The organism is Ruminiclostridium cellobioparum DSM 1351 = ATCC 15832 (assembly GCF_000621505.1).
In the GTDB taxonomy this organism is placed as follows: Bacteria; Bacillota; Clostridia; order Acetivibrionales; family DSM-1351; genus Ruminiclostridium; species Ruminiclostridium cellobioparum.
Genome location: NZ_JHYD01000026.1, coordinates 57,672 through 115,342 on the forward strand (window position 1 = coordinate 57,672; position 57,671 = coordinate 115,342).

Genomic DNA, 57,671 nt, shown 5'->3' on the forward strand with positions numbered 1-57,671 from the left:
CCTCCCACCGCATCTGCTCCGGCCTCATATGCCGCCCTGGCAATTTGTGCTATCCTGCCGCCTTCGGGAGTAAGCTTTACAAATACGGGTATTTTTATATTTTTTTTGATCTCTCCAACAACCTCCGCTACGACTTCGGCCTGCTGTCCCAGGCTGGCTCCGGTGCGTATGCCGCAGCCGTTGTCCCCGCCTGCCGAGAGTTCAACATTAAATGACATGTTGGGACAGCACATATTCAACTCAATAATATCAGCGCCTGCCTCTTCAAATTTCCGGGCCATATTAACCCAGCCCTCAACACCCCTGTCACCTGCATATGTAATATTAGCCATCAATATCAGTTCTTTCAGCACCTTTTTTGCATCTTCCACCAGCTTTAAGCCTTCAAAAAATTTTAATCTTTTTTCTGCCGTGAAGCACAGTGCATTTCTGTCCTCGAATACCGCATATCTCGGCACCCTGTTTATATAAGGTTCAGGATCAATGGTAAGCTTGATGCTGGCTGCCGCCCATCCGGTCTCCTCGATGCGGAGAAGCTGTTTGATCGATTTGGTGGTCGGACCTGATGCCACATAAAACGGATTTTTAAAAGTAATTCCTCCGACTTCCACAGGTAAATACAAATCATTTTTCACAATAGCTACTTCCCCTCTGCTTGCTGATCAACTTAGGATTCACGATTTTTATTCCTTCTCTGGCCGATTTATATATCAAATTGACCACTTTCAATGCCTCAAGCCCGTCAATACCTCTCAAGCCGGTTTTTGCATCTTGATTTTTCAGGCAGCATTCCATAAAGTGTCTTATTTCGCCTGCATAACCCAGGTTGAACTTCTCGTCTACGGCGGGTTTTGACCAGCCGGTGGTTATTTCGGCCTTTTCAACTGTATAGCTCAGCCCCGGCATGGAATAACAGCTTATGGCCGATGAAAATGTCAGGTCAATATGCATGCACCCCTCGGTACCATATATATCTATAACATCCTCCATACCGCCCGTTGTAACATAATTTGCCTCCAGAAGCGCCGATGTTCCGTCTTCGAATTTGATCATACAGGCCGACCAGTCCTCCCCTTCCATTTGCTTATGAATCAGGTTTGTTTCTGCTCCTCCTGAAGTCATTGCAACCAGCTCGGTCCAGCTTCCCTCCTTTAAGGCAAGCATGAAGCCAACCGGATGTATCCCCAGATGAACCATACAACCGCCGCCGCAATACTTAAGCGTTTGAGCAAACGGCGAATGCGAACCGCAATGGCACTCCCTCGCCCTTATGTACAGCGGTTTTCCTATACCGCCTTCCTTAATTACAGCCAATGCCTTGTTCATAGCTGGTGCAAACAGCCAATCCTCGGCATAGAACAGCTTTTTCCCTGCTTTTTCAGCTGCTTCCACCATTCGGGCAGCCTCTTCCACCGTTGTGGAAAGCGGCTTTTCAGATATTACATGCAACCCCTTTTTAAAGGCTGCAACAGCTGCATCACAGTGCAGAAAATTGGGCATACAAATATCTGCAATATCGCAATCCGCCTCTGCTATGGCCTTTTCATAATTGTCATACACCTTGTAATTCCGAAGACCGTACCTCTCGGCAAGAGCTTCCACTCTTGATACATCCTTGTCACAGATGGCTGTTACCTCGGCAATATCAGTGCATCTTGCATAGCCGTCCATGTGCAGGTCGGCACTGAAGGCAGCACCAATCAGCAATACCCTGACTTTTTTATTCATTATTACTTGTCCCTCCAATATAATCTCCGTTAAAGGTATTAAGTTAACATAAATCGGTGTACATTATTCACATGCAGCAATGTAACCGGTGATTACATTGTAGTGGAAGGAGTATTCTTTTCACATGGATTCATTTTATATTTACTATGGATTTGTTTTATACCGGTAAAAATAACTGACGGGGTAATTACTCAAATAAAATTTTTACATTTATGTTATAAAATCGCTCCATACTTTTCCAAATTCAATTCAACTAAAATTAAAATTACATTCTAAATAAATTAACCAAAATTGAAAGGGGAATTTAAAATGAAGGGGAAAGTGTACAAACTATTGAAGGCACGGCTTCTGCCGGTATTATTATCTGCGGCCGTTATTGTCACCATGCAGTTATCTCTGCCCGTTTATGCAGCATCTGCCAATGCAGCCGCAGGCAAGACCGTGACTGCAAGTACCACCATGACGGGCTCGGCAGCATTAGCAACGGACGGTAACAAGGACACTGCCAATCATCTGGGAGTCAATCAGGGTCTGCAGTGGATTCAGATTGATCTGGGAGCTGGTTACAGTATCAATAAAATCAACCTCTGGCACTATTTCGGCGATGGCAGGACATATCATGACGTAATTGTAAGAACTTCAACTACAGCAGATTTCAGCAGCGGAGTAAACACCGTTTTTAACAACGACACAAACAACAGTGCAGGTTTCGGGGCCGGATCGGATACGGAATATGCCGAAACCAGCAGCGGAAAAACCATTAATTTCTCTCCTGTGAATGCAAGATATATAAGGCTGTATTCAGACGGAAGCAGTTCAAATGCCTTCAACCACTATGTGGAGGTGGAAGTCTGGACTGCCGATGTGCAGGCACCCGCCGCTTCCATATACGTTCCCTCGAAAAATGAACAGGGTACGTGGATCTGTCTTGACGGCTCAAATTCCACCGGTACCAATCCAATGGGCGTCAGCGGAGACTTCTCGGGTATAAAGTCATACAGCTGGAATTTCGGCGACGGCTCACCGGTTGATACGGGGGCATTCAATAACACTATAACCCATAAATACGCTTCAGCCGGAACATATAACGTGTCACTTACCGTAACCGACTATAACAATTTAACAGCAACAACCACTGCTACAGTCAATGTGGCAGCTTCTCTTCCCAAAGCTGTACCAAACGGATTTACCGCGTCCGATATCAACAATGCTATAGCATCCCTTAATGGAAACCCCGGCATTGTGAACCTGTCTGCAGGTACATATTCCGTTTCAACTACAATCAAGGTTCCTGCAAATGTTGTTTTACAGGGTGCCGGAACCACAACCGTTCTGAAAAGTACTGCCGATCCGGCCATTTCAATAACAGGCAGCAATGCAAGGATTACAAACCTGAAACTTCAGGGTCCGGGACTGGAGACCGAAGGTATAGCCGCATCGGGCTTTAAAAATGTAATGATCGATCATTGTGACATTTCAAACTTCTCCATAGCCAATACTGCAGGAACCTACAGCTCGGTCACATATGAATTCAATACCATTCATGACAATACAAAGGATGGGCTTGGCTATGGCGTAATGGTTGTTTCGGGAGCCTATGCCATGATAAGAAAAAATGAATTTTATGATAACCGCCACTCTGTTGCAGGGGGAGGAAAGGGATCACAGGCAGGCTGGAAAACCTCCTATGACATTTACCAGAATACAATCGGCCATGCCGACAACAGTACGGCAGATGTGACTGTTGATGCACATGCCGGAACACAGGGCAGAATCAGAATAAACAATAACACCTTTAAAGACCATCAATATTCCATTGGTCTGAGAGACGGCTGGGGTGAAATAAAAGGAAACAGCTTTACAAACATAAACCAGTACATCTGCAAATTTGACAAACCCGTATACAGCGACGGTGTTACTATTCCCGGTGCGGGCTGCAATAATTTTGACATTTCCGGAAATACCATTACAAATTGCAATGTTTACTGGCGTATGCTCTATGGAGCAGGCAATATTGTCTTGAACGGAAGGAATATAGACAGCATGATCCCGTATACCGGAACCGGAATATGGCAGTGATGAGACTGATTTGGCATGAAATTTTTTTAAAATAGTAAAATGAAATGCCAAAATGAGAGAATTGTAAATAATGCAGTACCGATAATAGTGCGCGAGTGCAACTTCAAAAAATGGGAAGCTCTATTAAAAGTACATGCCTGAAATTATTGGCGAAACACAAGTGTTTTTGCTGGCAAATCGGCAGGAAGCCGATTTGAGCAGAACCCCGAAACAGGAGGTTGAGTGTTCTGCGACAGCCAAAATACTTGTGATGAGCCGTACAAATTTCAAGCATGTACTTTGTGAGCTATCCATTTTTTGATGTTAGCACGTGAGCACTATTATAATTTTTCTGCATATTTCAATTGTATTAGTTTTGGCGGCATCCCCTGCTGTTCTCCTACTCCATTCAAGCAGCAGGAAACTGTAATTATTTAATGCTTCAGCAGCTTTTCCTCCAGCTGGCCGAGCTGCTCCTTTGAAGGCGCGGTATTGTCATACCGCGCCTTGTCGTAACATTCGGCCAGCAGCGCATTAAACTGCTCTGGCACAGGAGATATGCCGCCTGCATCACGGCATATCTCCTGTGCCGTGGAAGCATTTGTCACTTTTACTCCCGACTTTCCTGCCCTGCCGATAAAGTATTTCATAAGCCTTCTGACTTTAGCGGTATCGTCGGGCAATTTATCATAGGGGACTTCCCTTTTAAGGATACCCGAGGCCAGGTTTTGAAACCTGGAAACCAGATTTTTCAGGTTTCTGTCCAGCAAACTCTCCTTTTCATCGGTGTGGCCGTTCTCGGTAACCATTTCAATTGTATGTTCACCGCTTCCAAACCACTTGACAAGTTTAATAAACAATCTGATTAAAAGCTTCAGTACATGATAAATGCAAAATACAATAAAACCTATAACCAGCAGGGTTCCGATAATATTAACCAGCATATAGATTATCTTATCGAACAGGGAGGGGTCCTTTGCCTCCTGGTTGAACATAAAGTCCTGCACCTGCTGTTCGGGAACCGTCATATCCTTGCTGCCTCCCGACAGCAAACCGGCAAGCAGGGCAAAAAACCTCCCTATGAGGCCGAGTGCGGATTTATATAGGGTTGTCACCTGTCCAAAGGAACCCACCAGGAACAGGACTGCCAGTATAATACCGGCAAATATCTGATTATTCTTGCGCTGAGTGCTGCCGATATTCATACTGTTTTTTCCGAATCTCCTGGATTCGTCCACCTGTTTGACTATCAAAATTATAATTGAAGTAACAATTGAGATACATATGGCGGTGTAGCCAAAAAAGGCCATACTTGCTGTATTCGTATAAAAAAAGATCAAAGCAAGCAGTATATTTGTAATCATGGTGGCAGTTGCAAGCTGTATCGCAATATCCCTGCCGGTGGTAATATTGGTTTTAACACGGCTGAATATGAACATGCATATAATGGCTGTAAATAAAGCCGCAGGACTTATTCCGGCTGCAAACAGTGCTGCCAGTACCGACAGTGCCAGGGTTATTGCTTTGTAGACAAAGGGACCCGGCTTGAATCTGCATATTACAATTGCAGTAAGAGTTACAAGATTGGTAAGACAGGACAGCATAAATGCCATGGACGGGGGCATAAAGAACTGCAGCAGCATATAAAATTCCGGCAGCAAAACCAATATTTCAAAAATTGCAGTTACTGAAAAAATTCCAAACATCATACCACCCCACTTTCGCCGATGACAAGAGTCTCAACCTGATGCCCGTCACGCCGGAGGTGAAATATTTCCTCCTCTATACTTTCATCCGAATAAAGTGTAACTATAAGTATGTCGGTATCCTTGGGTATGGAACCCCTCATGTTTTTTATCATGGTATAAAAGGATAGAACCCTGTGAAGCTGAAGCTTTGCCATTGCCTCTAAAATGGTAAAGAGCTGAGGCTGGCTGCAACGGGCTGGAATGCTTACAAACTCGGTCATATCCCTGAAATGCCCGTTTGAGCAAAAACCGGTGGCTATTCCCTGCTTTATGGCCCTTTCTACCACCGCGGCACAAAAATGTATGCCGAATTCAATCTGCCGGCACTCCTCCTCGTTTGGAAACGGGTCCTGCTTGCTGCTGCTGTCAATGTTAAACAACAGCAGTATATTGGAATTTGCGGTGTAATCGTACTTGAACACCTGCATCGAATTAGTTCTCGCAGTTGCCTTCCAGTTCACCCATGACATGGGATCACCCGGCTGATATTCTCTGACACCCGCAGCCAGAAACGGGTCCGGATTTATAAATCTCCGGACCACGACATCCCCCTGCAGCGAATGAAAACATTCCATCAGCTTGTCGTGCTTCAAGGGATTTGGGTATACCAGCAGTCTGGTTTCATTGTCATATGAGGTAATTTTCGATACAAAGCCAAAAATATCTCCTGACGTTATTGTCACATTCCCCACATTGTAATCGCCTCTTTTAAGGCAGGTGACCTCATGTTTTCTCTTTATCCGGTAAAACGGCATAATGGAAAACACACTTCTGTGGTAGCCGCCCTCTTCCTGTTCCATGTTCTTTGCAGAAGCAAGCTGTAAATTCGGGCTTATTCTCGACTCAGCCTTCATCCAGGGTATGGGCAGAAGGTTGTTGTTCTCTATCTCCTCTATAAGAAAAAGCTTTTGCCCCTCAAAGGCCGAATTCTCAGATATGCTTCTTCTGTAGACCATACCTTTGAGTAAAAATTTTCTGTAAAGAAACATCTCTACAAACATTATCAGAGGCAAAGCCAGCACAATTTGCAGAAACAACATACGCCCTCCTTTATTCGGCCTGCTCAAGCGGAACGGCAGTATGCGCAAGAACATCCGAAATAATCTTATCGCTTGCACTGACATTTTCGGTGGATAATCCCTTCGGAATGATCCTGTGTGCCATAACCGGTGCTGCCATGGCTTTTACATCATCCGGCGTCACAAAGGTCCTGGCTTTCAGCAATGCATACACCTGTACGGCTTTGAGCAGTGCCAGGGCTCCTCTCGGGCTCACTCCCAGATGTGCATTCGGGTGCTTTCTGGTAGCTTCGGTTATTTTTGTTATGTACTCTAAAATATCATCCGAGACTTTTACCTGTGAATAAAGCCTGGAGGCTTCGATTATTTCAGAAGCTGCGGCCGCTGCCTTCAGTTCTGCCAGCGGATTGTTCTCTTTAAATCTCTTTAATATGTTAATTCCTTCTCTTGTATCGGGATAACCCATTGAAGTTTTCATCAGAAAGCGGTCAAGCTGGGCCTCCGGCAGTGGAAATGTGCCCTGTATCTCCACGGGATTCTGGGTTGCCATCACCAGAAACGGTGCAGACAGGCCTCTGGTCTCCCCGTCTATGGTAACCTGGCGTTCCTCCATACATTCCAGCATGGCTGACTGGGTTCTGGGAGTTGCACGGTTTATTTCATCAGCCAGTACAATATTTGAAAATATGGGACCGGGTCTGAATACAAAGTTATTTTCCTTTTGATTAAAGAAGTTGATGCCTGTAACGTCTGACGGCAGCAGATCGGGAGTAAACTGTATCCTGTGGAAGGAACAGTCGACGGATGACGCCAGTGCCCTTGCAAATACTGTCTTTCCGGTGCCTGGAACATCTTCCAGCAGCATGTGTCCGCCGGTTATCAGGCATATCATCGCCAAATCAATTATTTCTTCCTTTCCGACTATGACCTTTGCTATATTGTCCTTTATTCTCCCCGCTAAACTTCCTATATCCTGCAGCTCCATGTTCATCTCCGTTTCCGCTCCGGGCCGATAAATTATTCCTCTACATAATGGATAAGCTTTATTTCAATGCCCGCGCTACTTTATTTTTATATGCATAAAACCGTCCATAAAACATTTTATGGAATGGGTTGTCCATACTGGAAAATTACTGTAATAATTATATCACATCGGAATGGAGCTATTGTCTGGAAAAAGTCCCTAAAATCAGAATCCCTTAATTAAGCAGAATGCCCAAACTGATCTCGGTAAAAATCATTTAGCAATTACAGCTGTTTTTATACAGCCCCTGCCATTAGCAACGAACCTCAGGTGTGATGTTAGAAAAAATACCAAAACAACCATATAAAAATAACGCGTTATAGTTGTCAAGTTAACTCCCAACTTCGCAGTTAAATAACTCAAGTTATTATAACGGTACGCAAGTATTAAGCAAGCACTTTGCGTTCAATCACCGCTTGAAAAAAACTCCGGCTGCAAAACTTAATTAATCAATTTCTGCTTACATATTACACCTGCGAGTACGAACTCTCCAAAATAGCGAGATGGTTAGAAAATATAAATAAAGTAATTTTCAACTACTTTATTTATATTTTCGTATCTCGCTATTTTGGAGAGTTCTGTACGGAAAGGTGCAATAGTAAAATTCTAAAATTGATTATTAAGTTTTAGCTTTCCGTGTTTTTTTCTTTCCGCATATCTCATACAACCCCATACCCAGCAAAAATATGCCGAAGCCCTTCCTCAGTATCTGCCCGTTGATGGCCAGAGCTATATAAGACCCCAGAACTGCTCCCGCCAGCCCGAAAAGCACAATTGGGATTCCGGTTTTAAAATCAACACTTTTGTGTTTGATATGTATTGATAACGCAACTATGGCAGTTGGAATAAAAAACAGCAAATTAGTACTCTGGGCCACATGCTGTTCAGGTTTCACAAACAATACCAGAGCCGGTATAAGGATTGCTCCGCCGCCTATGCCCATTCCGCTTATTATGCCTGCTGCCAGACCTATCAAAATTACTATCATAGCCATACCTTTCCTAAAACATTGTTTATACACATAATTGCTTACCAGCATATGAGATTAGTATTAGCACCGGATCAGAAAATCATCCTGAATGCTGCAATTATCATAAAAATGCCAAATACCTTCCTCAATAAATCCGAAGGACATTTATTCAGAAGAAAAGCTCCTATGATCCCTCCTGCAGCTCCTCCGGCCATGGCTTTCCAGGTCAGGTTCCAATCCACAAAATGATTCGCCAGATAAAAGCAGCTGCTTACCAGGGTTAACGGCAGGATTATCAGCAGGGCGGTTGCATGCGCACGATGCTCCTCTTCTTCCAGCAAAAAAACCATAGCTGGGACGGCAATAGTGCCTCCCCCAGATCCGAAAAGGCCGTTTGCCGCTCCTGCTGCAAGGCCGATACCAATATATTTAAGTATTTTCACAGTTTTCTCCGACTTTATCATAGCTGCCTCCGACCTGCCCTGAGAAAAATTTCCCCGACGGACAATATACGTTTTAGATATTACAGACTACTAATGATATTGTTTAATAAAATCATATTAATATTCAGAATTTCTCTTGACATTTGATTAGCTGATGGAATATCATAAAATTGTAGTGAGTACTCACTCATTTTAATAATATATTAATTATTCAGCTAAAAGAGTAAGACAATGCGTTAATTTAAATACCCCGCCTGTTGGCAATACTGCGCCATATGGCAAAAGAAAGGATGCATCCGATTTCATGAGTAAAAATGTTGATTTATCCGAACTGGATTTGCCGGACAAAGAGAAAAGAATTCTTGAGGCGGCAATCCAGATTTCAAATGAGAAGGGCTTTTCCTCAACTACCACCAGCGAGATTGCAAAAAAGGCAGGTGTTGCCGAAGGGACAATTTTCAGATACTTTAAAACAAAAAAGGATATTATGCACAGTATAATGCTGCAGGGTATAAAGGTTGCGGCAGACAAAATCCTTATCGACTCCCTGTATAATATCTTTAAAAATGAAGAACAAAAGGATTTAAGAACGGTACTTAAGGACATACTTCTGGACAGACTTGAGCTGGTACAGAAATTTTTTCCCATGTTCAGGGTAATAGTCAGTGAAGCCCTCTTCCACCAGGATATAAGGGATGTTATGTATCACAATCTTATCACTAAAATACAGCAGCAAATACTTGCATTCTTTGAAAATATGGCTGCCCGGGGTCAAATACGTACAGATATTGATCCCATGATGATAGTGAGGAATATCATAGGAAATTTCGTGGCCTTCATAGCTCAGAAGATGCTTTTTACCGACAACTTTAAACTTTCGGAATGTGAAAAGGAAATTGATGACATGATTACGCTGATAATCGACGGAATCTCGCCCCAGGACACATAAAAGAGGGTCGGAAGGGAAATTCCCTGAGTCGGCAGATTGGAGTTATTATGGAATATGCTATTTATGTTGAAAACCTCACTAAAAAATTTGGTAATTTTACTGCTGTGGATAATATAAATTTTTCAATCCCCAAGGGAACCATTTTTGGTTTTCTGGGGCCAAACGGTTCAGGTAAGTCGACAACCATCCGTATGCTTTGCGGAGTACTCCGTCCCACCTCCGGAAAAGCCCTTGTCATGGGCAGGGATGTGGCCAGGGAAACCGATGCTGTCAGACAGAACCTGGGCTATATGAGCCAGCGTTTCAGTCTTTACGAGGATCTTACTGTAGAGGAAAATCTCGACTTTTACGGGGGCATTTACGGCCTGCCCAAAAAGGTTACAGCCGAAAGGAAAAAAGAGCTTATTTCCATGGCCAACCTTACAGGCAAGGAAAAAAGCCTGGCAGGAACACTTTCAGGAGGCTGGAAACAGCGTTTGGCTCTGGGCTGTGCCCTGATACACAAACCCAGGCTTCTTATCCTTGACGAACCCACGGCAGGAGTTGATCCTGTTTCCAGAAGGGTTTTCTGGGAAATTATACATTCGCTGGCCAGCCAGGGTATCTCCATTCTTGTAACTACCCATTATATGGATGAAGCTGAAAGCTGTGATACAGTGGGCTTTATATTGAACGGCACGCTTATTAACATCGCCTCTCCCAGACAATTGATTGATACGGAGGGTGCGCGGAACCTGGAGGATATATTCATCAAATATGTTGAGCAGACAACCAATCAGAAGGTTGCGGGCACTATAGGAGATCTGAATTTTCTGAAGGGAGATGATATAAATGAGCAGCGCTGACAACCGTTTCAGTTTTCAAAGATTCATATCCATTATAAAGAAGGAATTCATACAGGTAAAGCGGGATCCCATCAGCTTGCGGCTTCCCTTCATAATGCCCGTTGTCATGATGCTGCTGTTCGGTTATGCCGTTAATACCGAGGTGGATAAAATCCCCACTGCCGTGTATGATCAGAGCAACACTGAAGAAAGCCGGGCCTTTCTCGATAAATTTACAGAGTCGGATTATTTTATGGTGTATGAGACAGTGCAGTCGGAGGACAGGATAGCCCAGCTTGTAAAAAGCGGAGATGCCAAAGCCGGCTTGATCATTCCGGAGGATTATTCCGACAAGGTAAAGAGCGGTTCAAATACTGAAATACAACTGATAATAGACGGCACAGAGCCAACCACCGCCAGGACGGCAATGAGCAGCGGGCAGCTCATTGCAAGGGGCTTTTCACAGAAGTATACAGCTGAAAAGCTGATGAAATACGGTATTACTCCTGACAAGCTGACCGGAATATCTCTGAAAACGGATGTATGGTTCAACCCGGATATGGAGAGTACAAAGTTTACCATACCGGGCCTGGTCGGCCTTATCTTGCAGAACGTAACCATTATGCTGACGGCTTTTGCTCTGGTCAGGGAAAAAGAGAGAAGCACCATAGAGCAATTGATAGTCACGCCCATCAAATCCTCCGAGCTGATACTTGGAAAACTTATCCCCTATATCGTCATAGGCTATTCGGGTTTCCTGTTCTCTCTGGCCATGTGCATCTGGGTCTTCAAGGTCGGTATAGCGGGCTCCGTGGGTTTGCTGCTGCTTTTGGGATTTCTTTTTGTATACTGCTCGCTTTCAATCGGAATGCTTATATCCACCTTTGCCAAAAACCAGATGCAGGCAATGATAGTGATGGTATTCTTCCTCCTTCCAAGCATCCTGCTGTCGGGCTTCATTTTCCCGAGAGAGGCAATGCCGGAAGCTATCAGCTATTTAGGCTATATTATTCCGCTGACATATTTTCTTGACATTATAAGAGGAATTGCCCTGAAGGGTATCGGACTGGATTATTTATGGAAGGATACCGCAGCTCTTCTGGGCTTTACCGCAGTTATCCTTTTCATTGCAACAAAGCGGTTCAGAAAGAGTTTGGACTGATATTCCTGAAATCAGAGGGTGAATACCCCGTAAGGCTTTTAAAGGACCTGGAAAAATAGTATACATCCAGGAAGCCTGTGCCGGCTGCAATCTCGTTGATCTGCAGGTCGGTTGTCCTTAAAAGGTATTTGGCCCTCTCAATCCTCATTTTGTTGATATATTGTATTGGGGGCAGCCCCATGTATTTCTTGAAAATACGGGTAAAATAGTTGGGATGGAAGTGAAAATGCTCGGCCAGCAACTCAACCGACAGATTCTCTGAAATGTGGGAATCTATATATTTCACCACGCTGTCGATTTTCTCCAGGGAAGTAAATCTGGATATTTTGAAATCCTCAACATTTGCCTTTTCAATGAAACAGGCTATTATTTCCGTCATGACAGCCTTTTCTCTCAGCATTGCCGACAGCTTTTGATCATTGTGAAGGGCAATGAGCTCCTTGAACAGCTCCTCAAGCTTACTGACATTATCAATGTCAATAACATAGGGTACGTCAAAAAAATCAAAAACATTGATGTCTCCGATTTTTGCCGTAAAATGGCACCAGTATTTTTTAAAGGTATCCTTACTTATGGTGGAGTAGGACTGGCGGATGCCCGCAGGCATCAATACCAGCTGCCCCTTTTGCGGGTAGAACTCCTCATCACATATTTTTATAAGCCCTTCCCCGTCACAGATAAAGTAGAACTTGTTGAAATCCGGTATATAGTCAAACTCCCTCCAGCCCTGCCAGCAATGTGTATATGCCGAAAAAATAATATTTACACGCAGGTTATCCAAAAAGTCTCTTTTAAATAGAATATTCTGCCTGCTCATGATCTCCTCCGAAATAAATAATCAGTTTTACACAAAAATCCGTTTCGTTTTTCCATTCAATTCTAGCATCTATTTTATAAAATATAAATATAAATACAAACTTAATCGGGAGGAGTATCCTTATGCAAAATTCAAATCCTGTTATCAGGGATAGAAACCAACGGACCGAATGGTTTCTGGAAGCCCGCTTCGGAATGTTCATCCACTGGGGCCTTTATGCAATTCCGGCACGGGGGGAGTGGGTCAGAAGTGTTGAAAAGATAAGCAATGAAGCTTATCAGAAATATTTTGAAGAATTCGATCCTGTTGCATATGATCCGGGAGCCTGGGCAAAAGCCGCTAAAAAAGCGGGCATGAAATACGCCGTTCTGACAGCCAAGCACCATGACGGCTTTTGCCTTTTTGACAGCAAGCTTACCGAATATAAATCCACCAACACCAAATGCGGACGCGACCTTGTAAGGGAGTTTCTTGAAGCCTTCCGTGCCGAGGGTCTGAAGGTGGGCCTGTACTATTCGCTTTTAGACTGGCATCATGAGGATTATCCCGCCTTTGGAGACCCCTTTCATCCCATGAGGGAAAATGAAGAATACAAGGACAGGAAAAGAGATTTTTCAAGATATGTGGATTACCTGCACGGTCAGGTTAAAGAGTTGCTTACAGAATATGGCCATATTGATATAATGTGGTATGATTTCTCATATGACAATATGACCGGCGAGACCTGGAGGGCTGCCGACCTGGTCAATATGGTACGGCAGCTGCAGCCTCATATTCTGATCGACAACAGGCTTGACGGCAGCCAATCCATTAAAACCGGCAACCCCTTCATATATTCCGGCGATTTTGCTTCACCGGAACAATTGATACCTGCCAACGGCGTTACGGATGACAGTGGAAACCCTGTTCCCTGGGAAGCCTGCATCACCCTGAACAATAACTGGGGCTATCATTCAGGCGACAGGAACTACAAATCCCCTGCGCTTATAATCCGTAAGCTTGTGGAATGCGCGAGCAAAAACGGAAATATGCTGCTCAACGTGGGGCCGGACGCAAAGGGCCAAATACCGGAGGAATCCCTGTCCATACTGGAGCAGGTCGGCAGCTGGATGCGGCAAAACGGCAGCAGTATATACGGCTGCGGTAAAGCCGGGCTTCCAAAGCCTGACTGGGGGCGTTTCACCAGGAATATCAAAACCGGTAAAATATATGCGCATGTGTTTGAACAAAGTATTGGTGCCGTATGTGTGGAAAATCTCGCAGGGAAAGTCGGAAGTATCAGACTGCTGAAGGATGGTTCCGAGATTCCCGTAACCAGACCCTGGAATACTCATGATTATCCGGAGGATTTGTTCTTTAATTTTGGAATACCGGATGGAGCGACCTATCCCCTTCCGGATGCTATTGATACGGTGGCCGAACTTGAATTAATATAATTTGTATCCAAATGCTCCAGGTTTTTGATATAAGCGGAAACCCGGAGCATTTTCTGCGTTTTGTTGATTTTAATACCGGCAGTAATATGATAAAATTAAAAGAAAACGCCCGGGAGCCTGAAATATGACTAAAAGACAGCATTTCTGCATAAAATTTATCATAGCCGCCATCACAATAATAATGTGTATGAATATTGCCGGGGTTACTTCGGCAGAGGCTGCACAAGCCGCTATCAGAAAGACTGAGCTTGTGCTTGTGGAAGACCACAGCAAGGACTTTGCAATTGATTTGAAATATGCCACCTGCGACAACTTTGTCCAGAAAACCCTCTACCCTTCTCCTACCTGTGTCCTGACTAAAGGTACACTGGATAAATTGATAAAAGCAAACAACCTTGTCAAAAAACAGGGATTTTCCATTAAAATCTGGGATGCATACAGGCCGCTGAGTATACAGAAAATAATGTGGGAGGCCACGCCGGATAAAAATTATGTAGCCAACCCATATCGTTCAGGCTCTAAACACAACCGGGGAGCCGCTGTGGATGTTACTCTTGTGGATAAAAACGGAAAGGAAGTCATTATGCCCACAGGATTCGATACTTTTTCAGAAAAGGCTTCACCCAATTATAAAGGCATGAGCGCCGAGCAGCGAAAAAACCTGAACGTTCTGTCCAAAGCAATGACAGCCTCCGGCTTCAAGCAGCTCAGCACCGAATGGTGGCATTTTGATGATACCGATTATAAAAATTATAAAATACAGGATGTCTCCCTGGACAAATATGACAGGACTGAGTACGGCTTGAGCGGTAAAACCATTTCAGAACTGAAGTTTATGAAAAACAAAGATACCTCCCAGTTGATTGTTGTAACATCCAAATTAACCAATTCCTCAAACGTAGTAATCAATACATATGAAAAAAACAAAAACGGCTGGGTGAATGTACATAAGAATCTGAAGGGATATATAGGACAAAAGGGGTTTACAACCTCCAAAAGCGAAGGGGATAAGAAAACCCCCGTGGGTGCATACGAAATCGGAACCTGTTTCAGTAAGACCTCCGATGTGAAAACAGGACTTGAATTATATAGATATGATTCAAAAGACGTCTGGGTAGATGATCCTGAATCCCCGTATTACAATACTCATCAAAGAGAACCCGCAAACGGCCGCTGGAAGTCTGCAGAAAACTTCAGCAGTATGAAAAACGGTGTTTATGACGTTTTTTTTGATATAGGCTATAATCCTCAGAATATTAAAAATAAAGGAAGTGCAATATTTTTTCATATAATCAATCCCGGCATGGTGCTCAAATACACCAGCGGCTGTATAGCTGCCGACAGAAAGGATGTCCTTGCCCTGGTGAAATGGCTGGATAGGGATAAGTCTCCAATGATATTGCAGGGGCCGCTTTCAGATATTGTAAAATATTGATTGTATATTTTTTCATTTAACTCTATAATTTATGTTGACAAGGCACATAAGTGGGCGCCCGCTGCGCGCATAATATAACTATAAAATTTATTTACGAGGTACCTATGGATAACAAAACAAATTTTGTGTTCGGAAGTAAATTTTTCAGGTATGGCTGTTATTTACTGCTAACACTGCTGATAATATTTATGTTTGGGAAAATAGACTTCTTTTTTTCTCCCATCCTCAGCTTTATTTACTCTATAATATTCCCTCTTCTTTTCGGAGGGCTGCTGTTTTACATTCTCAGGCCGCTTGTAAACTTGCTCGAGAGAGGTAAAATACCTCGCATTCTGGCAATAATACTGGCTTTTATCATTGTGCTCTCGGCAATAGTTTTATTTTCTTCGTACACAGGTTCACTTGTAAAAACCCAGTTTACAGATTTCGCACAAAGTCTTCCCAGTCTGTATGAAAAGGCTGAAAACACCGTCAACAATCTGCTGAGCAGCAATATATTCGGTTATTTTGACCTTTCACAACTGCAAACTCCCGACATTGCCAATAAAATATCCGGGTTTGCCCAGAACCTGGTTAAAAATATCGGGAAAGGCACCATTAATTTCATCGGTACCATTACCAATGTGGGGTCAATAATAATTATCATCCCCATCATATTGTTTTACCTGCTTAAAGACGGCCGCAGGTTCACGCCCAGCGTTGTGAGGTTTGTGCCTGCCGCGCATAAGGACAATGTCAGAAAAATCCTGGCAGACATTGATTATGTATTATCCAATTATATTGCCGGTCAGCTTCTGGTAGCATTTTTTATCGGACTGCTCATGTATATAGGTTATCTTATTATTGGACTTAAATATTCCCTGATTCTGGCCATTTTTGCCATGGTAACCTGCATTATTCCGTTCTTTGGCCCATGGCTGGGTATAATCCCTGCCATACTGCTGTCTCTGGCTGACAATCCGTTTACGGCGGTCAAAATATTTATTGTGATGACAATTGTACAGCAGATAGACAATAATTTCATTTCTCCCCAGGTAATGAAAAAGAGTATGGATATCCACCCTCTTACCGTAATACTTCTATTGATGGGCATTATTCCGATATTTGGCTTAATCGGCCTGATCATAGTAATCCCACTGTACTCTGCCATAAAAATAACCTTTAAAAATATAGTTGAAATGTATTATCCCAAATACGCTCAAACCCTTGAACTGGATAAACCGGCCCAACCGGTAAAGAAAAAAAACAACTGGAAGTTTAATTTTCCCAAGAAAAAATAACTATAAAAGGCTGTCACCACAGCCTTTTATAGCATATCATTCGGCAAAATCAATATTAAGTTTAATAATTTCGGATTGGCTGCCAATCCTCACTGTCGGCCCCCATGTGCCATATCCGCAGGAAACCACCAGATTAAAGCCGCCGTCCTTTAAATATCCGAAATCCTCTTCAAACATCATATTTGTAACCAGGCTTGCAGGGAAGAACTGTCCGGCGTGGGTATGCCCCGAAAGCTGCAGATCCACCCCTGCTTTCCTGGGCTCGTCCAATTTTGAGGGCTGATGGTCAAGTACAATAACAGGCAGGCTGGTATCCACTCCCTCAAGCAATTCCGTCAAACCGGCTCTTTTATGTCCGAATCTCTGCCCATCCATATCTTCCCTTCCCACAATGTACAGGCTGTCATTTATTTTTACCGTCTTATCCCTTAACACTGTAACCCCGGTTTCTTCTATCATTTCAGTTATTTCCTCCACAGCATTTGAGTAATGCTCATGGTTTCCGGTTATAAAGTAAGCCCCGAACCTTGCTTTAATGCCTTTAAGCTCCTCCAGCATGTTGCCGTTCTTAACCGGCTTGACAGACCCATCGATCAGATCACCCGTTATGAAAACCATATCAGGCTCCATACCGTTAATTAATTCAACAGCATTTCTAAGCCTGTCCCTTCCCACAATTTCACCCAGGTGTACATCAGAGATCATTGCACATTTCAACTGCTTTATATTACCCGCTTTTTTATTTATCGTTATATCATATTCCGAGATTTTGGGTACTATGGCATTATAGGTGCCGACAGCAAGCAGGATTGCCACGGCCGCTATTACGGCAAATGCAATAAACCAGGTATTATTTTTAATAATTCCCGGAATCATATCCAGCTTTCTCCCAATAAAGCCCAGTATATCAATAATTACTACAAATCCGAGTAAATAGACAAAAGCAGCAATCCAATATCCGCCGACAGTATTTAATATCCGTCCTACAGTTTCAGGCAAATGATTTCTTGCTGCCATACCAATTATATAGGAAGCTGCAAAAAAGACAAATATTATCCAGTATAGAAGCCTGTTTACGGGGATCTTTGCACTTATGCCGTTGTATCCCCGAATCCCTATATAGTAGTTCAGCAGTCCATAAATAATTACAAAAACTCCTATAAAAATTAATTGCATTATGTAACCCCTTTTATTCATATGTTTTACCTTTTTCTTAGTAAGATACTTACCCATATTTATTGGTTTGATTCATAGAGTTATAGAAAATATACCATATTTAGGCTTATGCTGACAATATGCTGCTACTTTTTCATCATGGTTTTATTTTTAAAAAAAACACTCCGTCCGGTATTATGGTCTGGAGTGTTTTTTATCAGGAAGAATTTTTCAATTATATATATTTTACATATTTTATGTATTACTTGTCCGTTCTATATACCCTTAACTTCTCCATCTGGGCTTTAAGTTCATCGACGGTTGTTCCCTTTTTTGCCGCCATTTCCTCCAATCTCTTCTGTGTTTCAGCTTCAATCTTTGCTTTTGCGTCATCATAGGCCTTTATAACCGCATCCTCTTGAGCCTGGGTTATGGTTCCGGCTGTTACAAGGCTGTCCAGTAAATCCTTCGTTGTCTTATCGGTTCCCTTCTGAGACCTTAGAGCCTCCTGAACGGCTTTTTGCTGATCTGCTGTTATAGTACCTGCTTTCACCAGATCAGAAAGAACATCAATGCGGTTTCCGGCTTTATTTCCTTTTTTGGCTGCCATTTCCTCCAGTCTCTTTTGCATTTCAGCTTCCATCTTTGCTTTTGCGTCATCGTAGGCTTTTATAACCGCATCCTCTTGAGCCTGGGTTATGGTTCCGGCTGTTACAAGGCTGTCCAGTAAATCCTTTGTCGTTTTGTCCGTTCCCCTTTGAGACTTTAAAGCCTCCTGAATGGCTTTTTGCTGATCTGCGGTTATAGTACCTGCCGCTACAAGCTCCGAAAGCAAATTCACATTTTTACCCTCGCCCCAGCCTTTGAACTGCGTCAATTTCCGGCTTTCAGGTTTGCTTGTATCGGCTGTTTGAGTCTGATTGTCAGCAGCAAATGCAAATCCCATTGAAGTCACCAGAACTGCCATACTTAAACCCAACCCAATAATCTTTTTTGTTTTCTTCATTAAACCACTCCTTTTATGTATGATTATAGATTTAAATCTACAATTACAACTATAGCAATGGAATATGTTGTTATGGTGTTGTATTTATTAATAAAGTTTGAATAGGGAATTATATTTTTATTACAATAACTTTTAATTATTAACCTGCACTTGTTTGAATATATTATAGAGTAAGTCGTCCACTTTTTACAGGACATTTCATTCACGACAGAGAGTCTTTAATTACACTTGACGACGTGATCAGGTACATGGCTTGGGAGGTTAAAATGAGAATATTAACAAAACGGTTACTTATAATATCAATATTTTTACTGGCTTTTTTCATTGGGGCAATTTGTCTGAGAGTTGGTAAACAGGAGGATGATCATAAGGATTATGTCCTGGGCGGCATGTTTACCGGGAAAAAGAAGGACGAAAACATAGACTTGGCTGCCTCAAGCCTGTCACGGCAGGCTATTCAAATAATGAATAAACAAATGTCAAACCTGAATGAAACTTATTTCCGTCCATCAAATCTAAAAGCCCTTAACAGCAGATTTATGAATCTTGAAGCTTTTTCGGAAAACTTTAAAGACGGGAAGATTCCCAATGAACTTCTGAATACACCCGGAAAATCTGCAATAAATTATTTCAGTGTACTCCAGCAGGCCTCCAATCTTACAATGGAAAAGAACGGGGGCTGCGGAACTGTGGGTTACGGCCTTGAACCCTTTCCAATTGCATACTCCTTTCTATCGGAAAACAACAAAAAATCCATGAATTATGATGTATTTTTAAGATCCTTTGAAGGTATAGGTCATATAAACCTTATCAAACTGCTGCCAATCACTGTTGATTCAATGGATATGAGCAGATTTTTTGTTGAGCTGGAAATACTTGAAGGAAGCAGTGTTGGAGTAACTACCTTTAATTATTATACAGGTGAACTTGATGTGATAAAGGTAAACGGTTTGTATTATATAGACGCCCTGACATTGACCCCGGAGGATTTCTTCTGTGCGGCCTACCACGGCTGGGCCCATAATGCCGAATCATATGTTGAGACGGTTTACGGCAACTGGTGCGGACTTATAATGAAGCAGTATGCCCCCGATCAGGATGAATATATGAAAAAAATAGTAATAGACGGTGTAGATAACAGGAAATACATGTTTGAATTCGCTAAACTCACAAACGGGACAGATCTGCTTATCAACTCCCTTGTCAAAAAGAAAGGGGATTGGGTGCCTGTGCAGATCGATGTTGAGAAATGCCTGGATAAAAACAAGGCGCAATTTTAATCTTTACGCTTTGTGGAAACATTATTTGCATCTCTTTCGTGTGTAAATCGTTGACGGATACCAAAAAATGTATTACAATGTTTATTGAATGAATGGTTCAGTCAAGAGAAGGAGATGTGCAATGGAAAATAGAATGAGATCGATATTTGACGCCGCCAGTCATTTATTTATCAACAAAGGGTATGCAAGAACACAAATAAAGGATATAGCAAAAGAAATTGGTCTATCAACAGGAATGCTGTATGTTTACTTTACAGGAAAACGGGATATCTTAAATTTCATTCTCAAAGGCACAATCGATCAGGCATTTATTACGCAGGAATTTGAATTACCAATCCGTTCTGAGTTATTTGATTCCCTGGATAATGAGATTATAAATGCTTTTGAAGAAAATACAAAAGCATTTTCTTCCCACCTTGACAATATTACAGATTATCCTTTGGAACAAATGTTGTCCGATGCGTTTGAAGTCATTTCAAAATACGGTATTGGCTGCTTGTTGATTGAAAAGAATCCTGATGATCTGAGAAAACTTACAGCCTATTATAAAGAATACCGAAAAAAATTTTATGGTCAGGTTTTATCATATATTACACAGTACATGCAAACAGGAACCTTTCGTCAGGTGGAACATCCACAGTACATTACGCGGCTGATAATTGAAACCTTGTCATGGTGGGGAATGCATATTACAAATGATGCTTATGAAATACAAAAAGATATTCCAATTGAAACAGCTAAAGCAGTCTGCATGGATAATTTACTCCACGCATACCAACGATAAGATTTTTACGGAGCATTTGCTCCGTAAAAAAATACCATGTTATTAAATGAATGATTCAATTAATGAAAGGAGAAGCTTTATTATGAGACAAATTCTAATCGCATTTGCCTGCACAGGCTTTTTACTTGTAGGGATTTTATCGGGATGCGGAAGCCAGAATGCAATCACACTGGTAAATACTCTTACTTTTAGCATCGGAGATTTTCAAAGCCTTCGGCTTGATTATGATGCAGATGATATTCAAGTTTTAGAAAGTGATAATAACAAGGTTATATTGAAGGAGTATATGAACGAGGACAAAAAGAGCTACCATGCCAGAACAAGCACTCAAAATGGTGAACTGCTTATAACAGAAGGTGACCGGCCTGTACATTCCAGGTTTGAATCTTACATTGAAATTTATATTCCGCAGGACTATATCAATAGCCTTTCCCTGCATTCCACAAGCGGAAAAATAAAATCTGAAATTGCTCTGAATTTGTCGGGTGATTTCTGCGTTGATACCACGAGCGGCGTAATTGATGTATCAAATACAAAAGTATCCAATATAAAAATCACCAGCACAAACGGTAATTTGAGCTTTGAAAATATAGATGCGGCTGCGATAGAGATACGAACCACCAATGCCGCAACCTCATTTAATCAAGCAAACGGGGTAATGAGTTATCAATCAACGGGAGGAAAGCTGACTGCTTCGGGTATTAATGGCTCCGGCTCCTTTAACGCTTCCGGGGAAGGCTCCATAGATATTTCCTTTACCAGTGTATCGGGTGACATTTCTGCATACTCAAAAAACGGAAGTCTTGCGGTGGGGCTTCCAAGCCAGCTTGCATTCAAATTTTCTGCAACAACGAAAGAGGGTTCTATTGACACCTCCTTTGCAAACCAGCTTACTGTTACTGATAACACCTCCGCCGGAACTGTCGGCGTTTCTCCTGAAATATTTATAGATCTGGAAACCCGAAACGGAGATATTAAAGTCTCAAGATAACTATGCAGAAGTTTTAAAGCCTTCCGCAATTATACATAAAACATTTGGTATTCATTTCATAACAAAAACCCCGCCATACAGCTCTCAATACATGAGGTTAAAGCTGTACGCGGGATTTTTCCTGTTCTGTAATTAAACTTTTATACTGCCGTATACTTTCCTTGCGTATTCCCTGGCAGCCTTCAAATCATTTGCATCGGGCTTGTTTCTGTTAAAGAATATAAAGTTCTTACCCTTACAGGCAAAAGATTCCTCAACAACATTTATGCCCTTTTCCTTCAGAAGAGCTTTTACTGCGGCTATAGCCTTGCCTTCGGCATTGCCTGCTCCGCTGGTTCCAAATACTGCTGCATTTTTTACTCTGTTTGTGTTCAATGTTCTGATGAATTCAATCATCTTCGGATCCGGTTTGCCTGCATATTCTGCTGTTCCAAGGAACAGAAGGGCAACATTTTCAGGCGGATAAGCCGGTGGTATCTGTTCGGACTTCTGAACGTCCTCCAGCTCCTCAGCTATTGCGTCAGCAATTTTCTTGGTGTTGCCGCTTTTACTGTAGTACAATACCCATGTCTTCATTAAACTTTTACTCCATTCTACATTTTGTTTCTTAAAAGCTTTATGCTTTTGAATTATATTTATATAAATGATAATTCATTTCAGACACAATTACCAGCCCTTATCCCCGTTTAATTGAAAATTTAACGATTGCCGGTCTTATTCACCTTTTATATACCTGTCAATGGCCTCGGCAGCTTTTTTACCGGCACCCATTGCCAATATAACGGTAGCGGCACCTGTAACGGCATCTCCGCCGGCATAGACTCCGCTCTTGCTGGTTGCACCAGTCTCTTCTTCTACTATGATACCGCCCCAGGACTGGATATCCAAACCTGGAGTAGTTGAAGATATGAGAGGGTTTGGAGATTGTCCAATTGACATAATCACTGTTTCCAGATCGATTATATGCTCTGAGCCCTTCTTTTCAACAGGTCTTCTCCTTCCGGACTTATCCGGTTCACCAAGTTCCATTTCAACACATTCCATACCTTTTACCCAGCCGTCCTCTGTTCCCAGAATCTGCTTTGGATTGGTCAGAACCTTCAGTATTATTCCCTCTTCCTTTGCGTGATGGACTTCTTCAAGTCTGGCCGGCATTTCAGCTTCGGAACGTCTGTAAACTATATATACGTTCTCGGCTCCAAGACGCTTGGCGCTTCTGGCAGCATCCATGGCAACGTTACCGCCGCCCACCACAGCAACATTCCTGCCCACAAATACAGGAGTATCGGTGTCAGGGAATTTGTACGCACTCATAAGGTTGATTCTTGTAAGGAATTCATTGGCAGAGTAAACACCATTGAGGTTCTCCCCGGGTATTGACATAAAGCTTGGCAGCCCTGCACCCGAACCGATAAATACCGCTTTATAGCCCTCGGACTTAAGGTCGTCTATTGTGAGTACCTTGCCTATTACCATGTTTGTCTGTATATTGACTCCAAGATTTTTTACAGTCTGTATTTCCTTCTGCACAAGTGCTTTGGGAAGACGGAACTCAGGTATTCCATACATCAGAACTCCTCCCGGCACGTGGAAGGCTTCGAATATGGTCACCTCATAGCCCAGCTTTGCCAGGTCTCCGGCACAGGTAAGTCCAGATGGTCCGGAACCCACAACGGCAACCTTGATACCATTGCTCCGGGGCCTGGTTTCATCTGTTTTGCAGTTCGCCATGTACCAGTCGGCTACAAAACGTTCAAGACGTCCTATTCCTACCGACTCGCCCTTTTTAGCTCTTACACAGAGCTGTTCGCACTGTGTTTCCTGAGGACAAACTCTTCCGCATACTGCAGGCAAGCTGTTTGTCTCTCTGATTTTATAGTATGCTTCTTCAAATTTCCCGTCGGCTACCAGTTGTATGAATTCAGGTATTTTAACATTTACAGGACATCCTGCCACACATGGCTTGTGTTTGCAGTTCAGACATCTCTGAGCCTCCTCCACTGCCATTGCCTCATCGTAGCCCAATGCAACTTCTTTAAAGTTTTTGTTTCTTATATCAGGATTCTGTTCCGGCATCTTTACTTTATTTAAGGCCATATTAGGCATTGGTAACACCCCCCAGTTTACAGGCATGCAGTTCAGTAGATTTGCCTTCCTGCTTTTTATACATACCCTGTCTTCTCATTGCTTCATCAAAATCAACTTCGTGTCCGTCAAAATCAGGTCCGTCAACACAGGCAAATTTTGTTTTTCCGCCTACGGTGAGCCTGCATCCTCCGCACATACCGGTACCGTCTATCATGATGGGATTCATGCTGACCAGGGTCTTTATACCGTACTCTCTTGTCAGATTACTTACTGCTTTCATCATTACAAGCGGACCTATGGCAATTACAAGGTCATATTTATTGCCTTCCTCAATCAACTGCTTCAATACGTTTGTCACAAAACCCTTATTGCCGTTGGAGCCGTCATCTGTGGCAACTACAAGCTTGTCACTGACAAATTCCATCTCTTTTTCAAGAATGATCAGATCCTTGTTTCTGAAACCTGTTATAGCATGAACTTCTGCTCCCAGAGCATGGAGTTTTTTGGCCTGTGGGTAAGCAATAGCAGCTCCAAGCCCCCCTCCGATAACTGCAACCTTTTTATAACCTTCAAGATGTGAAGCTACTCCAAGCGGGCCGACAAAATCAAGAAGGGCTTCACCTTCACTCATTTCAGCCAGAGCCCTGGTTGACTTTCCAACTATTTGGAATATAATCGTAACAGTGCCCTTCTCCCTGTCATAATCAGCTATGGTCAGAGGTATTCTTTCCCCCGCCTCATCTATCCTGAATATGATAAATTGTCCCGGTTCGGCTTTTCGGGCAATGTACGGTGCCTCAATATCCATAAGAACAACAGAAGGATTCAATATCTCTTTTCTAACTATCTTGTACATAAATAACCCCCATTTTGCGTCAGATGTTAATTGATATCATTAGGAACATTATACTCCATATGGACCAAATTATCAAACGTGGTGTCAGGCGTGTTTCGTATAATTGCCTCAATAAGCTCCTGCTCCGTCATCACCTTTATCACTTTCAGATCATCATCCAATACATTAACTATGTGAAACCTGTCCACATAGTCACAAGCCTTGATAACCTCAGTCAATTTAACATGTTTCAACACAACGATTTCCCGTGCGGGATAAATACCCTTTTTAATAACCCTGGATTTTCTGAACAATAAGCTTTTGATATTCATAAAGGCTGTCTCCTCCCTGTTTGTTTTGGCGCACATTAAAATATACAGACCTATTATTACAAGGCTTACATTTCTGCGGTTGTCAATGAATACAGCAATACCTGCCAATACAATTCCTACCGAGATTAGGAACGAGAACAGCTGCAGCACCTTTCCCGTCCTGAAAACGCCAAATTTCGCCGCGAGCAGCTCCATTGCCAACTTCCCGCCATCAAGAGGAAGAACCGGCAGCAGATTAAATATCCCAAGATACAGGTTTGCATATATCCCCAGTCTTACCAGTGAATTCGTTATGTTAAAATACATCAATATCGCAGCCAGAACAGCCAGCAAAAAACTGACACAGGGACCTGAAGCAAATATAAGGATTCTCTGTCCTCTGCTGCATATGCCGTCATCAATCCCTGCATTGAATCCTACGGGCAATAACCGGATACTATGCACTGTTGCCCTTGAAAGGACCGCAGCAGCCATATGTCCGGCTTCATGGACAAATATGCACAGGAGGGTCAGCAAATACTCCGGCAGGGCTCCGGCAAGTATGGCTGCAGCCACAAAAAATAAAATAAAAATATTAACCGAAACCTTTATACTTCCTATATTTTTATGTATTGAAAACACAGCTTTCAAGTCAAGCTCCAATCTATCCGATATTTTAATTAAAAAGAGACTGTTTCGATACAGCCTCTTTTAATACTTTACTGATTTAATAAATTAAGAAGTTTCTCAGGGTCAGCAGCCTTATCCCCCTTCCATACCTCAAAATGGAGGTATGCGCCCGGTAAGCCCTCAGTGTCTCCGACCTTGGCAATAACATCTCCCTGTTTTACCTTCTGCCCCTGTTTAGCCACCAGGATGGAGCAGTGTGCATATACCGTATATACCCCCTCATCATGTTTCACTTTTACGTATTTATCGTATTCGGGACTTGAGCCTACCTCGGTTACTTCACCGTCAAGTGCCGCCTTTATGGAAGTTCCCATGTTGGCCTTTATGTCTATACCGCTGTGAAATACCGTATTGCCGCTTAATGGGTCGGTCCTGACACCAAAAGGTGAATCTATTTGACCTTTTATGGGAATGACAAAGGAATATTTATCGGCCAATGCTTTTATCTCTGCTTCTTCGAGAACCGGAACCTGGGATATGGCCTTTATTGTATCACTGATTGAACTGCTGACAACCTCTGAACCGGTTTCGGTGCCCGGGATATTTTCATGGATTGAATCCGGTATCTGGCTGCTTTGAACAGAGCTTTTCATATCCGCACCATTTTGATCGGATATCTCCTGCTTGCTGCTCCCATTGCCCGCTGTCTGTTCAACCGACCCGCTGTCAGTGGAAGGTCCTGTAACACTCCCGGCTGCGGCATTCTTTTCGGGCAGTTTTACTCCCAGCGCATTTGCCGCGCTCAATAAATATTTGTTTGCATCAAAATTCTCTGTGGTAATTAATTTAACCTTTGAAACGAAATAGTTCGTGGTGGGTGTATCGGCAGCTTTACATAAGGCAAACACCGACAGGAACACCACCACAGCCAGCATCTTGGCAGCAAATATAGTGGACATCATGTCATTTTCATTCTGTCTCCTGCTTTTTCTGGGTGTACCGGTCTGTCTTGAGTATTTAGGTCTTACAATCATTTCATCCATATTAACCTCCATGAGCCGCAATAGCGGCCACAAAATGTAATGAAAACCTATATCCTTTATCGCAATGTGGCGAATAAAGGAGGTTAATTGGCCATGTATGGCTTTGAGCCCGCATATATTATAGGGGCACTCACATTCTTGTCCTGATTGGCCATGCCTATAATTATTTATATTTTATATGGATGAATATTATTACAGGGCAATGTAAAAAGCCTGGATTGCTCCAGGCTTTTTTGTAATCACATTTAAACTATTTATCTCAGCAATTCTCTCCATGCCAAGTCTTCACGTTCCAAACCTTTTATGAGAACTTCGGCTGTTGCTATATTTGTCGCATACGGTATATTATTTGCATCACAATGCTTAAAGAGCAGAAATGTATCAGTGTCACTTTCAGTATTTGCATCCCTGAAGTAAATAAGCAGGTCTATTTCGTCGCATGCAATCCGTGCCCCCAACTGTTGGGCGCCAAGACTCCCATAAGCCAGCAGATTGATATTCAGTCCGGTTGCCTTGTTAATAACCATACCTGTCGACCGGGTGGCAATAAGATGATGCTCCTGGAGAATGTACTTATAGGCTATGCAAAAACTGGCCATTAATTCTTTTTTATTATCATGCGCTATGAATGCAATGTTCATGGTTAAAAATCACATACCTTTAATTTTATTTACCTGCATTTTTTACACTTTTAATAGGTATATTAGCCACCAATGCGGGAACTATCCTATCGCCCTCATCGCTTTTAGTTCTAGTAAGCTGTATATCAAGAGCATTTTCGTCAATTTCCATATAGTGCTGGATGACCTTTATAATCTCTCCCTTCACCATTTCAAGAAACTCAGGAGAAACATTGGCTCTGTCGTGTATCAATACCAGCTGCAATCTCTCTTTGGCTACATCCTTTGACGGTTTAGATCTGCCAAAGATCTTTGAAAAATCAATCAGCATACCCTATTCCTCCTTATGTAGTTTTAAATCCTAACATTTTTTTGAATTTGCTAAAAATGCTGTCGTCTGTTTCAAGGTTAAGAATAGGAACCTCTTCTCCCTGAATTCGTTTTGTAATATTTCTGTAAGCTTGTCCGGCCAAGGATTTGTCGTCGTTAACTGCAGGCTCTCCTCTATTTGTAGAAATAACTATTTTTTCATCATCCGGGACAACACCTATCAAATCAATGGCTAAAATATCAATAATATCGTCAATACTCATCATATCGCCGCGCTTTACCATGTCAATCCTGACTCTGTTGATAATCAATTTGGGATTTCTTAACTCGTTGGCTTCCAGGAGTCCCACTATACGGTCGGCATCTCTGACGGCCGAAACCTCCGGGGTTGTAATAACAATAGCCCTGTTGGCACCGGCTATGGCATTCTTGAAACCCTGTTCAATACCTGCCGGGCAGTCAACGATTATGTAATCAAATTCTGTTTTTAATTCATTGATCAGATTAATCATCTGTTCCGGTGTTACGGATGACTTGTCCCTTGTCTGGGCTGCAGGAAGCAGATATAGACCTTCGTATCTTTTATCCTTTATTAAAGCTTGTTTTACTCTGCATACGCCTTCAACAACATCCACAAGATCATAAACTATCCTGTTTTCCAAACCCATTACAACGTCGAGATTTCGAAGTCCTATATCAGTGTCGATCAGTACAACCTTATGACCTGACAATGCCAGGCCCGTACCAATATTGGCAGTCGTTGTGGTTTTTCCAACGCCGCCTTTCCCGGATGTAATTACAATTACCTCGCCCATACAGCTTGCCTCCAATTCTTGTCCAAGAAAATGATATTTACAAAAATTTACTTATTATTAATTTAAAGTTATACACATTAAACTATATATTTGTTTTAAAGTTTTGTCAACTTATCTTTGCGGTAAAAACCGCTCTACAAAGAGCATATCACCCTTGACATAAGCCAGTTCCGGAACTTGGTTTGCACTTGTACCCTTTTCATCGGGAGGTCTGGTTATTATATCGGCAATTCTCAGCTGTGTGGGATTGAGTCCAAGGGCGGCAACGATTGCTTCCTTATTTCCGTCACTCCCGGCGTGGACCACACCTCTCAGCAAACCCATAACCACAATATTTCCCGTGGCTTCGATTACTGCACCGGGATTGACATCTCCAAGGATGACAAGGTTGCCGTCAAAGGTAATGAGCTGGCCGGATCTTATTGTTCCGCGGTAAAACTTTGTCCTACCTTCCTCTATTCCTTTGAAAAACATATATTTTTTTATCTGATTGTTTCTTTCAGAGACCGGCGGATTGCTTTTTTGACACACGCTGCTGTTATCCACAATCTCCTCTTCGAAGGATAGTATTGTTGCGCCGCTCTCACTCTTTAACAACTCATGCAGCTGGCTTTTTTCGGTCTCGTTGAGCACTCTGCCTCTATATCTGACAGCCAGTTTTGCCCCCCTGAAAAATTTCCCTGCGCTTTCGATTTTCAGGCGCATACTGTCAACAACTTCCTCAAAACCGGCTTCCGGCTTTATTATAATTGTAAGGCCGTTAACAGTTCCCTTAAAAGTTACCGTATTTTCGGACATATAATTTTAATCTCCCAATTGAATTATTTAGTCAGTTCCACTATCTCACTCTTTATTGCAATATCCTCAATATTTGAACCGTTATTGTCAAAATAAGCTTTTAAAATATCTTTGGCAATGGGTGCCGTATATGCTCCAAGTACTCCCTTTTCAACAACAACCGCAACGGCTATCTGGGGTTTGTCAGCCGGAGCATAGCAAATAAATAAGGCATTTGAGGACTTGGTCTGGTTTGTTGATTCGGTCTCGGCTGTCCCCGTTTTACCAGCAACCTTTATAGGAAGCAATTCATTAAATGCATTGGCTGCCGTACCTCCCCTGTCTTCAGAGTTGGCAACGGCAATCATGCCTTCCTGTATTATTTTCATATTTTCTTTTTTTACAGGCAGCAGCTCATATTCCGGTTTTGTCTCTGTCACTATGGAACCGTCATACTTTACAACCCTTTTTATAATATGAGGTTTAAAGTGCTTGCCTCCATTTGCAATTGTAGCACAATAATTGGCCAATTGAATGGGAGTGAAGCTGTTGTCAAACTGCCCGATAGAGGACTGTGCTGTATCGGCACTTCCGAATATATACGGACTGTAGGTTTTCTTATATGCCTTAGACGCAAGTATTCCCTTGCTTTCGCCCAGCAGATCGATTCCTGTTTTTTGTCCCAGGCCGAATTTAGTGGCCCATTTGTCAATATTATCTATGCCGACCTTTACACCAAGATTGTAAAAATAAGGGTTACAGGATTTTTGAATTGCCTGTATCATGTTGACCGATCCCAGACCGGATTTGTAAGTTCGGTATTCGATAGATCCCAGAAGCAATCCGTCATAGATTTCATAACCTCTATCAAAATACTTGTCGTAGGGGTTTACCTTTTTTTCCTCCAGGCCGGCAAGCCCCACCAGAGGCTTAAAGGTAGAACCTGGAGTATAAGTACCAGCTATAGTCCTGTTGAATGCCGGTCTGGCCGTATTTTTAGGATCAAACAGGTTTTCTATTGCCTTTTGCGCCGCCTTATCTTCAGGACCTGCCAGAAATATGGACGGATCATAACTTGGATAGCTGGCCAGTGCCAGAACTTCTCCGGTATTGACATCAATGGCAACCGCTGCACCGGCATCTGCATCTTTGAAGTTCCTTGACTGCGGTTTCTGTCTGATTAGCTGGATATTCTTCTCAAGTGATTCCATTGCAACCTTCTGCAGCCTCATATCAATGGTGAGGACAACATCGCTGCCGGGCTTGACAGCCTCTTCACTTATGGTCTTTGTTTTCCCGTTCTCGTCTATTTGAATTCTTCTATAGCCGTTGGTACCTCTCAAGTATCCCTCGGCAGTGAGCTCAATACCGGATTTTCCGATTATGTCATCGGGCTTATAGCCCTCATCGGCCCTACTGGCCAATTCATTTTCATCTATGGTCCTGACATAACCGATCAGGTGTGCGGCATACTCTGCATCAATATATTTTCTGCTGGGGACCAAATCCACTATTGCTCCCGGAAACTCATCGGTTCTCTCTTCAATTTCGGCCACTGTTTTTTCGTTGATGGACTCGGCAACAACCGGGTTGTTGCTGAGGATCAGGAACCTCAGTGCCATTATTTTATATATCTCCGGTTCCTTGTACTTGTCAGTGTCTATTTTAAATATAGTATCGCGGAAATACTCATAAAATTCTTCGGGATCCGAGTCCTGATTCAGGTCTGTAAACTTATACCCGGTGGCATTTTTCAGCACCTTGATCCTATCCTTGCTGTTGGCAAGCATGGACCCGAATTTAACAGGTTTTTCGCTTAGATACTTGGAAAAAATGTTGTTATACTTATCACCATTCTTCTCAAGTATCTTTACCAGCTTGGACACCATATCATTCAGTTCGTCGGAAGGCCTGCCGGTATTCATCAGCATGAGATAGTAGCTGGTGGAGTTAACAGCTATAGGCACGCCGTATCTGTCCACTATATTTCCTCTTTCGGCCAGAATCGTCCGCGACCTCAGATTAAAGACCTGAGACTGCGTGAAGTAATTTTCTCCTTGAACCAGCTGCAGATTGGCCAGCTGATAAACAATCACAGCGAAAACCAATACCAGCACTATACTTACAATATTATGCCTGTCTTTAAAAAAGCGTTTCATTCTTCAACCACCACTCAACAATCAATATTTTAACTTTCCTTTAATATTTGTTTTTGACATCCATACTTATAAATTTTCTGCTTACCCTGACAATAAGTAAAAAGATTATTACACCCAATATGGTGTTTATGGCTGCTTCTGGCAGGATAACCTCCTTCAGGCTTTCTATGTAGTTCATTCTGAGTCCAAGGATATATGATACCAGAATAATCGCAGACTCGAACAATATGGTTGAGATAAAAGTACATATCCCCATTACGAAAATATTCTCTTTAAAAAACCTCTTGTTTATATTGCCCAGCGATATACCAAGCAGCATGCCTATCAAGGCATGATAGCCCAGCGCAACTCCGATAACCGCGTCAAGGCAGAGTCCCGCAAAAAAGCCCACGGTTCCGCCCTGGTTTCTTCCCTCCAGCAGTGAGATACTTACTATCAGTATGATTATCAGGTTGGGTCTCACCCCGAATATTTCAATGAAGTTCAGGAAAGTGACCTGAGTAGTGACAAATATGAATATAAGTATGGTGTAAATAATTATTCTGGCCCTCATTTATCGGTAATCTCCATTTCTGAAGATATGGCAGGCATATTCTTTTTCAGAATAACCACCTGACTGAGCCGTCTTAAATCAACAGCCGGCTGTATTATAGCATACCTGTCCAGATCGCTCTCACCGGTTCTCACTTCTTTTACCGTTCCTATTATTATACCCTTGGGATAAATCCCTCCCAGTCCTGAGGTCTCTATTACATCACCCTGGGTAAGGTCAAGGTCGTTTGGAATATATAACAGTTTACAAAGACCTTCCTTGCCCAGTTTCAAATCTCCTTTAACCACCACCAGATCTCCGCTTTTGGCAACAATTGCGCTGGCCGCACTGCCATCCTCAATAATACTTGTTATTTTTGAAGAAAACGGCTGCGAGGAGGATACCTTTCCGACCAGGCCCTTGCTTGTAACCACCGGCATATTATAGGATATACCGTTTGTTACCCCCTTATCCACCAGGAATATGTTGAAAAGGTTACCCGAATCCTTTGCAATAACATTGGCCCCTGCCATATCAATGCCGTCAAGCTGATCCTTAAGCTTCAGAACATTCTTAAGATCGTCGTTTTCGGTTTTAAGCCTGACGTACTCGGTCCGCTCATTGTTTAATCTGTCAATTTCCTCTTTTAATGCCTTATTTTCGGCTCTCAAAACCTCTACATTATTAAACAGGCCCACTCCTGCCTCAATTTCCTGCCCTGCATAGGTAAATACCTTTTCTATTGAGGTAAACGGAACCGAAATAAGATTTCCAAACCAGTTTACACTGCTCAGCGGATTTATTGTCAGACCTATGGTTACAATAAGTACCAGGGATACTATCAATACTATCAATGCCCTACTTTTAAAATACTTCAAGGAATACTTCTCCTCTCTAACCCCTTAAAACTTCCACAAAATTATTTCAATCTTTTTGGTGAAAGCAATACCTTTTTTAAGGTTTCTATTTCTTCCAGGACCTTGCCCGTCCCCAGCACAACACAGTCAAGCGGTCTTTCGGCAATTGAAACAGGCATACCCGTTTCCTGTTTTATCAATTTGTCAAGGCCGTCCAGAAGTGCACCTCCGCCTGTGAGCATAATTCCTCTGTCCATTATATCCGAAGCAAGCTCGGGAGGAGTTTTCTCAAGTGTGTATTTTATTGAGTCTATAATTGCGTTGACAGGTTCTCTCAATGCTTCGTTTATTTCGGATGAAGTTATTTCAATATTTTTTGGAAGTCCTGTTATCAGATCCCTTCCTCTGATATTCATTCTTTCCTCCTTGGTTTTTGGGAAAGCGCCGCCTATTGTCACCTTTATTTCTTCTGCAGTTCTTTCACCTATCATCAGACTGTATTCTTTTTTGATATAGTGGACTATTGCTTCATCCAGTTCATCTCCTGCTACCCGCAGGGATTTGCTGGTAACTATCCCGCCCAGTGAAATAACCGCAACCTCACTTGTGCCTCCTCCAATGTCAACCACCATACTGCCCGAAGGCTCCTCAACCGGCAGCTCGGCACCTATTGCCGCAGCCATGGGTTCCTCGATCAGGTAAGCTTCCTTGGCTCCGGCCTGAAGAGTTGCATCTTCGACAGCTCTCTTCTCAACCTCCGTCACTCCCGAGGGGACACATACAACTACCCTGGGTTTGCTGAACACGCCGTTTGACATGGCCTTTTTTATAAAATATTTTATCATGTTCTGTGTTATGTCAAAATCTGCAATAACACCATCTTTCATAGGCCTTATGGCAACAATGTTACCCGGAGTACGCCCGATCATTTCCTTGGCTGCCTCACCTACAGCCAGAACTTCATTATTTTTTATATTAACAGCAACCACCGAGGGCTCTCTAACAACTATGCCCTTTCCTTTAACATGCACCAATGTATTTGCTGTCCCCAAATCTATCCCAATATCCTTTGCAAACAAACTCATTCCAGTCTCCTATCCGCGTACCCAACGCCATTTTTTAGTTGAGAAAAAGTCAACTATATGTATCCCTTTTCCTTGAAGCTGACAAATTTGCCGTCACCCACCACTATGTGATCCAATACTTTAATCCCCAATATACTGCCGGCTTTTTCAAGCCGCTGGGTAGTCTGCAAATCCTCCGCACTTGGCGTCGGATCACCGCTGGGGTGGTTATGGACAAAAATTATGCTGTTGCTTCCGTATTTTACTGCTTCACTGAATACTTCCCTCGGATGAACAATGGAGGAATTCAGGCTGCCCATTGAAACATCCACAATTTTTATTATCTGATTTTTGGTATCGAGTAATAATGCTTTAAATATTTCTTTTTTTAAGTACCGCATTTCTTCCATCATTAGATTATTGACATCATTAGCATTTTTTATAGTATGATGAAGCAATCCGTCATTTGTGGCCACTCTCTTGGATAATTCAAGAGCGGCTTTTATCTGGATGGCTTTAACCCTACCTATTCCTTTTATCTTTTTCAGTTGTTCAATGGACAAGTTATTTAAAGAAGACAGCCGTCCGTCATGAGACAGCCTTAATACATGCTGTGCCAGTTCAACCGCAGTATAAGACTTTGTTCCGGTCTTAATTATTACTGCCAGCAATTCCGCATTTGATAAATGCTCCGCACCGACAACTTCAAGTTTTTCGTATGGCCTTTCACCTATCGGAAGTTCTTTTATCTTCAGTCTTTCCATACTTTACTCCCATATGCATGCATTGCACGCAAACAAATAGTAATTTATTACCTGAGTTTTATATACTCAGATTTTTTAAATTTATGCCATGACCTAATTGTTCAAACATACATGACAATCTGTAAATAGGGAGACCCATAACGTTAAAATAATCCCCCTCTATTTTTTCCACCAGCAGGGAGCCATAGCCCTGGATGCCATAAGCACCGGCCTTGTCAAAGGGTTCTTTTGTAGCAATATATGCCAGGAGAAACTCTTCTGACTTTTTAGCTATTTTTACCCTGGTAGTTTCAAATTCACATAGGGTTTTCATATCGGTTGTTCTGCACAGGCAAACTCCTGTAACGACTTCATGCCATTCACCGTTAAGATTTTTAAGCATTTCAAAAGCTTCCTGTTCATCCTTTGGTTTGCCCAAAAGTTTATTGTCCTTAACAACGATTGTGTCTGCCCCGATCACTAAACTGTCATGTTTTGTCTGTGTAGCAATATCTACGCATTTTTGCCTTGCAAGAGATACTGCTACCTGATGGGATTCCAGGTTCCGGTCCATCACTTCGATTACATTTGAAGGGGACACTGTAAATCCAAGTCCCATCTGGGTCAATAACTGCTGCCTTCTTGGAGACGCCGAAGCTAATATAATTTTATCCATTTTTCCACCATATTTTATTTTTTCATATCTTTACACTAAGCGACAAACGCAGCCATATTTATTATATATTTTTATAGCCGATTTTTCAAATAAAAAGCTAGGTAAAAATTTATATATATTATCTGTAAAAAGCTTATTTTTATTAAAAGCGCTGTTTAAGTACTCCTTTGCGTGATTGCATACGGTTAAAAATGGCTCCGTGCTTAAATATTACATCTACTATTATGAATAATATTAATAAATATCACTTCTCAATTCGGGTTTTTAGAAGTATAATATAGTAAAACTATATTCATCGGTCGAATTACGCAAGTATACACAGGCGTATTTGAGTTTGGTATGGTTAATTAATTATCGGAGAGTTGGTGATTATATGAGAATTGAAAAAATTAATGAAAATGTATTGAAGGTCACAATAACACTGAATGACCTTGAAGAAAGAAATATTGATTTAGGCTCTTTGAATTATAATTCGCCTGCTGCTCAGGAACTATTCTGGGATATGATGGAGAAAGCCGAGGAAGAGTACGGCTTTGCTTCGGGTGAATCCCAGCTCATATTCGAGGCCTCTCCTGAAAACGAGGACGGTTTTGTTGTAACCATCACCAAAGTCGATGCCGATGGAGAATTTGAGTCAATCCAAAAGTATATAAAAAGCAAATATAAGAATTCGGAATTAAAACAAAAGAAAAAGAAGAGCAAGGTTTGTTCAACCTTGAAAATATATTGTTTCAACAATCTGGATGATGTGTGTAAACTGACTAAACGTATTACTGCCGTCTACCAGGGGGAAAGCACCCTGTTCAGATGCCGTGACAGTTATTATCTTCTGCTCAGCGGTATTGCCACAGGCTCACAGTCCCTGGAAATTATAATGTCCGAATACTCTGTCCTGGTTGGGAATCCGGCATTTTTTGAAGGCTATCTTAACGAATACGGTGAAAAGGTAATAAGCGACAATGCAATAGAAACTTTAAATACTTATTTTTAGACTATAATAGATTTAAACATACAAATACAGATAGATACGGATAAATACCGATAATCGATGATATGAGTCAGGCTTCCCGATAAGGGAAGCCTTTTGTATGTCTATCTGTTATTCATAACCAATTCGATTACCTTACCGTTTGATTTTGCTATTTCAAAAATAACATCATCTATGACAGTATTTTCTTCTATCAGTGTATTTCCGTCATTATCAAATATTGTCTTGGTAGCAACCTTACCGTTGAGATATTCACGGTGCTTTGTTTCCATCATATCAGCTACGGCATCGGGCTGAATATCATCTTCTGCAGGAACACTGCCGTCAATGTCAGCTATGGCTGAGGTCTCAAAATTTTTTTTTTCTGAATCCACGTCCTCATCCAATGCCAGGTCGGCTGCTCTGTCCAACAATCTGGATTCCACATCTTCCTTTACAACTACCAGGTTCTTTCCAAAGGTAATAATGCTGTCTCTCGGTATGATTCTGATACTCTTTTGCGTAATATCGGCAATGTACTCAAGTCCTACGATTGAACAGTTATCTTCTTCGTTAATATATATGTCCCCGATTTCACCTATTAAACGTCCCTTTTTGGTAAGTACTTTTGTACCCTTAACCTGGATATTTTTTTGCAGAAGATCAATAGCAGCCGGTATTTTACTTATGTCGTTAATGGCATCTTCATTTTCTATCGTCAATGCGTATTCACCGATTCCCAACACATATTCCGTGGGAATCACCTTGGCACTTAGTATTTGAATGCCGCTATCAACAACAACATAATCAATAGCACCTTTTTCAGCATTGATAATAACAGTTTTGACTTTACCGACCTCAATACCGTCTGATATGCTGATTATAGGTAAACCCACTATTTCCTTCGTCTTTTTCATTTTTAAAAGTACCCCCTCAAATTCCTAAAAATCTTTTTAATCAAATTAAATTATTTTAGGTTTTTAATAATTTCTTCTTTTATATCAGGCTTGATAACTGATCCATATCTCTCAACAGTTCCTTCCAGTATGCTCTTCGCCAGTTCGGTGAGACCTAACTGCTTGTATAGAGCGCATACGTCCAATACTATCCAGAAAATCATTTCCCTGTCGGGCTGATGCGAAAGAGCCTGCAAATAATACTCTGCCGCCTGTTCCTTCCTGCCCCTGCCCTTGCTTTCAAATGCCTTGTCCACAAGCGACCGTGCATTTATTTCAACCTGGTTTGACTGCACTTCTTCTATTATGTATTCTATTTCTCTTATTTCTTCTACTATTTCTTCATGATTCGCAATGTCAGGAGTAATCGTTATTTCATTTTCAACCTGCTCTGTTATTTGCGGGCCGGCATCACCGGTTTCCTCCATGGCAGATTCAGACGCAGCCCATTCCGGCATAACCGGTTCAGGCAAAGCCTGTTCAAGCACAGCCGTTTGAGCAATATCCGTATCTGTTACATCTGCCTCCTCACTGACTGTACTGCAGTCCTCAAAACTCCCGACTTCCTCAACAGCCCCGGCAGCATTGGCCTTGTCAGGCTCTGCAACTGCCGTAACTGCTGCAGCGGTTTCGACAACTTCATCAACTAAATTATTGCAATTTCCGGAATTTTCCAGCAGAAAACTTCCATTTTCACTATTTTCTATTCCCATTGTATCAATTATTTGTTTAGTGTCAACTGGTTTTTTCAACTTATTTTCTAAATTATATTCATCTTTTACATTTTCTTGCATTATTATGCTTGAATTTCCACATTCCGCAGCCGGTTTATTGAAAAATCCCACCTTCATATTTTTAATATTGCTGAAAAATCTGTCAATATAAATACCGCAATCTATAGAAGAAAATTTCTTTGGAATAGCTATTGATATAATCATGCTTATTATACAAATAAATAATAGAAATATAAATAAAACAACGATCAGAGACAAAATCAGAGCAATTTTTTTGTTGATATTGATACTTTCACTTAAGGCTTTCAGCATGAATGTAAAAGCAGGATTAAAGGAAAATCCCAAAACTATGGATCCTGCCGTTATGGAAAACAATATGCCAAGGTTCAATTCTTTTGACCTGTATAGCAAATAAAACGCTGTCAATGCGGTGACCAAAATTGTAATAACAACCGAAATCCAATAGTAGGACATAAACCCCTCCAGAATATACGTGTATTTTATCTTTTGTACGTAAAAATATGTAATTTTTGACTAATAGTCTTTATTCGATATAAATCAACAAAATTCCTTCTATTTTATTTCAGAAATACCGGTAAATTTTCCTGATTACTCCTATACACATAAAAATCGGCCCATAGCTAAAAAGCCGGCCGATTTTTTATTGATTTTTTCAAGCTTTTATCAGTGCATTTTTTAGGACAGTTTTCATATCCGAAGCGCAAATAAATTTCAAAGATTTTCTTACGTTCTCCGGAATCTCGTCAATATCCTTTTTGTTATCCAGGGGAAGGATAATAGTTTCAATCCCGGCCCTGTGGGCTGCCAGCACCTTTTCCTTCAGCCCTCCTATAGGGAGCACCCTGCCTCTCAGGGTTATCTCACCTGTCATGGCAACCTTACTGCTGACCGGAACACCCGATAAGGCCGAAACCATGGCAGTCGCAAGAGTAATACCTGCTGATGGACCATCCTTTGGAATCGCTCCCTCCGGAACATGTATGTGAATGTCCCTGTTTTCATAGAAGCTTTCGTCTATCTTCAATTCCTTGCACTGGGATCTGATATAGCTCATGGCAGCTCTTGCCGATTCCTTCATCACATCTCCCAGATGCCCTGTCAGCTCCAGCTTTCCATTACCGTTCATCAAATTGACTTCTATGGACAGGGTATCACCTCCGACAGGAGTCCATGCCAGACCTGTGGCAATACCAATCTCATCCTTTTCATTTGCAAAATCAAAACGGTACCTTTTTACGCCCAGATACTTTTCAAGGCTGCTTTTTGATACGGTTACAACGCGTTTGTTTTCTGAAACCAGGGTTTTTGCAACTTTTCTGCAGACAGAACCTATCTCTCTTTCAAGATTTCTGACACCTGCTTCCCTGGTGTAGTAATTTATAATATCTCTTATGGTCTCTTCGTCGATCTTAATGTTTTTCTGAGTCAGTCCGTTGAGTTCTATTTGCTTGGGAAGCAAATATTTCATTGCAATGTTTGCCTTGTCTTCTTCGGTATAACTTGACAGGGTAATGACTTCCATTCTGTCCAGCAATGGCCTGGGAATTGAATCAAGGCTGTTGGCGGTAGTCAGAAATAATGCGTTCGACAGATTAAAGGGCAGTTCGAGGTAATGATCCCTGAAAGCGAAATTCTGTTCTGCATCCAGTACTTCCAACATTGCCGAAGCAGGGTCCCCTCTGAAATCGCTGCTCATTTTATCTATTTCATCCAGGAGTATCAGCGGATTATTGGACCCGGCCTGCTTGAGAGCGGATATTATCCTTCCGGGCATTGATCCCACGTAGGTACGCCTGTGTCCGCGTATCTCCGACTCATCTTTGACACCGCCCAGTGAAATCCTGACATAGTTCCTGTTAAGAGCCTTTGCAATGGATTTTGCAATGGAGGTTTTTCCCACGCCCGGTGGTCCCACCAGGCACAGAATAGGTCCTCTGAGATTGTTCTTGAGTTTATGGACCGCAAGGTATTCCACAATACGTTCCTTAACTTTTGTCAGCCCGTAATGATCCTGTTCCAGAATTTCTTCGGCCCTGGCAAGATCAATATCCTCCTGGGTGGATTTATTCCAGGGAAGATCAAATATCCAGTCAACATAGGTCCTTATTACACTGCCTTCGGCAGAACCCGAAGGCATCTTCAGAAGCCGGTCAAGTTCCTTGAGCACCTTCTTCTCGGCTTCTTCCGGAAGGCCGGCGTTTTCCAGCCTTGCCTTGTATTCTTCAACCTCTCCGGTGACTCCGTCCCTGTCCCCGAGTTCATTTTGAATAGCCTTCATCTGCTCCCTGAGGTAATATTCCTTCTGGACCTTGTCTATCTGCTTTCTGACCTTTGTATTTATATCCTTCTCAATTTCAAGTATTTCAGTTTCCTGATAAATAATTTTCAGGAGCCTTTCAATTCTTCTCAGCGGGTGGAATTCGGATAAAATTTCCTGCTTTTGCTCAACCTTAAGCGGAATGTTGTTTGCAATGATATCCGATACCTGGCTGATGTTGTTGATTTCCGCAACGGTCAAAGCCGTATCCGGAGAAACTTTTCCGCTTAGCTTCACATAGTCTTCGAATACGGCAACCAGGCGTCTTTTGAGGGCTTCAACCTCATTGTCCTCGAACTCTTCCTCCGCCTGTCCCTCAACAACCTCCACAACGAAAAAAGGTTCCCTCTGAACTATGTTTTTTATTTCGGCCCTGCTTATACCTTCAACAAGCACCCTGATAGTATCGCCCTGAAGCTTAAGCAGCTGCTTGACCTTTGATATTGTACCGATATCATATATATCCTCTTCGCCGGGTGAATCGGTGGAAGCATCCTTCTGTGCAACCAGAAAAATCAACTGGTCATTGATCATAGCTTCTTCCAGAGCTTTTATGGATTTTTCTCTTCCAACATCAAAATACAAAGTCATAAAAGGAAATACTGTTAAACCTCTCAGAGGTAACAGCGGTAATGTTTTAGCCATATTTATCCTCTCATTTACAAAAAATAATAAATCTAAAATTAATACTCACATCAATTGTTATTTATTATTCTTGTTATTATTATTGATATACAGACCTTTAATCACATCTAAGTACAAGACCTCTTTCGGCATCTACCGTCACTACCGAACCGGTCTTTAAAATTCTGGTGGCATTTTCAGCTCCCACAATAACCGGCAGATCAAGGGCCAGTCCCACGGTGGCAGTGTGGCAGGCCAATCCGCCTTCTTCCACTATGATAGCCGAAGCCCTTTTAATAACCGGCAGCATTTCGTTATTTGTAAATGGAGCTACCAGTATATTTCCGTCTTCAAATTTATCAAGTGCCTCCCCGGCTGTCTGTGCCACGCACAATTCACCAGTAACGGATGCATCTCCTATTCCTGTTCCCTGTACTAATACTTTACCCACAATATGAACTTTCAATGTATTTGTAGTTCCGCTGATGCCTGCCGGTACTCCTGCAGTAATTACAGCCAGTTCGCCGTTTTTTACAAGACCTGATTCAAGAGCCTTTTCAATACCCATATCAAACATTTCATCGGTGGTATTTGCAACAGGCACCAGATAAGGCAGAACTCCCCAGGAAAGGCTGAGCTGCCTCTGAACTTTTGGATTTACAGTGGTCGCAATAATAGGGCACGCAGGACGGAATCTGGAAATCATCCGCGCAGTGTGACCTGACTGTGTTACGGTAATAATTGCAGCCGCTTTCAAATCAAGAGCCGTGGTACAGGTTGCATGGCTGATGGCATTTGTAACGCTGGTATTGATTTCAGTCTGCCGGGTGGTGAATCTCTTCCAGTAGTCCATGGAGCTTTCAGCCTTCTGGGCTATTCTTGACATGACCGCTATAGTCTCCAGAGGATACTTGCCTGCGGCGGTCTCACCCGAAAGCATTACTCCGCTGGTCCCGTCATATATGGCATTGGCAACGTCACTTGCTTCGGCACGGGTCGGCCTTGGATTTCTGATCATGGAATCAAGCATCTGTGTTGCAGTAATAACAGGTTTCCCATTGCGGTAGCATTTTTCAATGATATTTTTTTGAACGACAGGCACTTCTTCAACAGGTATTTCAACCCCCAGGTCACCTCTGGCAACCATTATTCCGTCCGAAACCTTTAGTATCTCGTCAAAATTTCTGATACCCTCCCGGTTTTCGATCTTTGCTATAACCAGAATATCGCTGCCGCCATTCTTTTCAAGCACTTTTCTAATTTCTATGACGTCGGAAGCCTTTCTAACAAAGGATGCAGCTATCATATCAAAGTCATTTTCGATGCCGAATTTTATATCGGCTATGTCCTGGCTGGTTAAAGCAGGCAATCTTATATCGGCTCCCGGAACATTTATACCCTTATGGTCACCTACCACGCCTCCGTTTTTTACTCTGCAGTAGATATCCTTATTCCTGATCTCCATTACTTCAAGTTCCACAAGACCGTCATTTATCAATATCCGGCTTCCCTTGGCCACATCCATGTACAACTCTTTGTAGGTGATGCTGCAGCTTTTTTCATCGCCGATAATATCTTTGTTCACCAGGATAAAATCGTTATTCTCCTGTAATGTTACCTGACCGTCTTTAAAATCACCTGTTCTTATTTCAGGGCCCTTGGTATCCAGGAGCAAGGGAATGGGCAGTCCCAATTCATCCCTGATTTTCTTGAATAAATCAGCTCTTTTTTTATGCTGTTCATGGTTGCCGTGGGAAAAATTCATTCTGGCTACATTCATTCCGCCAAGCATCATTTTCCTGAGAATTTCTTCATCGTCAGAGGCAGGTCCCAAAGTACATATTATCTTAGTCTTTCTCATAAATTAAACCCTCCAAAAGCAATTAACTGTTTTTATTGTTGCAAATATATAATTTGAAATCTCCTATAAGCGTCATTGCTAATATTTGAAGATTAAATCGCAATATTTCAATATGAAAACATCTAATATGATATTTTATTTTTAGCTGATTGTCTACCATATATAATTTTTTAACAAACTTTTAATCTTGTTATACCCTGTATTTTATTATTTAATCTATTAGTTTGAATTTTTTGCATCTTGTATTATAATAAGTATTCTGCTAAAAATATTATCATTATTTTTGATATTTTGGCAATCAATTTGGGTAAATCCTACAATGGAGGTTATATGAAAAATAAGAAAACGGCTTTTGAGCGCGAGCGTTTTTCAACCGGTCTGGCAGTATTTTTTGCCACTCTGAGCTCTACCGTGGGCCTTGGCAACATATGGAAGTTCCCGTACTTAACGGGCAAATACGGCGGCGGAGCTTTTCTGATCATTTATTTTTTTTGTGTGCTTTTCGTGGCGCTCCCGGTTATGATAAGCGAGATGTTTATTGGCAGAAGAACAAGAAAAAATGCTATCGGAGCCATAAAAACCCTGACAAAAAAACCGTTTTGGAAGATCATCGGCTATATGGGAATAGTTTCGGCATTTTTTATACTGTTTTTTTACAGTGCTGTTGCAGGTTGGGTTTACTCTTATATTTTCAAGGCAATTTCAGGACTTTTTAAAAATGCTACCATGGACGGGGTGGAAAGTATATTTGGTCAAACAGTTACAGGACCGCTTCCTCCAATCATCTGGCAGATTGTTGCAATTGCAGTGGTCTCCACCATTTTGCTCTTTGGAGTAAAAAAGGGTATAGAGAGAATCACCAAGCTGTTGATGCCTGTCCTGCTCATACTGATCATTATTTGCGACATCAGGGCATTATTGCTTCCTGGGGCCATGGAAGGGATAAAGTTCCTTTTTAATGTAGATTTTTCCAGTGTGACAAAAGAAGTGGTTTTGATGGCTTTAGGACTCTCATTTTTCAAGCTTTCACTTGGAATGGGCACCATTATTACCTATGGCAGCTATTTTACCGCCGACAATAATATGTTTGCAACCTCCGGCAAAGTTGCTCTGGCAGATACGATAGTATCTCTGCTGGCGGGACTGGCCATATTCCCCGCGGTATTTTCCTTCGGCATGAAGCCTGAGCAGGGCCCCGGCCTGCTGTTCATGACAATTCCCCTGGTATTTTCAAAAATTCCTCTGGGAGGATTGCTTGTGGTCCTGTTTTTCATTCTGACTGCAATTGCAGCTACAACTGCAATGATGTCTATTTTTGAAGTGGTAATAACTTTTATAACCGAAGAACAAAAGCTTTCAAGAAGAAAAGCGGTTATAATAACCGCCGTCATTGTAATGGTATTTGGCATCCCGTCAGCACTGTCTGCAAACGGCACAAGCCTGTTAAGCAATATAAAAATATTGGGGCTTACCTTTTTTAATTTCTTTGACAGCGTTTCGTCAAACATTCTTCTGCCGCTGGGCGGTCTGCTGATTGTAATTTTTGTAGGATACTTTTTAAACAGACAGGATGTCGCCCAGGAGCTTTCCAACAAGGGCACTCTGAAGAATGGAGGCCTGATTAAAGCCTATCTTTTCCTGTTGAGGTTCATCACACCCATACTGCTTTTGATTGTGTTTTTAAGCATGATTGGACTCATTTGACGGATACGGATACACGCTGAGACAGCTGGTGAAACAGCTCATCACAAGTGTTTCATCAGCTGTCTCAAGCGTATTTTTTTATGGGAAAATCAATTATTCTCTTTCTTCCAACGGGATAAAGGGCTGCAGTTTGGAAATGCTCTTGTAGGCAGGTCTGATTATTTTCTGCATGCATACCACCTCTTCGATCCTATGTGCACACCAGCCTACTATCCTTGCAACAGCAAATAAAGGAGTAAACAGTTCGGTAGGAATTCCCAATGCATTGTAAACAAATCCCGAATAAAGATCCACATTTGCACAGATGTTTTTGGAAGTCCCCTTTTTCGCAGAGAACACCTCAGGACCTATTCTCTCCACGGCGTCATAAAGGAGGAATTCCTTTTCGCGGCCCTTTTCTATTGCAAGCTGGTGAGCCTTTTCCTTGAGAAGTATGGTTCTCGGATCGGACAAGGTGTATACCGCATGACCCAGGCCATAAATCAGGCCTGCCCCGTCAAATACTTCCCTGTTCATCATTCTGGTCAAATAGGACTTGACTTCATCATCGTCGGCCCAGTCGGATACATTTTCCTTTATATTTTCAAGCATCTGCATGGCCTTTATATTTGCACCGCCGTGTTTTGGGCCTTTAAGAGAACCAACGGCCGCCGCAATTGCAGAATAAGTGTCGGTTTCGGTAGAGGAAACAACTCTAGCCGCAAAGGTGGAATTGTTTCCTCCGCCGTGTTCAGCATGCAATACAAGGGCAAGGTCAAGAATCTCGGCCTCGGTCCTTGTATATTTATTGTCAGGCCTGATCATGTGCAGTATGTTTTCGGCAGTTGACAGGTCAGGTCTCGGCATGTGGATATAGAGACTCTGTCCGCCGTAATAGTGGGATTTGGCCTGAAAGCCATAAGCCGCCATTGTAGGGAAACGGGCAATGAGCTCCATGCTCTGTCTCAATAGATTCTTAGGGTCAATGCTGTCGGGATCATTGTCATAGGAATATGAAACCAGCACGCTTCTTGCCAGCTTGTTCATAATATCTGAACTTGGAGCCTTAAGGATCATATCCTCGGTAAAACCGTTGGGAAGAGCCCTCAGATCCCCCAGCAGCCCGTTGAACTCACCCAGCTGCTCCTTGTTCGGCAGTTTTCCAAACATGAGCAAATAGCAGACTTCTTCGAAACCAAACCTGTGTTCAGTCTGGAAACCTTTCACCAGGTCAACAACATCAATACCCCTGTAAATAAGGCGGCCCTCATCTTCCTTTCGCTCACCTTCATAAAGCACATAACCATGCACTTCACCTATTTCGGTAAGGCCGACCAGCACCCCCGAACCGTCACTGTTTCTAAGTCCTTTTTTAACATTATACTTGCTGAAAAACTCTGCATCTATTTTATTTACATCATCTATAGCATTTACCATTTTTTCTACATATGCATTTAATCTCTGTTCCATAGCATCCTCCTAAATATCTCAATGAAATATTCAACTCCAAGTCATTCATATTCTATTGAAAATCTACCCCAATTTTATAATATTTCTTAATATATTGCAAGTTGTATTTGTTAAAAAATCATCATTCTAATGCCTGTGTAATTTTATATATCAACTGGTAATTTCCGTACCAACTTCATGAAATAGGACACACCAAACACAATTTTAATCAGCACAACACATTAATTTACCATTAGCCAGGGAAAATATGGCACCCACATAAATTAAAAAAGCATATAAGCAAACCCTTTAAGCTTTGCCTATATGCTTTTATACTAATTTGCAATATCTTCAAGTTAAAATAGAACGCCGGTTACCTATTGGCCGCAGCACTTTTTATATTTCTTGCCGCTTCCGCATGGGCAAGGGTCATTTCTGCCTACTTTATTGCTTACTGCCATCCTGGAAGTTCTAAACTCCTTGGTTATATCTTTTCTGGCATCTTCAGACAGGATATTGTCCCACTCGGACAGATTGTACAGCCAGTCGGCTTTTGCATCCAGCATATTGAAATAAAGCTTTTCATAATCTATTTCAACATCAATTATGCTTGTTTCCTCAAGAGAATCAAGCTCAACCTCATTTACCAGACTGGTGTTTATTCCATCCAAAAAGCCCATAAAAGTGACGGAATCCATATTGAAGGAGCCTGCAACTTCAGACAGCTGACCTTTTATAGTTTTCAGGTTATTTGCCAATATATAAGCATAGTTGTCTTTTTCTTTTAAGAAATATTCCTTCCAAAAAGCTTCATTTTCTTGTGGGGTTCTTTCCTTATCAGCGATTTCCCTCCACTGATCATTTAATGTCATAAAAATTACTCCTTTTCATTAAATCAAAGTATTGCTCGCAGCATTCAGCATACGCCAAATGTTATAAAAAGACGCCTGCGGCTATCATCCCAAGGAGTCCGACGGAAAATCCCACTTCTTTCCGAATGGACTCCATGGTATTATATCACAGGAAAAAGTGTGCCGCAAGTCCGGCACAGTCGGTGCCGGTGTCTGATATTTATGTTAACCCTTTATATTAATAGCGCATATATTGAAATAGAATAACAATTTCTAAATATTTTTCAGGTATGGTGGTGAAATTATGACAAATGAAAGTTTCTATTACACCGAAGATTATCTGGATGAAAGGCAAATACCCGGCAAATCATATATAAGGGTTTTTCACGCTGCCCCTGGCGCCCCCGAGGCTGATATTTACGCGAATGGAACACTCATCGCGCGCAGGATTGCCTTTGGACAGTTTACGGATTACATTTCCGTCGATGCAGGAACATATAACATTGAAGCTTTTCCGGTTGGCTTGCATACGTCTCCTATCCTGAGAGTAACTCTTCCGGTCGAAGCTGAAAAAGTATACACTCTGGCAGTTATCGGTATCCTTCCCAGGATAGGAATCCTGCCGGTAGAAGATGTCTATGAGCCGGTGAATCCGGGAAGGACAAATGTAAGATTCATAAATCTGTCTCCCAATGCTCCGGGGTTAAGCCTGGCATTACGGGGAGGGTTGGAGCTTTTTTCAGACATCAGCTATACCGAGGTCAGCGATTACAGGGCAATGCTCCCCGGGCGGTATAACCTGATAGTCACTCACACCGGAACACCCACTGTGGTTGTCAATCTTCCAAATGTCACTCTGCGCCCGCGCAGAAATATTACTTTTTATGTCGTAGGAATGTTCGGACAGACTCCTTCTTCCCTGGAAGTATATATTCCGATGGACGGTACTACCTATTTGCGGGAGGATTTTGACTTTTAAAGCCGCTGCTTAAAAGCTGAACTATTAAATACATGTGATAAATTATGTAATAATGCCCGGTTATAAACTCCAAATAGACGAAACACCCATAAAATGCATCTGTTTCCGGTGTTTCATTTATTGAAGCTGTACCCGGGCACTGTGATTACTTAACCAATTTTTATTCTTCAGATCCATCTGTTCCTATCCAAACATTGATATGAAGAAACCTGCCGCTACAGCAGAACCTATTACTCCGGCCACATTAGGCCCCATGGCATGCATCAGCAGGAAGTTTGCAGGATTGGCTTTCTGTCCTTCAACCTGTGATACTCTTGCTGCCATCGGAACAGCCGATACACCTGCAGATCCGATTAACGGATTTACTTTTCCGCCCGAAATCCAATACATTACTTTTCCAAATAAAACACCGCCTACAGTGCTGAAAATAAAAGCCATCAATCCAAGCAGGATTATTTTGATGGTTTCGGGAGACAGGAATTTTTCACCCACCGTGGTGGCCCCAACTGTAACTCCAAGAAATATTGTCACTATATTAATCAATGCATTTTGTACTGTTGAGGACAATCTTTCAACAACACCGCTCTCCCTGAACAGATTGCCAAGCATCAGAAGTCCTATTAAAGGAGTTGCCGACGGTAAAAGCAAGCATACCAGAATAGTAACTGCTATTGGGAATATTATTTTTTCCTTTTTGGATACCTCTCTTAATACCTCCATCTTTGTTTCCCTCTCCTTTTGAGTGGTAAACAGTCTCATTATGGGAGGCTGGATCAGGGGTATAAGTGCCATATATGAATACGCAGCTATTGCTATGGGTCCCAGCAGCTGCGGCGACAGCATGGAGGTTACCAATATTGCAGTAGGCCCGTCAGCCCCTCCTATTATTCCTATGGAAGCAGCCGCTTGCGGTGAAAAACCTAAAGCAATTGCAGTGATAAACGCAATATAAATACCAAATTGTGCCGCCGCCCCCAGAAACAGGCTGGAAGGCCGTGCTATGAGCGGCCCGAAATCCGTCATGGCGCCAATTCCAAGAAAAATCAGAGACGGATACACACCTTTTTTCACTCCAAGATATAAATAGTAAAGCAAACCGCCATTGGAGGTCCCGGTAGGCTCAGCCATCAATCCCGCCAACGGCAGATTTGCAAGTAATACACCAAACGCAATAGGTAAAAGCAAAAGAGGTTCAAATTTTTTGACAATAGCCAGGTATATAAGAATGCATGCTATCCCCAGCATAACAAACTGCTGCCAGCTCATTGCAAAAAATCCCGACCCGCTGATAAGTCTTTGTATGGTTTCAACAAACGAAAATGTCATATTAGCCTCCATTCTTCGTATTAAAATCTCCGTATTATTTTATTACTGCAAGGATATCCCCGGTACTCACCGAAGCCCCTTTACCGGCCAATATTTGAGTGACAACTCCGTCTCTCGGTGCCACAATCTCATTCTCCATTTTCATGGCTTCCAATATAAGCAGTAATTCTCCTCTCTTCACGGCAGAGCCGCTGTTGACCTTTACTGCCAGAATTGTGCCCGGCATAGGTGCTTTTAACGTTTCACCGTCACCCACGACATTCTGGGCAGGTGCAGTTCCCACCGCAGTCTGCGCCCCAGCAGGGGCCACCTGTATGGAAGCAGGGGCCGGGGCCGGTTCAAACTGAACCGCATGTGTGGTTTTGACAACCCGGGCCTCTCCCCTTTCAACCTCTACTTCATAGTTTTTATCATTAATGGAAACAATATATTTCATACTTACCTCCGTTAACCGCGCTGCGGTTCAATTATCCAAGAGTTTTATCGACTTGAACCGCAATTCCGACAGGGGAATTTGTGATTCATCACTTACTATGGCCATAATCATTGCAGCAGTTTTTTCATCAACACCGTAAAGTTTTAATTCTCCGTAGCCCATGCTATTGTCTATTTCATTTTGATTATTACCCGGCAAATTCTGCCCGGCTATGCCGGGTTGTTTTATGTCATTGTGATCGGGAGTCTTCCCGGCACCTCTGTCAAATATCCTGATTACAGCTGATAAAATCTTTATACACAGAAATATTAAAGCCAATGTTACAAATACAACCAAAAAGCCAGAAAAAGATATCCGTAGCGAAGTCAATATATCCATACAATCACCTAAACTTTCATAATCTTGTAGCTTACCTTCAATGCCGTGCTCTCCTGCCGTTCATTAAAGAATTTTTCCGCTATCTGAGGAAATAAAATATATGAAAGCACATCTTCGTCGCTTTGAGCAACACCCTTCAGCTTTTCTTTTATTTTTTGGAATTCGGGCTCAAGTGTGTCTGCAAATCTTTGAGTGATGGGTTTTTCATTTCCCAGTACTTTCTTTTGAAGTTCGGAATCTATTTCTCCGGGGGCCTGCCCGTACTCTCCGCGCAGATATGCCTTAACTTCCTTGGATACATTCTTGTACCTTTCACCTGCCAGCACATTTGAGGCGGCCTGAACGCCTACCATCTGGCTCATGGGTGTCACCAGCGGAGGATATCCCAGATCTTTTCTTACCCGGGGTGTTTCCTGAAGAACCTCATCCAGTCTGTCCATTGAATTCTGGGCTTTCAGCTGGGCTATAAGGTTGGACAGCATACCTCCCGGAACCTGATAATTAAGTGCATCAGTATCAGTACCCATTACAAACGGATCCATAAGTCCTGATTCAATATATTGTTCTTTAAGAGGCTTAAAAAAATCATTTATCTCTTTTAATACTTTTACATCCAGACCTGTTTCATAACCCATCTGCCGGAGGGCATAATGCAAAGTTTCTGTTGAAGGCTGGGAGGTTCCACCGGAAAATGAGGAAATAGCAGTATCAATTCCGTCACAGCCCGCCTCTACAGCCTTAATATATGTGATGGGCCCCAATCCTGTTGTAGAATGTGTGTGAAGGAATACAGGCAGCTTTACAGATTCCTTCAATGCTTTCACAAGCTCATAGGCCTCCTGTGGTCCCATAATACCGGCCATATCCTTTATACATATTGAGTGGACCCCCATGTTTTCAAGATCCCTCCCCAGTTTTGCGTATTTTTCAAGGGTATGAATAGGGCTTGTTGTGTAGCAAATAACTCCCTGAGCGTGAGCACCCCGCTTAATTGTTTCGTCAACGGCAACCTGGATGTTTCTGAAATCATTCAGGGCATCAAAAATCCTGAAAATGTCCATACCATTTTCAACTGCATGGTCTACGAACAGCCTGACAACATCATCGGGGTAATGCTTGTAGCCGAGGATATTCTGTCCGCGAAGCAGCATTTGCAGCCTGGAGGACTTTAATTTTTCCTTTAACAGCCTTAACCTTTTCCAGGGGTCCTCATTCAGATACCTCAGACATGAATCAAAGGTAGCACCTCCCCAGCATTCAACTGAATAGTAACCTGCCCGGTTGATGGTTTCAAGAATCCCCTCGAAATCAGAAAATGGCATTCTTGTGGCAATAAGAGATTGGTTTGCATCTCTTAAAACCGTTTCGGTAATGTTAACCTGCACCACAAATCACATCCTTTTTTAATATTTATATTTAATTTTTTTAATGATTGTCTAATTTGATTACTTTATTTATTATTTAAAGAAAAAAATTATTAATGTGAGGTAAGATTGTATCGATTTCGATAATTATGGTATTTATATACCCAAAAAAATGCTTCCCAATCGGAAAATTTAACAAAAAAAGAACATTATGCAATGTTCTTTTTTTGCTGCCATAAAATTATTGATAAGTTGTTAATATATTTATTAAAACTCACAGTTTCCTGTTGTTCTTGGGAAAGGAATCACATCCCTTATATTGGTGATACCGGTCAGGTACATAATAGCTCTTTCAAAACCAAGTCCAAAGCCGGCGTGTTTTGTTCCTCCAAATTTACGCAATTCAAGATACCACCAGTAGTCCTCTTTATTTAGTCCCATTTCTTCCATTTTATTTTCAAGGATCCCAAGACGTTCTTCCCTCTGACTGCCGCCGATTATTTCACCTACTCCCGGCACCAGCAAATCCATTGCCGCAACCGTTTTATCGTCGTCGTTTATCCTCATATAGAAAGCCTTGATCTCCTTTGGATAATCGGTAACGAACACCGGCTTCTTAAATATCTGCTCGGTAATATATCTTTCATGCTCTGTCTGCAAATCACTGCCCCATTCCACCGGGTATTCAAAATTCTGCTTATTCTTCTGAAGCAGTTCTATGGCTTCGGTGTAGGTTATATGGGCAAACTCCGAATTAACGACATTATTCAAACGGTCCAGCAGGGTTTTATCTACAAAATTATTGAAAAACTCCATTTCTTCAGGAGCATTCTCCATAACATAACTTATAACATACTTGAGCATATCCTCTGCAAGCATCATGTCATCCCTGAGATCGGAGAAGGCTATTTCAGGCTCTATCATCCAGAACTCGGCGGCATGGCGGGCGGTATTTGAATTTTCCGCTCTGAAGGTGGGCCCAAAAGTATAGATATTCTTGAAAGCAAGAGCATATGCTTCCCCCGTAAGCTGCCCGCTTACGGTCAGGCTGGTCTCCTTCTCAAAAAAGTCCTGTGAATAATCTATTCTGCCGCTTTCCTGCCTTGGAGGATTAACGATGTCAAGTGTGGTAACCTTGAACATCTGACCAGCACCTTCTGCATCACTTCCTGTGATCAGGGGAGTATGCACATAGACAAAGTTTCTCTCCTGAAAGAATTTGTGTATTGCAAAGGCAGCCAGGGATCTAACTCTGAATACTGCCGAGAAAGTATTTGTTCTGGGTCTTAAATGTGCTATGGTTCTCAAGAACTCAAAGGAATGCCTCTTCTTCTGAAGCTGGTAGTCGGCAGGACACATATTTTCAATGGCAATGCGGGTTGCCTTGAGCTCAAAGGGCTGCTTTGCATTGGGTGTCTCCACCAGCTGGCCTTCAACCTCGATTGCCGAACCTACAGACAGCTTTGCTACCTCCTTAAAGTTTTCCAGTCTGCCTTCCTCGAATACAACCTGAAGGTTTCTGAAAAATGTTCCGTCATTAAGTTCAATAAACCCAAAGGTTTTCGAGTCACGTACAGTTTTTACCCAACCGGGAACGGTTATGGTCTTGCCGGTATAATCCTGCGGTGCTCTAAAAAGTTTCTTTATCTCTGAATAACTCATTGTTTGACTCCTTCATACCGTCTTAAATGTATTCCATAGATTATAATATTCCAAAAACTATTAAATTTAAAGTAGTTGAATAAATTTTGTAATCCGCTCGGTACAGTCTGTATAAACCAAAGCTGTACCTGCCGTATATTTGATTTGAATAATATCCGGCAGATTACAAGAGCTCAATATTGTTCTCGGAGCATTCCCTTATCATTTCATCGCTCCATACCGATGCCTGTACCTCTCCAATATGCGCCTTTCCAAGGAAGAACATACATATTCTCGATTGACCTATTCCACCGCCTATGGTATAGGGAAGCTCTTTTTTAATGAGCTGGGTGTGGAACGGAAGGCTCTTCCTGTCTTCGCAGCCGGCCTTCTTCAATTGGGCCGCCAGGGAATCCTCATCAACCCTTATGCCCATGGATGACACTTCATATGCAATATCCAGCACAGGATAATAAAATACAATGTCTCCGTTCAATGCCCAGTCATCATAGTCCGGTGCCCTTCCGTCATGTTTGGTTCCCGATTTAAGAGTATCGCCTATTTTCATTATAAATACAGCCCTCTTCTCTTTGGCAAGCTCCCTCTCCCTTTCTTTGGGTGTCAGGCCAGGATACATATCTTCAAGCTCCTGTGTCGTAACAAAGAAGATATCCTGGGGCAGAAAGCGCCTAAGTGATGGATATATCCCTGTTATATAGTCCTCGGTCCTTTTGAATACCGAATAAATTTGTCTGACTATACTTTTCAAGGTTTCCTCTGTGCGCTGGCTCTTATCTATTATTTTTTCCCAGTCCCACTGGTCTACATAGACAGAATGCAGGTTATCCAGATCTTCATCCCTTCTTATGGCATTCATATCGGTGTATAAACCCTCACCCGATGAGAAGCCGTAACGCTTAAGCGCCATTCTCTTCCACTTTGCCAGGGAGTGGACGACTTCAACCTGATCTCCGTCTATCCCCTTTACATCAAAAGCAACAGGCCTTTCAACTCCGTTCAGATTATCGTTCAACCCTGTTTCGGGTTTCACGAATAATGGTGCCGAAACTCTTGTGAGCTTCAATTCCCTGGCAAGTTCATCTTCAAAAAAATCCTTGATCTGCTTGATGGCAATTTCCGTCATACGGATATCAAGGCCGGATTTATAGCCGTTTGGTTTTGTAATATTACTCATAAAATTCCTCCTGATTTACATTTTGCTGATTCAATAAATTATTTTATAAATTAAAAATAATTGCAAGAAGCCAAATTATAAAAATCATTTTATCACATATTTAAACATAAATAAAACAACAATAAACAAATCACGACTGCAAAATAATAAAACAGACACCGGTAAAATAAAAATATCTGATTTTTTTACCTGTGTCTGTTTTGTTACTGTCAAATTATTTACTTTTCATTTAACGCATAACGCAATCTATTTGGTTCATTTAATGCATTCAAGCACTATTACATGGCATCAAAAGTCTTTTTAACTTCCTTCAGGAAATCTTCCGTGTTAACAGTTTTGATTTCTCTTAAATCCGAAAGGGCTGCAAGGTCTTTTGTCATTATTCCGTTTTCGATTGTCAGTATGGAGGCTCTGTCCATTTTGTCAGCAAACCCGACAAGTTCGTCTATGCCGTCAAGTTCCCCTCTTTTGCGGAGAGCGCCGGTCCAGGCAAACAGTGTCGCCATTGAGTTGGTGGAGGTTTCCTCTCCCCTCAGATGCTGGTAGTAATGGCGCTGCACTGTTCCGTGCGCCGCCTCATATTCATAATAGCCCTCGGGGGAAACCAATATTGAAGTCATCATGGCAAGGCTTCCGAAGGCGGTTGCCACCATATCAGACATAACGTCTCCGTCATAATTTTTACATGCCCATATAAATCCGCCTTCCGATCTGACCACACGGGCAACCGCATCATCAATCAATGTATAGAAGTATTCTATTCCGGCAGCTTTAAACTTTTCGTCATATTCCTTTTCGTAAATCTCCTGGAAGATATCTTTAAAGGTATGGTCATATTTCTTTGAAATGGTATCCTTGGTGGCAAACCAGATATCCTGTTTCTGATCCAGCGCATAGTTGAAGCACGACCTGGCAAAACTTTCGATTGACTTGTCAATGTTGTGCATTCCCAGGATGACTCCGGCTCCGTCAAAATCATGTATGGTCTGACGGGTCACTTCACCGTTTTCATTTGTAAATACCAGTTCGGCCTTTCCAGCACCGGGCACGCGGTATTCCACATCTCTGTATACGTCGCCGTATGCATGCCTTGCAATGGTTATGGGCTTAACCCAGGTCTTGACAAACGGCTTTATGCTGCTCAGGAGAATTGGAGCGCGGAATACGGTCCCGTCCAGGACAGCCCTTATTGTTCCATTGGGACTTTTCCACATTTCGGTGAGGTCATATTCTCTGACTCTTTCGGCATTTGGAGTAATAGTGGCGCATTTAACCGCAACTCCGTATTTCTTGGTGGCAATTGCGGAATCTATGGTTACCCGGTCACCTGTCTTTTCTCTGTATTCCAGCCCCAAATCATAGTATTCGGTCTTAAGATCGATATAAGGCAGCAATAATATATCCTTTATCATTTTCCAGATCACTCTGGTCATTTCATCTCCATCCATTTCAACCAGTGGAGTTTTCATAATAATTTTTGCCATAAAACATGCTCCTTCTCAATTAATTAATTTTATTTTAAAACTATTTCTTAAACATTATTGTTATATTTTTCACACATGGGAATTTTATTGTTTGGTTATTCATTAATATAGCACATTAGAGGGCTGAATGTAAATGCACAAGCAAGAAATTATCGTCAGAACCGACACCTACCCGAAAAACCGATTGACATTGCCATTAAAATCCAGTATAATATAATTAGCTAATTTAGCTATTTGTAAATTGTTTTTTATTAATTATTTTAGCTAATGTTTTTTATGGGAGGATTGACTTTATGATTGTCAACGCTACGGATCTTAAAAACAATCTGGGGAAATACCTGAGAGCAGTGGAAAGAGAGGATGTCATCATCACCAGCAACGGCAGAAAGATTGCCAAACTGACTGCCTATACCGAAGAATATACCGCTGACCCCGCCCTCACAAATGAGACTGTAAAGGAGAAAGCAGAAGCTTATTCCCTGTTTCCCCGGGAAGCCACCTTCGAAGAGTTTCTGCAGCTGTCGGAGCACGGCGAGGACCGGTATGAGTACATTGACGGTGTCATATATTTTCTGGCTACACCCAAAACAACTCATCAACAGGTTCTGGGAGAGTTATTCGGAAATTTTTACAATTGGTTCAGCGGCAAGAAATGCAGACCCCTGCTGGCCCCCTACGATATAACCCTTAAGAGAAATGCTGAAAATATAAATATAGTTCAGCCTGATCTCATGGTTATATGTGACCTGGAGGACAAGCTGAATGAGAAGGACAGTTACATGGGTGTTCCCTCTCTTCTTGTGGAGATTTTATCAGAAAGCAGCAGGGGAAAGGACGCCGTAAAAAAACTGGATTTGTACATGTCCACAGGCGTAAAAGAGTACTGGATTGTAAATCCTTTCAACAGGGAAGTAACGCTTTTCCTCTTTGAAAATAACGACGTTCTTAAAAACACAACCTATAAAAATAACGAAACTGTTTCATCATATATATTTGAAGGTTTAAAAGTAGATCTGAAGGATATATTTTAGCCGTATTTCATATGGGCAAATAGAGACCGTCCGTATGGGCAAAAGTAAAAACGACTTACTATGCTTACTGGAGTACTATTATAATATTTTGTACCTGTGTTAACCTGCAGTTCTGATTGAAATTTTGTTTTGCTTTACAGATAAATTTAATTAGAATCAAATGGTACCCGAGTACAACTTCATGAAATAAGCTGCAATGAGGCGATAGATACAATTTCCATAATTGTTTTGGTGAGTCCTATTCCATTAAATTAACCTGTTATGCTGATTGAAACTTTGTTTTGATTTACAGTTAGATTTAATCAGAATCAAATGGTACGCGAGTACAACTTTCATGAAATAAGATGCACGGTTAAAAACAATTGCGGTTAATTGTCGACGGGTAAAGTGGTTTTGCCGACAAAGCAGCAGGACGCTGCTTTGAGCTTCAAATCGAGACAGGATGTCAAGTTTGAGCAACGGCAAAACCGCTTTAAATGAGGCGGTACAATTTCCGTAATTGTTTTGGGTGCAGCCTTATTTCATGAAGTTAGTACGGAAGTTACCATTTGATATAAAAATTTTTCACAGGTAAAGCAAATATTAAACTAACCAGCACACCATGTTAAATTATTGCTTCTATTTTATGAACTTTTCCGTCATCAACTAATTCAAATCTGTTTCCTTCGATGGTTTCTCCGTCGGAAACCATTTTCTTGACATTTGTATTTTGGTGACTTTCGTTCTTTACGGTTATTTCGTATACAGCCGTACCAAAAGTGTATTTGACAGTATATCCGTTCATT

Annotated in this window: 53 protein-coding genes (2 of these 53 cut by a window edge); 14 read left to right on the top strand and 39 right to left on the bottom strand. The window is 42.0% G+C overall.

Annotated elements, in window-relative coordinates:
• Window positions 1-635 carry the 5' end (the start) of an FAD-dependent oxidoreductase gene (locus T344_RS0111010; RefSeq protein WP_027628754.1) on the bottom strand. Its footprint begins 1,969 nt before the window's first position, so the window shows 635 of its 2,604 coding nt (coding positions 1-635); the start codon lies at window positions 633-635; its stop codon lies off the left edge, out of view.
• Window positions 625-1,728, bottom strand: a complete 1,104-nt coding sequence (locus T344_RS0111015) for a Gfo/Idh/MocA family protein (protein WP_027628755.1) — start codon at window positions 1,726-1,728, stop codon at window positions 625-627. Before T344_RS0111015 ends, T344_RS0111010 begins: the two co-directional genes overlap by 11 nt.
• Before the next feature lie 309 nt (window positions 1,729-2,037).
• On the opposite strand from T344_RS0111015, the gene T344_RS29705 reads away from it, so the two are divergent.
• Window positions 2,038-3,807, top strand: coding sequence for a PKD domain-containing protein (locus T344_RS29705; protein WP_051571760.1), 1,770 nt, complete (start codon window positions 2,038-2,040; stop codon window positions 3,805-3,807).
• Between the two features lie 413 nt (window positions 3,808-4,220).
• On the opposite strand, the gene T344_RS0111030 is transcribed toward T344_RS29705, so the two are convergent.
• From T344_RS0111030 to T344_RS0111050, 5 genes are all read right to left on the bottom strand, one after another.
• Window positions 4,221-5,495, bottom strand: a complete 1,275-nt coding sequence (locus T344_RS0111030) for a DUF4129 domain-containing protein (RefSeq protein ID WP_117407503.1) — start codon at window positions 5,493-5,495, stop codon at window positions 4,221-4,223.
• Entirely contained in the window at window positions 5,492-6,574 is a 1,083-nt protein-coding gene (locus tag T344_RS0111035) for a DUF58 domain-containing protein (RefSeq protein WP_027628757.1), read from the bottom strand. The genes T344_RS0111030 and T344_RS0111035 overlap by 4 nt, the downstream gene beginning before the upstream one ends.
• A gap of 10 nt (window positions 6,575-6,584) precedes the next feature.
• On the bottom strand, window positions 6,585-7,538 hold the full coding sequence (locus T344_RS0111040; protein ID WP_027628758.1) for an AAA family ATPase: 954 nt from the start codon (window positions 7,536-7,538) through the stop codon (window positions 6,585-6,587).
• A 658-nt stretch (window positions 7,539-8,196) separates the two neighbouring features.
• Window positions 8,197-8,565 carry a sulfite exporter TauE/SafE family protein gene (locus T344_RS0111045; protein WP_027628759.1) on the bottom strand — a complete coding sequence of 123 codons (369 nt, stop codon included), beginning with the start codon at window positions 8,563-8,565 and terminating at the stop codon, window positions 8,197-8,199.
• Window positions 8,566-8,639: 74 nt separating this feature from the next.
• On the bottom strand, window positions 8,640-9,011 hold the full coding sequence (locus T344_RS0111050) for a sulfite exporter TauE/SafE family protein (protein WP_027628760.1): 372 nt from the start codon (window positions 9,009-9,011) through the stop codon (window positions 8,640-8,642).
• 283 nt (window positions 9,012-9,294) lie between these two features.
• On the opposite strand from T344_RS0111050, the gene T344_RS0111055 reads away from it, so the two are divergent.
• The 3 genes from T344_RS0111055 to T344_RS0111065 are packed head-to-tail and all read left to right on the top strand — an operon-like array spanning window position 9,295 to window position 11,925.
• Complete coding sequence (locus T344_RS0111055) at window positions 9,295-9,939, top strand: TetR/AcrR family transcriptional regulator (RefSeq protein ID WP_027628761.1); 645 nt, start codon at window positions 9,295-9,297, stop codon at window positions 9,937-9,939.
• 47 nt (window positions 9,940-9,986) lie between these two features.
• Window positions 9,987-10,784, top strand: a complete 798-nt coding sequence (locus T344_RS0111060) for an ABC transporter ATP-binding protein (protein WP_027628762.1) — start codon at window positions 9,987-9,989, stop codon at window positions 10,782-10,784.
• Window positions 10,771-11,925 carry an ABC transporter permease gene (locus T344_RS0111065; RefSeq protein WP_027628763.1) on the top strand — a complete coding sequence of 385 codons (1,155 nt, stop codon included), beginning with the start codon at window positions 10,771-10,773 and terminating at the stop codon, window positions 11,923-11,925. The genes T344_RS0111060 and T344_RS0111065 overlap by 14 nt, the downstream gene beginning before the upstream one ends.
• Here the strand turns inward: T344_RS0111065 and T344_RS0111070 are convergent.
• Window positions 11,906-12,742: a helix-turn-helix transcriptional regulator gene (locus T344_RS0111070; protein ID WP_051571762.1), complete on the bottom strand. Its 837-nt coding sequence runs from the start codon at window positions 12,740-12,742 to the stop codon at window positions 11,906-11,908. The two genes, T344_RS0111065 and T344_RS0111070, sit on opposite strands and share 20 nt — an antisense overlap.
• A gap of 122 nt (window positions 12,743-12,864) precedes the next feature.
• On the opposite strand from T344_RS0111070, the gene T344_RS0111075 reads away from it, so the two are divergent.
• The 3 genes from T344_RS0111075 to T344_RS0111090 all read left to right on the top strand — a co-directional run bounded on the left by T344_RS0111075 (window position 12,865) and on the right by T344_RS0111090 (window position 16,893).
• Window positions 12,865-14,178: an alpha-L-fucosidase gene (locus T344_RS0111075; RefSeq protein ID WP_027628765.1), complete on the top strand. Its 1,314-nt coding sequence runs from the start codon at window positions 12,865-12,867 to the stop codon at window positions 14,176-14,178.
• A 124-nt stretch (window positions 14,179-14,302) separates the two neighbouring features.
• Window positions 14,303-15,613, top strand: a complete 1,311-nt coding sequence (locus T344_RS0111085; protein ID WP_027628766.1) for a M15 family metallopeptidase — start codon at window positions 14,303-14,305, stop codon at window positions 15,611-15,613.
• A 104-nt stretch (window positions 15,614-15,717) separates the two neighbouring features.
• A complete protein-coding gene (locus tag T344_RS0111090) occupies window positions 15,718-16,893 on the top strand; it encodes an AI-2E family transporter (RefSeq protein WP_027628767.1) in 1,176 nt (391 codons plus the stop codon).
• Between the two features lie 36 nt (window positions 16,894-16,929).
• Here the strand turns inward: T344_RS0111090 and T344_RS0111095 are convergent, their stop codons facing one another.
• Window positions 16,930-18,069, bottom strand: coding sequence for a metallophosphoesterase (locus tag T344_RS0111095; RefSeq protein WP_027628768.1), 1,140 nt, complete (start codon window positions 18,067-18,069; stop codon window positions 16,930-16,932).
• 241 nt (window positions 18,070-18,310) lie between these two features.
• Window positions 18,311-19,054 carry a BAR domain-containing protein gene (locus T344_RS0111100; RefSeq protein ID WP_027628769.1) on the bottom strand — a complete coding sequence of 248 codons (744 nt, stop codon included), beginning with the start codon at window positions 19,052-19,054 and terminating at the stop codon, window positions 18,311-18,313.
• Window positions 19,055-19,320: 266 nt separating this feature from the next.
• Between T344_RS0111100 and T344_RS28030 the strand changes: the two genes are divergently transcribed.
• The 3 genes from T344_RS28030 (at window position 19,321) to T344_RS0111115 (ending at window position 22,109) form a co-directional block, all read left to right on the top strand.
• Window positions 19,321-20,334 carry a hypothetical protein gene (locus tag T344_RS28030; RefSeq protein ID WP_027628770.1) on the top strand — a complete coding sequence of 338 codons (1,014 nt, stop codon included), beginning with the start codon at window positions 19,321-19,323 and terminating at the stop codon, window positions 20,332-20,334.
• A 121-nt stretch (window positions 20,335-20,455) separates the two neighbouring features.
• A complete protein-coding gene (locus tag T344_RS0111110) occupies window positions 20,456-21,118 on the top strand; it encodes a helix-turn-helix domain-containing protein (protein ID WP_027628771.1) in 663 nt (220 codons plus the stop codon).
• 82 nt (window positions 21,119-21,200) lie between these two features.
• A complete protein-coding gene (locus T344_RS0111115) occupies window positions 21,201-22,109 on the top strand; it encodes a DUF4097 family beta strand repeat-containing protein (protein ID WP_027628772.1) in 909 nt (302 codons plus the stop codon).
• A 132-nt stretch (window positions 22,110-22,241) separates the two neighbouring features.
• Here the strand turns inward: T344_RS0111115 and T344_RS0111120 are convergent, their stop codons facing one another.
• From T344_RS0111120 to T344_RS0111190, 15 genes are all read right to left on the bottom strand, one after another.
• Window positions 22,242-22,685 carry a flavodoxin family protein gene (locus T344_RS0111120; protein WP_027628773.1) on the bottom strand — a complete coding sequence of 148 codons (444 nt, stop codon included), beginning with the start codon at window positions 22,683-22,685 and terminating at the stop codon, window positions 22,242-22,244.
• Between the two features lie 138 nt (window positions 22,686-22,823).
• A complete protein-coding gene (gene gltA / locus T344_RS0111125; RefSeq protein WP_027628774.1) occupies window positions 22,824-24,215 on the bottom strand; it encodes an NADPH-dependent glutamate synthase in 1,392 nt (463 codons plus the stop codon).
• Window positions 24,208-25,053 carry a sulfide/dihydroorotate dehydrogenase-like FAD/NAD-binding protein gene (locus tag T344_RS0111130; protein ID WP_027628775.1) on the bottom strand — a complete coding sequence of 282 codons (846 nt, stop codon included), beginning with the start codon at window positions 25,051-25,053 and terminating at the stop codon, window positions 24,208-24,210. The genes gltA and T344_RS0111130 overlap by 8 nt, the downstream gene beginning before the upstream one ends.
• 26 nt (window positions 25,054-25,079) lie before the next feature.
• Window positions 25,080-25,985, bottom strand: a complete 906-nt coding sequence (locus T344_RS28035) for a M50 family metallopeptidase (RefSeq protein ID WP_242842063.1) — start codon at window positions 25,983-25,985, stop codon at window positions 25,080-25,082.
• A 77-nt stretch (window positions 25,986-26,062) separates the two neighbouring features.
• Window positions 26,063-27,016 carry a M23 family metallopeptidase gene (locus tag T344_RS0111140; protein ID WP_027628776.1) on the bottom strand — a complete coding sequence of 318 codons (954 nt, stop codon included), beginning with the start codon at window positions 27,014-27,016 and terminating at the stop codon, window positions 26,063-26,065.
• A gap of 254 nt (window positions 27,017-27,270) precedes the next feature.
• Window positions 27,271-27,657, bottom strand: a complete 387-nt coding sequence (locus tag T344_RS0111145) for a methylglyoxal synthase (protein WP_004622866.1) — start codon at window positions 27,655-27,657, stop codon at window positions 27,271-27,273.
• A 25-nt stretch (window positions 27,658-27,682) separates the two neighbouring features.
• Window positions 27,683-27,967, bottom strand: a complete 285-nt coding sequence (gene minE / locus T344_RS0111150) for a cell division topological specificity factor MinE (RefSeq protein ID WP_004622872.1) — start codon at window positions 27,965-27,967, stop codon at window positions 27,683-27,685.
• Window positions 27,968-27,980: 13 nt separating this feature from the next.
• The gene (gene minD, locus T344_RS0111155) at window positions 27,981-28,781 is read right to left on the bottom strand and encodes a septum site-determining protein MinD (RefSeq protein ID WP_027628777.1); all 801 of its coding nucleotides are present in this window, start codon (window positions 28,779-28,781) and stop codon (window positions 27,981-27,983) included.
• Between the two features lie 111 nt (window positions 28,782-28,892).
• Window positions 28,893-29,579, bottom strand: a complete 687-nt coding sequence (minC, locus tag T344_RS0111160; RefSeq protein WP_027628778.1) for a septum site-determining protein MinC — start codon at window positions 29,577-29,579, stop codon at window positions 28,893-28,895.
• 23 nt (window positions 29,580-29,602) lie between these two features.
• On the bottom strand, window positions 29,603-31,717 hold the full coding sequence (gene mrdA, locus T344_RS0111165; RefSeq protein ID WP_027628779.1) for a penicillin-binding protein 2: 2,115 nt from the start codon (window positions 31,715-31,717) through the stop codon (window positions 29,603-29,605).
• A 40-nt stretch (window positions 31,718-31,757) separates the two neighbouring features.
• Window positions 31,758-32,270, bottom strand: coding sequence for a rod shape-determining protein MreD (gene mreD, locus T344_RS0111170; RefSeq protein WP_027628780.1), 513 nt, complete (start codon window positions 32,268-32,270; stop codon window positions 31,758-31,760).
• On the bottom strand, window positions 32,267-33,127 hold the full coding sequence (gene mreC, locus T344_RS0111175) for a rod shape-determining protein MreC (protein WP_027628781.1): 861 nt from the start codon (window positions 33,125-33,127) through the stop codon (window positions 32,267-32,269). Before mreC ends, mreD begins: the two co-directional genes overlap by 4 nt.
• A 41-nt stretch (window positions 33,128-33,168) precedes the next feature.
• A complete protein-coding gene (locus T344_RS0111180) occupies window positions 33,169-34,191 on the bottom strand; it encodes a rod shape-determining protein (protein WP_027628782.1) in 1,023 nt (340 codons plus the stop codon).
• Window positions 34,192-34,244: 53 nt separating this feature from the next.
• On the bottom strand, window positions 34,245-34,934 hold the full coding sequence (gene radC / locus T344_RS0111185) for a RadC family protein (RefSeq protein ID WP_004622862.1): 690 nt from the start codon (window positions 34,932-34,934) through the stop codon (window positions 34,245-34,247).
• Window positions 34,935-34,992: 58 nt separating this feature from the next.
• Window positions 34,993-35,589 (bottom strand): Maf family protein, encoded by a 597-nt coding sequence (locus T344_RS0111190; protein ID WP_027628783.1) that lies wholly within the window; start codon window positions 35,587-35,589, stop codon window positions 34,993-34,995.
• Window positions 35,590-35,962: 373 nt separating this feature from the next.
• Between T344_RS0111190 and T344_RS0111195 the strand changes: the two genes are divergently transcribed.
• Entirely contained in the window at window positions 35,963-36,580 is a 618-nt protein-coding gene (locus T344_RS0111195; protein ID WP_027628784.1) for an adaptor protein MecA, read from the top strand.
• Window positions 36,581-36,681: 101 nt separating this feature from the next.
• Here the strand turns inward: T344_RS0111195 and T344_RS0111200 are convergent, their stop codons facing one another.
• The 4 genes from T344_RS0111200 to pyk all read right to left on the bottom strand — a co-directional run bounded on the left by T344_RS0111200 (window position 36,682) and on the right by pyk (window position 43,069).
• Window positions 36,682-37,473, bottom strand: coding sequence for a PRC-barrel domain-containing protein (locus T344_RS0111200; RefSeq protein ID WP_027628785.1), 792 nt, complete (start codon window positions 37,471-37,473; stop codon window positions 36,682-36,684).
• A gap of 50 nt (window positions 37,474-37,523) precedes the next feature.
• Window positions 37,524-38,720 (bottom strand): hypothetical protein, encoded by a 1,197-nt coding sequence (locus T344_RS29710; protein ID WP_027628786.1) that lies wholly within the window; start codon window positions 38,718-38,720, stop codon window positions 37,524-37,526.
• Between the two features lie 199 nt (window positions 38,721-38,919).
• Complete coding sequence (gene lon / locus T344_RS0111210; RefSeq protein WP_027628787.1) at window positions 38,920-41,229, bottom strand: endopeptidase La; 2,310 nt, start codon at window positions 41,227-41,229, stop codon at window positions 38,920-38,922.
• 97 nt (window positions 41,230-41,326) lie between these two features.
• Window positions 41,327-43,069 (bottom strand): pyruvate kinase, encoded by a 1,743-nt coding sequence (pyk, locus tag T344_RS0111215; RefSeq protein WP_027628788.1) that lies wholly within the window; start codon window positions 43,067-43,069, stop codon window positions 41,327-41,329.
• A gap of 330 nt (window positions 43,070-43,399) precedes the next feature.
• Here pyk and T344_RS0111220 point away from each other — a divergent pair, with 330 nt between their 5' ends.
• On the top strand, window positions 43,400-44,773 hold the full coding sequence (locus T344_RS0111220) for a sodium-dependent transporter (RefSeq protein WP_027628789.1): 1,374 nt from the start codon (window positions 43,400-43,402) through the stop codon (window positions 44,771-44,773).
• A gap of 93 nt (window positions 44,774-44,866) precedes the next feature.
• Here the strand turns inward: T344_RS0111220 and T344_RS0111225 are convergent, their stop codons facing one another.
• Window positions 44,867-46,222: a citrate/2-methylcitrate synthase gene (locus T344_RS0111225; protein ID WP_027628790.1), complete on the bottom strand. Its 1,356-nt coding sequence runs from the start codon at window positions 46,220-46,222 to the stop codon at window positions 44,867-44,869.
• 356 nt (window positions 46,223-46,578) lie between these two features.
• Window positions 46,579-47,073, bottom strand: a complete 495-nt coding sequence (locus T344_RS0111230; protein ID WP_027628791.1) for an SEC-C metal-binding domain-containing protein — start codon at window positions 47,071-47,073, stop codon at window positions 46,579-46,581.
• A 283-nt stretch (window positions 47,074-47,356) separates the two neighbouring features.
• On the opposite strand from T344_RS0111230, the gene T344_RS0111235 reads away from it, so the two are divergent.
• The gene (locus T344_RS0111235) at window positions 47,357-48,031 is read left to right on the top strand and encodes a DUF4397 domain-containing protein (RefSeq protein WP_027628792.1); all 675 of its coding nucleotides are present in this window, start codon (window positions 47,357-47,359) and stop codon (window positions 48,029-48,031) included.
• 183 nt (window positions 48,032-48,214) lie between these two features.
• On the opposite strand, the gene T344_RS0111240 is transcribed toward T344_RS0111235, so the two are convergent.
• The 7 genes from T344_RS0111240 to T344_RS0111270 form a co-directional block, all read right to left on the bottom strand.
• Window positions 48,215-49,357, bottom strand: coding sequence for a sodium ion-translocating decarboxylase subunit beta (locus T344_RS0111240; protein WP_051571766.1), 1,143 nt, complete (start codon window positions 49,355-49,357; stop codon window positions 48,215-48,217).
• 34 nt (window positions 49,358-49,391) lie between these two features.
• Window positions 49,392-49,793, bottom strand: a complete 402-nt coding sequence (locus T344_RS0111245) for a biotin/lipoyl-containing protein (protein ID WP_027628794.1) — start codon at window positions 49,791-49,793, stop codon at window positions 49,392-49,394.
• A gap of 27 nt (window positions 49,794-49,820) precedes the next feature.
• Window positions 49,821-50,171, bottom strand: a complete 351-nt coding sequence (locus T344_RS0111250; protein ID WP_027628795.1) for an OadG family protein — start codon at window positions 50,169-50,171, stop codon at window positions 49,821-49,823.
• An 8-nt stretch (window positions 50,172-50,179) separates the two neighbouring features.
• Window positions 50,180-51,559, bottom strand: coding sequence for a pyruvate carboxylase subunit B (locus tag T344_RS0111255; protein WP_027628796.1), 1,380 nt, complete (start codon window positions 51,557-51,559; stop codon window positions 50,180-50,182).
• Window positions 51,560-51,802: 243 nt separating this feature from the next.
• Window positions 51,803-53,197, bottom strand: a complete 1,395-nt coding sequence (asnS, locus tag T344_RS0111260) for an asparagine--tRNA ligase (RefSeq protein ID WP_027628797.1) — start codon at window positions 53,195-53,197, stop codon at window positions 51,803-51,805.
• A gap of 163 nt (window positions 53,198-53,360) precedes the next feature.
• Window positions 53,361-54,371, bottom strand: coding sequence for an aspartate--ammonia ligase (asnA, locus tag T344_RS0111265; protein WP_027628798.1), 1,011 nt, complete (start codon window positions 54,369-54,371; stop codon window positions 53,361-53,363).
• 278 nt (window positions 54,372-54,649) lie between these two features.
• Window positions 54,650-55,855 (bottom strand): NADP-dependent isocitrate dehydrogenase, encoded by a 1,206-nt coding sequence (locus tag T344_RS0111270; RefSeq protein WP_027628799.1) that lies wholly within the window; start codon window positions 55,853-55,855, stop codon window positions 54,650-54,652.
• A gap of 293 nt (window positions 55,856-56,148) precedes the next feature.
• On the opposite strand from T344_RS0111270, the gene T344_RS0111275 reads away from it, so the two are divergent.
• Window positions 56,149-56,886, top strand: coding sequence for a type II toxin-antitoxin system prevent-host-death family antitoxin (locus T344_RS0111275; protein ID WP_027628800.1), 738 nt, complete (start codon window positions 56,149-56,151; stop codon window positions 56,884-56,886).
• A 604-nt stretch (window positions 56,887-57,490) separates the two neighbouring features.
• On the opposite strand, the gene T344_RS0111280 is transcribed toward T344_RS0111275, so the two are convergent.
• Window positions 57,491-57,671, bottom strand: partial view of a glycoside hydrolase family 94 protein gene (locus T344_RS0111280; RefSeq protein ID WP_027628801.1) — the end only. Its footprint extends 8,405 nt past the window's final position; only the last 181 of its 8,586 coding nucleotides appear in the window; its start codon lies beyond the right edge, outside the window; the stop codon is at window positions 57,491-57,493.

What these genes read in the sequence shown, in the direction of transcription:
- T344_RS0111195 (WP_027628784.1), top strand. Translation starts at nt 35,963, where the DNA reads ATGAGAATTGAAAAAATTAATGAAAATGTATTGAAGGTCACAATAACA.
- T344_RS0111190 (WP_027628783.1), bottom strand. Translation starts at nt 35,589, where the DNA reads ATGGATAAAATTATATTAGCTTCGGCGTCTCCAAGAAGGCAGCAGTTA.
- minE (WP_004622872.1), bottom strand. Translation starts at nt 27,967, where the DNA reads ATGCTGATTGATTTTTCAAAGATCTTTGGCAGATCTAAACCGTCAAAG.
- T344_RS0111090 (WP_027628767.1), top strand. Translation starts at nt 15,718, where the DNA reads ATGGATAACAAAACAAATTTTGTGTTCGGAAGTAAATTTTTCAGGTAT.
- T344_RS0111030 (WP_117407503.1), bottom strand. Translation starts at nt 5,495, where the DNA reads ATGATGTTTGGAATTTTTTCAGTAACTGCAATTTTTGAAATATTGGTT.
- pyk (WP_027628788.1), bottom strand. Translation starts at nt 43,069, where the DNA reads ATGAGAAAGACTAAGATAATATGTACTTTGGGACCTGCCTCTGACGAT.
- radC (WP_004622862.1), bottom strand. Translation starts at nt 34,934, where the DNA reads ATGGAAAGACTGAAGATAAAAGAACTTCCGATAGGTGAAAGGCCATAC.
- T344_RS0111275 (WP_027628800.1), top strand. Translation starts at nt 56,149, where the DNA reads ATGATTGTCAACGCTACGGATCTTAAAAACAATCTGGGGAAATACCTG.
- mreD (WP_027628780.1), bottom strand. Translation starts at nt 32,270, where the DNA reads ATGAGGGCCAGAATAATTATTTACACCATACTTATATTCATATTTGTC.
- gltA (WP_027628774.1), bottom strand. Translation starts at nt 24,215, where the DNA reads ATGCCTAATATGGCCTTAAATAAAGTAAAGATGCCGGAACAGAATCCT.
- T344_RS0111240 (WP_051571766.1), bottom strand. Translation starts at nt 49,357, where the DNA reads ATGACATTTTCGTTTGTTGAAACCATACAAAGACTTATCAGCGGGTCG.
- T344_RS0111245 (WP_027628794.1), bottom strand. Translation starts at nt 49,793, where the DNA reads ATGAAATATATTGTTTCCATTAATGATAAAAACTATGAAGTAGAGGTT.
- T344_RS0111225 (WP_027628790.1), bottom strand. Translation starts at nt 46,222, where the DNA reads ATGGAACAGAGATTAAATGCATATGTAGAAAAAATGGTAAATGCTATA.
- T344_RS0111070 (WP_051571762.1), bottom strand. Translation starts at nt 12,742, where the DNA reads ATGAGCAGGCAGAATATTCTATTTAAAAGAGACTTTTTGGATAACCTG.
- T344_RS0111085 (WP_027628766.1), top strand. Translation starts at nt 14,303, where the DNA reads ATGACTAAAAGACAGCATTTCTGCATAAAATTTATCATAGCCGCCATC.
- asnA (WP_027628798.1), bottom strand. Translation starts at nt 54,371, where the DNA reads ATGAGTAATATTACAAAACCAAACGGCTATAAATCCGGCCTTGATATC.
- T344_RS0111040 (WP_027628758.1), bottom strand. Translation starts at nt 7,538, where the DNA reads ATGGAGCTGCAGGATATAGGAAGTTTAGCGGGGAGAATAAAGGACAAT.
- lon (WP_027628787.1), bottom strand. Translation starts at nt 41,229, where the DNA reads ATGGCTAAAACATTACCGCTGTTACCTCTGAGAGGTTTAACAGTATTT.
- T344_RS0111230 (WP_027628791.1), bottom strand. Translation starts at nt 47,073, where the DNA reads ATGACATTAAATGATCAGTGGAGGGAAATCGCTGATAAGGAAAGAACC.
- T344_RS0111180 (WP_027628782.1), bottom strand. Translation starts at nt 34,191, where the DNA reads ATGAGTTTGTTTGCAAAGGATATTGGGATAGATTTGGGGACAGCAAAT.
- minC (WP_027628778.1), bottom strand. Translation starts at nt 29,579, where the DNA reads ATGTCCGAAAATACGGTAACTTTTAAGGGAACTGTTAACGGCCTTACA.
- T344_RS0111015 (WP_027628755.1), bottom strand. Translation starts at nt 1,728, where the DNA reads ATGAATAAAAAAGTCAGGGTATTGCTGATTGGTGCTGCCTTCAGTGCC.
- T344_RS0111130 (WP_027628775.1), bottom strand. Translation starts at nt 25,053, where the DNA reads ATGTACAAGATAGTTAGAAAAGAGATATTGAATCCTTCTGTTGTTCTT.
- T344_RS29705 (WP_051571760.1), top strand. Translation starts at nt 2,038, where the DNA reads ATGAAGGGGAAAGTGTACAAACTATTGAAGGCACGGCTTCTGCCGGTA.
- T344_RS0111045 (WP_027628759.1), bottom strand. Translation starts at nt 8,565, where the DNA reads ATGATAGTAATTTTGATAGGTCTGGCAGCAGGCATAATAAGCGGAATG.
- T344_RS0111250 (WP_027628795.1), bottom strand. Translation starts at nt 50,171, where the DNA reads ATGGATATATTGACTTCGCTACGGATATCTTTTTCTGGCTTTTTGGTT.
- T344_RS0111095 (WP_027628768.1), bottom strand. Translation starts at nt 18,069, where the DNA reads ATGCAATTAATTTTTATAGGAGTTTTTGTAATTATTTATGGACTGCTG.
- T344_RS0111100 (WP_027628769.1), bottom strand. Translation starts at nt 19,054, where the DNA reads ATGAAGAAAACAAAAAAGATTATTGGGTTGGGTTTAAGTATGGCAGTT.
- T344_RS0111060 (WP_027628762.1), top strand. Translation starts at nt 9,987, where the DNA reads ATGGAATATGCTATTTATGTTGAAAACCTCACTAAAAAATTTGGTAAT.
- T344_RS0111120 (WP_027628773.1), bottom strand. Translation starts at nt 22,685, where the DNA reads ATGAAGACATGGGTATTGTACTACAGTAAAAGCGGCAACACCAAGAAA.
- T344_RS29710 (WP_027628786.1), bottom strand. Translation starts at nt 38,720, where the DNA reads ATGTCCTACTATTGGATTTCGGTTGTTATTACAATTTTGGTCACCGCA.
- T344_RS0111115 (WP_027628772.1), top strand. Translation starts at nt 21,201, where the DNA reads ATGAGACAAATTCTAATCGCATTTGCCTGCACAGGCTTTTTACTTGTA.
- T344_RS0111200 (WP_027628785.1), bottom strand. Translation starts at nt 37,473, where the DNA reads ATGAAAAAGACGAAGGAAATAGTGGGTTTACCTATAATCAGCATATCA.
- asnS (WP_027628797.1), bottom strand. Translation starts at nt 53,197, where the DNA reads ATGAGTTATTCAGAGATAAAGAAACTTTTTAGAGCACCGCAGGATTAT.
- T344_RS0111055 (WP_027628761.1), top strand. Translation starts at nt 9,295, where the DNA reads ATGAGTAAAAATGTTGATTTATCCGAACTGGATTTGCCGGACAAAGAG.
- T344_RS0111065 (WP_027628763.1), top strand. Translation starts at nt 10,771, where the DNA reads ATGAGCAGCGCTGACAACCGTTTCAGTTTTCAAAGATTCATATCCATT.
- T344_RS0111140 (WP_027628776.1), bottom strand. Translation starts at nt 27,016, where the DNA reads ATGGATGAAATGATTGTAAGACCTAAATACTCAAGACAGACCGGTACA.
- T344_RS0111235 (WP_027628792.1), top strand. Translation starts at nt 47,357, where the DNA reads ATGACAAATGAAAGTTTCTATTACACCGAAGATTATCTGGATGAAAGG.
- T344_RS0111035 (WP_027628757.1), bottom strand. Translation starts at nt 6,574, where the DNA reads ATGTTGTTTCTGCAAATTGTGCTGGCTTTGCCTCTGATAATGTTTGTA.
- T344_RS0111110 (WP_027628771.1), top strand. Translation starts at nt 20,456, where the DNA reads ATGGAAAATAGAATGAGATCGATATTTGACGCCGCCAGTCATTTATTT.
- minD (WP_027628777.1), bottom strand. Translation starts at nt 28,781, where the DNA reads ATGGGCGAGGTAATTGTAATTACATCCGGGAAAGGCGGCGTTGGAAAA.
- T344_RS28030 (WP_027628770.1), top strand. Translation starts at nt 19,321, where the DNA reads ATGAGAATATTAACAAAACGGTTACTTATAATATCAATATTTTTACTG.
- T344_RS0111075 (WP_027628765.1), top strand. Translation starts at nt 12,865, where the DNA reads ATGCAAAATTCAAATCCTGTTATCAGGGATAGAAACCAACGGACCGAA.
- T344_RS0111145 (WP_004622866.1), bottom strand. Translation starts at nt 27,657, where the DNA reads ATGAACATTGCATTCATAGCGCATGATAATAAAAAAGAATTAATGGCC.
- T344_RS0111050 (WP_027628760.1), bottom strand. Translation starts at nt 9,011, where the DNA reads ATGATAAAGTCGGAGAAAACTGTGAAAATACTTAAATATATTGGTATC.
- T344_RS0111220 (WP_027628789.1), top strand. Translation starts at nt 43,400, where the DNA reads ATGAAAAATAAGAAAACGGCTTTTGAGCGCGAGCGTTTTTCAACCGGT.
- T344_RS0111270 (WP_027628799.1), bottom strand. Translation starts at nt 55,855, where the DNA reads ATGGCAAAAATTATTATGAAAACTCCACTGGTTGAAATGGATGGAGAT.
- mrdA (WP_027628779.1), bottom strand. Translation starts at nt 31,717, where the DNA reads ATGAAACGCTTTTTTAAAGACAGGCATAATATTGTAAGTATAGTGCTG.